Origin of the sequence: Microbispora triticiradicis (genome assembly GCF_005864065.1) — a bacterium.
Lineage (GTDB): Bacteria > Actinomycetota > Actinomycetes > Streptosporangiales > Streptosporangiaceae > Microbispora > Microbispora triticiradicis.
In genome coordinates this window covers 396,572-452,242 of sequence record NZ_VANP01000004.1, presented here as the reverse complement: position 1 = coordinate 452,242, position 55,671 = coordinate 396,572, and the positions used below count along the sequence as shown (strand labels likewise).

57 protein-coding genes and 1 pseudogene (1 of these 58 running past the window's edge) are annotated in these 55,671 nt (G+C 73.5%); 17 read left to right on the top strand and 41 right to left on the bottom strand.

All coding sequences use genetic code 11. The features are described 5' to 3' along the window. The 5 genes from shc to FED44_RS13420 all read right to left on the bottom strand — a co-directional run. Positions 1-1,723 carry the 5' portion of a squalene--hopene cyclase gene (gene shc / locus FED44_RS13440; protein WP_138460830.1) on the bottom strand. The gene continues 152 nt to the left of window position 1, outside the view, so only the first 1,723 of its 1,875 coding nucleotides appear in the window; the start codon lies at positions 1,721-1,723; the stop codon falls past the left edge of the window. Further along, on the bottom strand, positions 1,720-3,189 hold the full coding sequence (gene hpnE, locus FED44_RS13435; protein ID WP_244301898.1) for a hydroxysqualene dehydroxylase HpnE: 1,470 nt from the start codon (positions 3,187-3,189) through the stop codon (positions 1,720-1,722). The genes shc and hpnE overlap by 4 nt, the downstream gene beginning before the upstream one ends. Continuing rightward, positions 3,186-4,295, bottom strand: coding sequence for a phytoene/squalene synthase family protein (locus FED44_RS13430; RefSeq protein WP_244301896.1), 1,110 nt, complete (start codon positions 4,293-4,295; stop codon positions 3,186-3,188). Before FED44_RS13430 ends, hpnE begins: the two co-directional genes overlap by 4 nt. Beyond that, positions 4,270-5,121 (bottom strand): squalene synthase HpnC, encoded by an 852-nt coding sequence (gene hpnC / locus FED44_RS13425; RefSeq protein ID WP_138460829.1) that lies wholly within the window; start codon positions 5,119-5,121, stop codon positions 4,270-4,272. Before hpnC ends, FED44_RS13430 begins: the two co-directional genes overlap by 26 nt. Before the next feature lie 220 nt (positions 5,122-5,341). Further along, complete coding sequence (locus FED44_RS13420) at positions 5,342-6,052, bottom strand: polysaccharide deacetylase family protein (protein ID WP_111701308.1); 711 nt, start codon at positions 6,050-6,052, stop codon at positions 5,342-5,344. A gap of 139 nt (positions 6,053-6,191) precedes the next feature. On the opposite strand from FED44_RS13420, the gene FED44_RS13415 reads away from it, so the two are divergent. Beyond that, positions 6,192-7,394 (top strand): MGDG synthase family glycosyltransferase, encoded by a 1,203-nt coding sequence (locus tag FED44_RS13415; protein WP_138460828.1) that lies wholly within the window; start codon positions 6,192-6,194, stop codon positions 7,392-7,394. On the opposite strand, the gene FED44_RS13410 is transcribed toward FED44_RS13415, so the two are convergent. Further along, a complete protein-coding gene (locus FED44_RS13410) occupies positions 7,381-8,235 on the bottom strand; it encodes a DMT family transporter (protein ID WP_111701306.1) in 855 nt (284 codons plus the stop codon). The two genes, FED44_RS13415 and FED44_RS13410, sit on opposite strands and share 14 nt — an antisense overlap. A gap of 210 nt (positions 8,236-8,445) precedes the next feature. Between FED44_RS13410 and FED44_RS38430 the strand changes: the two are divergent. Then, positions 8,446-8,775, top strand: a pseudogene (locus FED44_RS38430) (SPW repeat protein); the annotation flags it as partial. Here the strand turns inward: FED44_RS38430 and FED44_RS13400 are convergent. From FED44_RS13400 to FED44_RS13370, 7 genes are all read right to left on the bottom strand, one after another. Continuing rightward, positions 8,719-9,876, bottom strand: a complete 1,158-nt coding sequence (locus FED44_RS13400) for a LysR family transcriptional regulator (protein ID WP_244301895.1) — start codon at positions 9,874-9,876, stop codon at positions 8,719-8,721. The pseudogene FED44_RS38430 and the gene FED44_RS13400 sit on opposite strands and share 57 nt — an antisense overlap. A 31-nt stretch (positions 9,877-9,907) precedes the next feature. Beyond that, the gene (locus FED44_RS13395; protein WP_244301893.1) at positions 9,908-10,822 is read right to left on the bottom strand and encodes a serine hydrolase; all 915 of its coding nucleotides are present in this window, start codon (positions 10,820-10,822) and stop codon (positions 9,908-9,910) included. Next, positions 10,819-12,516, bottom strand: a complete 1,698-nt coding sequence (locus FED44_RS13390; protein ID WP_138460826.1) for an N-acyl-D-amino-acid deacylase family protein — start codon at positions 12,514-12,516, stop codon at positions 10,819-10,821. Before FED44_RS13390 ends, FED44_RS13395 begins: the two co-directional genes overlap by 4 nt. A 106-nt stretch (positions 12,517-12,622) precedes the next feature. Next, positions 12,623-13,375, bottom strand: a complete 753-nt coding sequence (locus FED44_RS13385; protein WP_138460946.1) for an amino acid ABC transporter ATP-binding protein — start codon at positions 13,373-13,375, stop codon at positions 12,623-12,625. 53 nt (positions 13,376-13,428) lie between these two features. Next, positions 13,429-14,346 (bottom strand): amino acid ABC transporter permease, encoded by a 918-nt coding sequence (locus FED44_RS13380; protein WP_111701302.1) that lies wholly within the window; start codon positions 14,344-14,346, stop codon positions 13,429-13,431. Next, complete coding sequence (locus tag FED44_RS13375; protein ID WP_111701301.1) at positions 14,337-15,221, bottom strand: ABC transporter substrate-binding protein; 885 nt, start codon at positions 15,219-15,221, stop codon at positions 14,337-14,339. Before FED44_RS13375 ends, FED44_RS13380 begins: the two co-directional genes overlap by 10 nt. Before the next feature lie 118 nt (positions 15,222-15,339). After that, on the bottom strand, positions 15,340-17,196 hold the full coding sequence (locus tag FED44_RS13370; protein ID WP_167521462.1) for a pentapeptide repeat-containing protein: 1,857 nt from the start codon (positions 17,194-17,196) through the stop codon (positions 15,340-15,342). A 134-nt stretch (positions 17,197-17,330) separates the two neighbouring features. On the opposite strand from FED44_RS13370, the gene FED44_RS13365 reads away from it, so the two are divergent. Further along, positions 17,331-18,194 carry an SDR family oxidoreductase gene (locus FED44_RS13365; RefSeq protein ID WP_138460824.1) on the top strand — a complete coding sequence of 288 codons (864 nt, stop codon included), beginning with the start codon at positions 17,331-17,333 and terminating at the stop codon, positions 18,192-18,194. A gap of 109 nt (positions 18,195-18,303) precedes the next feature. On the opposite strand, the gene FED44_RS13360 is transcribed toward FED44_RS13365, so the two are convergent. Then, positions 18,304-18,504: a DUF3072 domain-containing protein gene (locus tag FED44_RS13360; RefSeq protein ID WP_111701298.1), complete on the bottom strand. Its 201-nt coding sequence runs from the start codon at positions 18,502-18,504 to the stop codon at positions 18,304-18,306. Between the two features lie 81 nt (positions 18,505-18,585). Continuing rightward, the gene (locus FED44_RS36375) at positions 18,586-19,122 is read right to left on the bottom strand and encodes a hypothetical protein (RefSeq protein ID WP_208758956.1); all 537 of its coding nucleotides are present in this window, start codon (positions 19,120-19,122) and stop codon (positions 18,586-18,588) included. A 418-nt stretch (positions 19,123-19,540) separates the two neighbouring features. On the opposite strand from FED44_RS36375, the gene FED44_RS13350 reads away from it, so the two are divergent. The 3 genes from FED44_RS13350 to FED44_RS13340 are packed head-to-tail and all read left to right on the top strand — an operon-like array spanning position 19,541 to position 22,258. Then, complete coding sequence (locus FED44_RS13350) at positions 19,541-20,140, top strand: GOLPH3/VPS74 family protein (RefSeq protein ID WP_167521461.1); 600 nt, start codon at positions 19,541-19,543, stop codon at positions 20,138-20,140. 37 nt (positions 20,141-20,177) lie between these two features. Then, entirely contained in the window at positions 20,178-21,650 is a 1,473-nt protein-coding gene (locus FED44_RS13345; RefSeq protein WP_138460822.1) for an APC family permease, read from the top strand. Then, positions 21,647-22,258: a GNAT family N-acetyltransferase gene (locus FED44_RS13340; RefSeq protein ID WP_138460821.1), complete on the top strand. Its 612-nt coding sequence runs from the start codon at positions 21,647-21,649 to the stop codon at positions 22,256-22,258. The genes FED44_RS13345 and FED44_RS13340 overlap by 4 nt, the downstream gene beginning before the upstream one ends. Before the next feature lie 43 nt (positions 22,259-22,301). On the opposite strand, the gene FED44_RS13335 is transcribed toward FED44_RS13340, so the two are convergent. Then, positions 22,302-23,177, bottom strand: coding sequence for an NmrA/HSCARG family protein (locus tag FED44_RS13335; RefSeq protein ID WP_111701294.1), 876 nt, complete (start codon positions 23,175-23,177; stop codon positions 22,302-22,304). A 113-nt stretch (positions 23,178-23,290) separates the two neighbouring features. Here FED44_RS13335 and FED44_RS13330 point away from each other — a divergent pair, with 113 nt between their 5' ends. Continuing rightward, positions 23,291-24,142 (top strand): helix-turn-helix transcriptional regulator, encoded by an 852-nt coding sequence (locus tag FED44_RS13330; RefSeq protein WP_138460820.1) that lies wholly within the window; start codon positions 23,291-23,293, stop codon positions 24,140-24,142. Here FED44_RS13330 and FED44_RS13325 read toward each other — a convergent pair. From FED44_RS13325 to FED44_RS13305, 5 genes are all read right to left on the bottom strand, one after another. Continuing rightward, entirely contained in the window at positions 24,139-24,399 is a 261-nt protein-coding gene (locus FED44_RS13325; RefSeq protein WP_111701292.1) for a winged helix-turn-helix domain-containing protein, read from the bottom strand. The two genes, FED44_RS13330 and FED44_RS13325, sit on opposite strands and share 4 nt — an antisense overlap. An 81-nt stretch (positions 24,400-24,480) precedes the next feature. After that, complete coding sequence (locus FED44_RS13320; RefSeq protein WP_111701291.1) at positions 24,481-25,503, bottom strand: alcohol dehydrogenase catalytic domain-containing protein; 1,023 nt, start codon at positions 25,501-25,503, stop codon at positions 24,481-24,483. A gap of 257 nt (positions 25,504-25,760) precedes the next feature. After that, entirely contained in the window at positions 25,761-26,447 is a 687-nt protein-coding gene (locus FED44_RS13315; protein WP_111701290.1) for a DUF3618 domain-containing protein, read from the bottom strand. Continuing rightward, positions 26,423-26,821 (bottom strand): phage holin family protein, encoded by a 399-nt coding sequence (locus tag FED44_RS13310; RefSeq protein WP_111701289.1) that lies wholly within the window; start codon positions 26,819-26,821, stop codon positions 26,423-26,425. Before FED44_RS13310 ends, FED44_RS13315 begins: the two co-directional genes overlap by 25 nt. Next, the gene (locus tag FED44_RS13305; protein WP_138460819.1) at positions 26,818-27,813 is read right to left on the bottom strand and encodes a methyl-accepting chemotaxis domain-containing protein; all 996 of its coding nucleotides are present in this window, start codon (positions 27,811-27,813) and stop codon (positions 26,818-26,820) included. The genes FED44_RS13310 and FED44_RS13305 overlap by 4 nt, the downstream gene beginning before the upstream one ends. Before the next feature lie 179 nt (positions 27,814-27,992). On the opposite strand from FED44_RS13305, the gene FED44_RS13300 reads away from it, so the two are divergent. Both FED44_RS13300 and FED44_RS13295 read left to right on the top strand, forming a co-directional pair. Next, on the top strand, positions 27,993-28,436 hold the full coding sequence (locus FED44_RS13300) for a phosphatase domain-containing protein (protein WP_111701287.1): 444 nt from the start codon (positions 27,993-27,995) through the stop codon (positions 28,434-28,436). 160 nt (positions 28,437-28,596) lie between these two features. Beyond that, positions 28,597-29,349 carry a sulfite exporter TauE/SafE family protein gene (locus FED44_RS13295; protein WP_244301892.1) on the top strand — a complete coding sequence of 251 codons (753 nt, stop codon included), beginning with the start codon at positions 28,597-28,599 and terminating at the stop codon, positions 29,347-29,349. Here FED44_RS13295 and FED44_RS35760 read toward each other — a convergent pair. Then, positions 29,334-29,501, bottom strand: coding sequence for a hypothetical protein (locus tag FED44_RS35760; RefSeq protein WP_165900726.1), 168 nt, complete (start codon positions 29,499-29,501; stop codon positions 29,334-29,336). The genes FED44_RS13295 and FED44_RS35760 overlap by 16 nt on opposite strands. A gap of 17 nt (positions 29,502-29,518) precedes the next feature. Between FED44_RS35760 and FED44_RS13290 the strand changes: the two genes are divergently transcribed. Beyond that, a complete protein-coding gene (locus FED44_RS13290; protein WP_138460818.1) occupies positions 29,519-30,223 on the top strand; it encodes a hypothetical protein in 705 nt (234 codons plus the stop codon). Between the two features lie 109 nt (positions 30,224-30,332). Next, a complete protein-coding gene (locus FED44_RS13285; protein WP_111701285.1) occupies positions 30,333-30,542 on the top strand; it encodes a hypothetical protein in 210 nt (69 codons plus the stop codon). A 36-nt stretch (positions 30,543-30,578) separates the two neighbouring features. Here FED44_RS13285 and FED44_RS13280 read toward each other — a convergent pair whose 3' ends face one another. From FED44_RS13280 to FED44_RS13270, 3 genes are read right to left on the bottom strand one after another with little or no spacing between them, the layout of a single operon-like run. Beyond that, entirely contained in the window at positions 30,579-32,531 is a 1,953-nt protein-coding gene (locus FED44_RS13280; RefSeq protein ID WP_138460817.1) for a S9 family peptidase, read from the bottom strand. Then, a complete protein-coding gene (locus FED44_RS13275; RefSeq protein ID WP_138460816.1) occupies positions 32,531-34,312 on the bottom strand; it encodes an N-acetylglutaminylglutamine amidotransferase in 1,782 nt (593 codons plus the stop codon). Before FED44_RS13275 ends, FED44_RS13280 begins: the two co-directional genes overlap by 1 nt. 4 nt (positions 34,313-34,316) lie before the next feature. Continuing rightward, on the bottom strand, positions 34,317-35,480 hold the full coding sequence (locus tag FED44_RS13270) for a carboxylate-amine ligase (protein WP_138460815.1): 1,164 nt from the start codon (positions 35,478-35,480) through the stop codon (positions 34,317-34,319). Positions 35,481-35,717: 237 nt separating this feature from the next. Between FED44_RS13270 and FED44_RS13265 the strand changes: the two genes are divergently transcribed. The 3 genes from FED44_RS13265 (at position 35,718) to FED44_RS13255 (ending at position 38,695) form a co-directional block, all read left to right on the top strand. Continuing rightward, positions 35,718-37,121: a cellulose binding domain-containing protein gene (locus tag FED44_RS13265; RefSeq protein ID WP_138460814.1), complete on the top strand. Its 1,404-nt coding sequence runs from the start codon at positions 35,718-35,720 to the stop codon at positions 37,119-37,121. 125 nt (positions 37,122-37,246) lie between these two features. Then, positions 37,247-38,110 carry a universal stress protein gene (locus tag FED44_RS13260; RefSeq protein WP_138460813.1) on the top strand — a complete coding sequence of 288 codons (864 nt, stop codon included), beginning with the start codon at positions 37,247-37,249 and terminating at the stop codon, positions 38,108-38,110. 114 nt (positions 38,111-38,224) lie between these two features. Further along, complete coding sequence (locus FED44_RS13255) at positions 38,225-38,695, top strand: DUF6194 family protein (protein WP_138460812.1); 471 nt, start codon at positions 38,225-38,227, stop codon at positions 38,693-38,695. Positions 38,696-38,747: 52 nt separating this feature from the next. Here FED44_RS13255 and FED44_RS13250 read toward each other — a convergent pair whose 3' ends face one another. The 5 genes from FED44_RS13250 to FED44_RS13230 all read right to left on the bottom strand — a co-directional run bounded on the left by FED44_RS13250 (position 38,748) and on the right by FED44_RS13230 (position 42,976). Continuing rightward, positions 38,748-39,395 (bottom strand): 4'-phosphopantetheinyl transferase family protein, encoded by a 648-nt coding sequence (locus FED44_RS13250; protein ID WP_138460811.1) that lies wholly within the window; start codon positions 39,393-39,395, stop codon positions 38,748-38,750. Then, positions 39,392-40,219, bottom strand: a complete 828-nt coding sequence (locus FED44_RS13245) for a metallophosphoesterase family protein (RefSeq protein WP_244301891.1) — start codon at positions 40,217-40,219, stop codon at positions 39,392-39,394. The genes FED44_RS13250 and FED44_RS13245 overlap by 4 nt, the downstream gene beginning before the upstream one ends. Before the next feature lie 78 nt (positions 40,220-40,297). Beyond that, positions 40,298-41,209: a TerC family protein gene (locus FED44_RS13240; RefSeq protein WP_111701277.1), complete on the bottom strand. Its 912-nt coding sequence runs from the start codon at positions 41,207-41,209 to the stop codon at positions 40,298-40,300. A 236-nt stretch (positions 41,210-41,445) separates the two neighbouring features. Next, a complete protein-coding gene (locus FED44_RS13235) occupies positions 41,446-42,408 on the bottom strand; it encodes a glutathione S-transferase family protein (RefSeq protein ID WP_138460809.1) in 963 nt (320 codons plus the stop codon). 112 nt (positions 42,409-42,520) lie between these two features. After that, positions 42,521-42,976 (bottom strand): SPW repeat protein, encoded by a 456-nt coding sequence (locus FED44_RS13230; protein ID WP_111701275.1) that lies wholly within the window; start codon positions 42,974-42,976, stop codon positions 42,521-42,523. A 169-nt stretch (positions 42,977-43,145) separates the two neighbouring features. Here FED44_RS13230 and FED44_RS13225 point away from each other — a divergent pair, with 169 nt between their 5' ends. Then, the gene (locus tag FED44_RS13225; RefSeq protein WP_111701274.1) at positions 43,146-43,340 is read left to right on the top strand and encodes a CsbD family protein; all 195 of its coding nucleotides are present in this window, start codon (positions 43,146-43,148) and stop codon (positions 43,338-43,340) included. A 335-nt stretch (positions 43,341-43,675) separates the two neighbouring features. On the opposite strand, the gene FED44_RS38070 is transcribed toward FED44_RS13225, so the two are convergent. From FED44_RS38070 to FED44_RS13215, 3 genes are all read right to left on the bottom strand, one after another. After that, the gene (locus FED44_RS38070; protein ID WP_259402148.1) at positions 43,676-43,801 is read right to left on the bottom strand and encodes a hypothetical protein; all 126 of its coding nucleotides are present in this window, start codon (positions 43,799-43,801) and stop codon (positions 43,676-43,678) included. A 332-nt stretch (positions 43,802-44,133) separates the two neighbouring features. Beyond that, entirely contained in the window at positions 44,134-44,787 is a 654-nt protein-coding gene (locus FED44_RS13220) for a hypothetical protein (protein ID WP_133306028.1), read from the bottom strand. A gap of 259 nt (positions 44,788-45,046) precedes the next feature. Then, entirely contained in the window at positions 45,047-45,811 is a 765-nt protein-coding gene (locus tag FED44_RS13215; RefSeq protein ID WP_138460808.1) for an SDR family NAD(P)-dependent oxidoreductase, read from the bottom strand. 326 nt (positions 45,812-46,137) lie between these two features. Between FED44_RS13215 and FED44_RS13210 the strand changes: the two genes are divergently transcribed. Continuing rightward, the gene (locus FED44_RS13210) at positions 46,138-46,725 is read left to right on the top strand and encodes a TetR/AcrR family transcriptional regulator (protein ID WP_208758955.1); all 588 of its coding nucleotides are present in this window, start codon (positions 46,138-46,140) and stop codon (positions 46,723-46,725) included. A 68-nt stretch (positions 46,726-46,793) separates the two neighbouring features. On the opposite strand, the gene FED44_RS13205 is transcribed toward FED44_RS13210, so the two are convergent. From FED44_RS13205 to FED44_RS13180, 6 genes are read right to left on the bottom strand one after another with little or no spacing between them, the layout of a single operon-like run. Then, complete coding sequence (locus tag FED44_RS13205; protein ID WP_244301890.1) at positions 46,794-47,792, bottom strand: M24 family metallopeptidase; 999 nt, start codon at positions 47,790-47,792, stop codon at positions 46,794-46,796. Further along, positions 47,789-48,736: an ABC transporter ATP-binding protein gene (locus FED44_RS13200; RefSeq protein ID WP_244301889.1), complete on the bottom strand. Its 948-nt coding sequence runs from the start codon at positions 48,734-48,736 to the stop codon at positions 47,789-47,791. The genes FED44_RS13205 and FED44_RS13200 overlap by 4 nt, the downstream gene beginning before the upstream one ends. Continuing rightward, a complete protein-coding gene (locus tag FED44_RS13195; protein ID WP_138460807.1) occupies positions 48,733-49,539 on the bottom strand; it encodes an ABC transporter ATP-binding protein in 807 nt (268 codons plus the stop codon). The genes FED44_RS13200 and FED44_RS13195 overlap by 4 nt, the downstream gene beginning before the upstream one ends. Continuing rightward, a complete protein-coding gene (locus tag FED44_RS13190) occupies positions 49,536-50,411 on the bottom strand; it encodes an ABC transporter permease (RefSeq protein WP_111701269.1) in 876 nt (291 codons plus the stop codon). Before FED44_RS13190 ends, FED44_RS13195 begins: the two co-directional genes overlap by 4 nt. After that, complete coding sequence (locus tag FED44_RS13185) at positions 50,408-51,433, bottom strand: ABC transporter permease (RefSeq protein ID WP_244301888.1); 1,026 nt, start codon at positions 51,431-51,433, stop codon at positions 50,408-50,410. Before FED44_RS13185 ends, FED44_RS13190 begins: the two co-directional genes overlap by 4 nt. A gap of 22 nt (positions 51,434-51,455) precedes the next feature. Further along, a complete protein-coding gene (locus FED44_RS13180; RefSeq protein WP_111701267.1) occupies positions 51,456-53,051 on the bottom strand; it encodes an ABC transporter substrate-binding protein in 1,596 nt (531 codons plus the stop codon). Positions 53,052-53,181: 130 nt separating this feature from the next. Between FED44_RS13180 and FED44_RS13175 the strand changes: the two genes are divergently transcribed. Next, positions 53,182-53,844 carry an Lrp/AsnC family transcriptional regulator gene (locus FED44_RS13175; protein WP_111701266.1) on the top strand — a complete coding sequence of 221 codons (663 nt, stop codon included), beginning with the start codon at positions 53,182-53,184 and terminating at the stop codon, positions 53,842-53,844. Positions 53,845-53,854: 10 nt separating this feature from the next. Here FED44_RS13175 and FED44_RS13170 read toward each other — a convergent pair whose 3' ends face one another. Next, on the bottom strand, positions 53,855-54,205 hold the full coding sequence (locus FED44_RS13170; RefSeq protein ID WP_138460806.1) for an avidin-fold protein: 351 nt from the start codon (positions 54,203-54,205) through the stop codon (positions 53,855-53,857). 127 nt (positions 54,206-54,332) lie between these two features. Further along, the gene (locus FED44_RS13165) at positions 54,333-55,361 is read right to left on the bottom strand and encodes an ROK family protein (protein ID WP_138460805.1); all 1,029 of its coding nucleotides are present in this window, start codon (positions 55,359-55,361) and stop codon (positions 54,333-54,335) included. Positions 55,362-55,671: the final 310 nt, after the last annotated feature.

Below are 55,671 nucleotides of genomic sequence, written 5' to 3'. Positions count from 1 at the left end.
TGCCGGCCAGCCAGGCCACGCCGCGCTCGACCGACGGGCCCCGCTCCCCGGCGGCCAGCAGGCCGATGAGCGCCCAGGCCGTCTGCGAGGCGGTCGGCTCGCCCCGCCCGATCCAGGCGGGGTCGCGGTAGGAGCGCATGTCCTCGCCCCAGCCGCCGCCGGGGTGCTGGTGGGCCTCCAGCCAGGCCACCGCCCGCCGTACGCAGGGCGCGGCGGGAGGCACCCCGGCGGCGGCGAGGGCGGGCAGCACGGCCCCGGTTCCGTACACGTGGTTCGCCCCCCACCTGCCGAACCACGAGCCGCCGGGCTCCTGCGCCCGCAGCAGCCAGGTCACCGCCCGCCGTACGACGGGGGAGCGGGCCAGGCCCTCGGCGGCGAGCGCCTCGACCACGTGCGCGGTGACGTCGGCCGACGGCGGGTCGATGACCGCGCCGAAGTCGCAGAACGGCAGCCGCAGGCACAGCGCGCGCGTGTTGTCGGCGTCGAAGGCGGCGAAGCCGCCGTCGCGGGAGGCCATCCCGGCCGTCCAGCGCAGCCCCCGCCGGACGGCGTCCCGGGCGGCGGGACGGCCCCACCGGCCCAGCGCGAGGATCACCTCCGCCGTGTCGTCGACGTCGGGATAGCCGTCGTTGTCGAACTCGAACGCCCAGCCGCCGGGCGTGAGCCCCGGGCGCCGCACGGCCCAGTCGCCGGGCCCCCGGATCTCCTCGCGGAGCAGCCACTCACCCGCCCGGTCCAGCGCCGGGTGATCCCGCGGCAGGCCGGCGTCCAGGAGGGCGATCACGGCGAGCGCGGTGTCCCAGACCGGCGACTGGCACGCCTCAAGCCTGCGCGAGCCGTCCTCCCTGATCGTGAACCGGTCCAGCCCGGCCAGCCCGCGGCGCATCACGGGGTGGGAGACGTCGTACCCGGAGAGGCGCAGCGCGATCAGCGAGTAGACCCAGGGCGGCTGGATGCCGCCCCACGACCCGTCGGCCTCCTGGCGGGCGACGACCCACTCGGCGGCCCGCCGGAGCGCGGCGCGGCGGAGCCCGGCGAGCGGCCGCCGTTCGTACCGGTGCAGCACGTGGTCGAGCGCCGCGAACGCCGCGTCCCAGCCGGTGCGCGGGCCCCGCCGCGCTGGCCTTCCGGTGCGCAGTTCCGCCAGGCCGAACGGCAGCGGGCGGACCGGCCGGTGCGCGGTCACGATCGTCAGCGGCACGATCGTCTGCCGCGCCCAGCAGGCCCAGTCGTACACGTTCAGCGGGCACCACGGGGGCAGGAACACGATCTCCGGGGGGATCACCGGCAGGTCCTCCCACCGCCACTGGCCGAACATCGCGAGCCAGATGCGGGTGAAGACCCTCGTGGACTCGACGCCGCCCAGATCGCGGACGAGGGCCGCGGCGGCGCGCAGGTGCGGGGCCGACGGCGGGTCGCCCGCGAGCCGCAGCGCGGTGTACGCCTCGACGGTGGTGGACAGGTCGGCCGGGCCGTCGTGGAAGTTGGCCCAGCCGCCGCCCGCCTGCTGCTGCGACCTGATCCACCGGGCGGCCCCGGCCGTCTCGGCCGCGGTCCGCACGCCGAGGAACTCGCGCAGCAGGAGGTCCTCGGCGTCCATGGTCACGTTGGTCCGCAGTTCGCCCTTCCACCAGCCCTCCGGCGACTGCAGGGCGAGCAGGTGGTCGCGGGCCGCCTCCAGCGCGGTGGCGGCGCGGGACGCGGCGGTGAGGAGCGCGGTCATCGGGCCCACTCCGCTCGCGCGGGCTCCCTGACATGGCCGAGGTGGCCGAGGTGGGTCAGGTGGCTGAGGTACAGCCGCACCAGGCGGGCCGCCTCCAGGCCGCTGCGCACGGCGCCCTCCATCGTGTCGGGCCAGCCGGTGTCGGTCCAGGCGCCGGCCAGGAACAGCCCCGGCCAGCGGGTGGCCGCGCCGGGGCGCAGCGCGCCGCTCCCCGGGCCCTGGCGGAAGGTGGCCCGCCGTTCCCTGGTGATGAAGAAGTCGAGCAGCCGCACCGTCCGGGTGGCCGGGAGCACCCGCTCCAGCTCCGGCACGAACACCGCGCGCATCGCGGACGTGGGCACGTCGATCCAGTGCCGGGCCGCCGACACCGACACCGTCAGGTACTGGCCCCGGGTCAGCCCGCCCGCCGCCGTCCTGTCGAAGATCCACTGCACCGGCGAGCCGACGACCGCGGCGAACGGCAGGCTGGTGACCGGCCGGTCGTAGACGACGTGCACGTTGACGATCGGGCTCGCTCCGAGCCCCGCCCACGCGTCGCGGTCCGGCGCCGCCTCGGCGGGCAGGAGCCGCGCGGCCTGCCCGTGGGGGACGGCGACGACGACGGCGGAGGTCTCCACCCGCGTGCCGCCGACGAGGACCGACGGCCCCGGCAGGCCGGGCGGGGCCGGCAGGATCGCCTCGGCCTTCGCCGGCAGCCGCACCGTGCCGCCGGCCCGCGCGACGGCGGTCAGCGCCGCGCCGCCGTGCAGTTCGCCGAGCGGCACGGACGGCACCCCGATGTCCGCGGCGTCGGGCCGGCCGAGCAGGGCCGTGCGGAACACCATGGCCGCGGGCCCGAGCGCCGCCTCGTCGGCGGCGATGTTGAGCGCGGCCACGGCGAACAGGTCCCACAGGGCGCGCCGCACGGTGTCCCGCTGGCCCCTGGAGGCCAGCCAGGCGCCCAGCGCGGCCCGGTCCAGCGCGGGCGCGGCCGGGTCGAGACCGCGCAGCGCCAGCGCGCCGCGCACCGCCCGCAGGCGGTCTGCGGGGGACAGCAGCCGGTAGCGCGCGAGCGCGGGGAGCAGGTGGAACGGCCCGGGCAGCGAGGCCCGGCGCAGCCGCCCCCGCTCGCCGTGCGGGGTGAGCACCCGCACGTCGAAGCGCTCCTGCAGGCGCACCCGCCCGGTCCCGCCGAGCCGATCGAGCAGGCCCAGGTACGCCGTGCAGCAGCGCAGGAAGACGTGCTGGCCGTTGTCGGCGGTCAGCCCGCCGCGGGCGAAGGAGTGGGTGGCCCCGCCGAGCCGGGGCCGCGCCTCGTACAGGGTCACCGGCCACCCGGCCTCCGCGATGGCGAGGGTCGCGGTGATCCCGGCGAGGCCGCCGCCGATCACGGCGACGGGCGGGACGCCGCCGTCCGGGCCGGTCAGGGAGCCGGTCATCGGGCCGGTCATCGGGCCCGTCGTGGGGCTGCTCATCGGGCTGTTCATGGGGACTCTCCCTGGGACCCGGCCTCGGGCTCCGCCTGGGCCGCGCCCGTGATGGCCCGCGCCGCGACCATCGCCTTGACCCACGGCGCGAGCGACAGCCGCCCGGCCAGGACCTGGGCCGGGTCGGTGGCGATCCGCCCCAGCAGGCGCCGGTAGATGCCGGCCATCGCCGCGGTGCAGGCGGCGCTGCGCCGGTCGAGCAACGGGATCAGCCGCATGCCCTCGGCGTACCAGCCGAGCGCCCGCGCGGCCTCGAACCGGATCAGCCCGGCCAGCCGCTCGGGCGGGTCGGTGAAATCCCCCCTCCCGTCCAGCCCGAGCGTGCAGCCGAACCTCCGCAGGTCGTCGGCGGGCAGGTACACCCGCTCGGCGCAGCGGTCCTCCCGCAGGTCCCTGAGGATGTTGGTGAGCTGCAGCGCCACGCCGAGGGCGTCCGCCCGGCCCGCCGCGCGCCGCAGCACAAGCTCGCCGTTACCGGTCCCGTCGTCTGCGTACGCGCCGCCGGCGAGGCCGAACACGCCGAGGGACAGCCGCCCGATCGACCCGGCCACCTGCCGGCAGTAGCCCACCAGGTCGTCGTGGCACCGGTAACGCGCCCCGGCGACGTCCGCGGCGCACCCGTCGATGAGCTCCTCGAACGCCTCAAGGGGAAGGGGGAAGCGCGCGGCGGCGTCGCCCAGCGCCACCATGACCGGATCGGCCGTCACCGGATGAACGGCCCCCGGACCAGGCCCCGAGGAACCAGGTCCCATGGAGTCGGGCCCCGAGGGACCGGGCACGGTTTTCAGGGCCCTCAGCAGTTCGCGCTCCCGCTCCAGCCGCTCCAGTCGTCCGGCCACGGGCCCGGCCTCGTCGCCGAGGTCGTCGATCCGCCGGGCGAGCGCGTAGACGGCGCTGAGCGCGCGGCGCTTCGGCGGGGGCAGCAGGCGGATGCCGTACGCGAAGTTCCGCGCCCGGGTGCGGACGACGCGCTCGCAGTGCCCGTAGGCCCGTGACACCGGTATCGGTCCCGGCCCGGCCCGGGGCGCCCGCCCGGCCGGGAGGTCCGCCGCCGCGCCGGCCAGGGGCTCGGGGACGGGATCAGGAATCGCGCCGGGAACCGTCACCGTCCACCTCCTTCAGCACACGAACCCACTCGCGCAGCACCGCGTGACGGCGGGCACGCGGGGCGCCGGCCAGCACGTCGTGCCGGCGGCGTTCGAGCGCCGCGAGCTGCGCCCGGCCGCCCGCGACGTAACCGGCCACCGCCGTGCGCGCGAACCCGCGCAGGGTCTCCAGGAGCGGCGTCCCCTCGTCGAGGAGGGTCGCCGCGCGACGGGCCTGCAGGGCGATCACCCGGCGCAGCCGCGGGGAGGCGTGCGCGGCGGTCAGATCGGCCTCCCCGGCGCCGAACCTGCGCAGGTCCTCCGCCGGCAGGTAGACGCGGCCGCGGGCGTGGTCCTCGCCCACGTCCTGGCAGTGCTCGATCACCTGGAGCGCCGAGCAGACGAGGTCGGACAGCCGCGCCCGCTCGGGCGTCGCCAGCCCGAACACGTGCAGCACGATCCGGCCGACCGGGTTGGCCGACAGCTCGCAGTAGCCCAGCAACTGGGCGAACGTGTCGTAGCGCCGCACCACCTGGTCGCGCCGGTTCGCCTCGACCAGGTGCAGGAACGGAGCGCTCGGCACGGCCCGGCGGGCGACCAGCGGCGCCAGCGCGCGTACGGCCGGCAGGCGCGGGACGTCTCCCGCGTACAGGCGGCCGAGATCGGCCTCCACGGCGTCGAGCAGGGCGGGCCGCTCCGCGGGGTCCGCCTCGTCACCGGCGTCGTCCACGTACCGGGCGAACCCGTACACCGCCATGAGGTCGCGGCGGTACCCGCGCGGCAGCAGCCGGGAGGCCACCGGGAAGTTTTCCCGGCGCGCGGCGTCGCGTACGTCCGCTGCGGACATGCCAGGAGAATCTCCATCGAAAATCCCCCCAAAACCCGACAGATCGGGCGGCGGCTTTACGCGTGCGACCTGACGGGCAACCCGGCGTACGCGGACGGGGACGGACGGAAAGGCGGGCCAAAGAAACGACCGGCGGGGCAGCCGGGGGCGGGCGGAACCGTTGCCCGCCGTTGGCGCTTCCGGCCGCCGGTAAAAAGCTCTCCCGGGAGGCGTTCTCCGCTCAGGGAAGGTGGGAGCCGAGCGGCCCGACCCGCAGCCCGGCGGCGCGGCAGCGGCCGACCACCTCGGGCAGCGCGCCGAGCGCCGAGCGCCACGACCCGGGGGCGGAAGTGTGGTCGCAGTCGTGCAGCAGCAGCGTGGCGCCGCCCCGCAGGCCGGGAGCCAGGGTCCGCAGCACCGACTCCGGTGTGGCCCGCCGCGTCCAGTCCTCGCCCCACGCCGTCCACAGCACCGGGCGCAGGCCGTGCCACCGCGCCGCCAGCAGCGCCTCGGCGCTCAGCACGCCGTACGGCGGGCGGTACCAGGCGGGCCGCGCGCCGGTGACCTCGGCGACGAGGCGCGCGGCCCGGGCCGTCTCCGCCGCGATCCGGCCCGGCCGGGCGACCAGGGCGTTCACGTGGTGCCAGCCGTGCACGGCCACCTCGTGCCCGGCCCGCGCGACGCTCCGCCCGAGGCCGGGATGGCGGTCGAGCAGCTCGCCCAGCATGAAGAAGGTCGCCCGGCAGCCCAGCCGGGCGAGCTCGTCGAGGAACAGCGGCGTCGACCGGGGATCGGGCCCGTCGTCGAAGGTCAGCGCTACGTGTCCGGGACGCCCCTCGCCCGCGAGGGCGGGCAGCAGGCGGCGTACGGCGGGCAGCCAGGCCGCGCCCGGCGCGACGTGCACCGCGACGGGCAGCAGGGCCGCCCCGGCGGCGGCCACGCGACGTCTCATCGGATCCAGTATCGCCCGTCCTGTATCAGCTCCTGTGTCCGGATTCACCAAGCCGGGAACGAGACGGGGGAGGGCGTCCGGTGCCGCGCGTGACTGGCGGCGCCTCGCCGCGTCGTCGTCCACTCCCTGGGAGGGGCCCATGACACCGCCGGCGGCGAAGGTGCTGATCGTCAGCGCGTCGATGGGGGCCGGTCACGACGGCGTTGCCGCCGAACTGGCCCGGCGCCTCGCCGCCGCCGGTGTCCGGGTGGCGGTCGTGGACGTGCTCGCCCTGCTGCCGCTGCGGCTGGGCGTGGTCCTGCGCTGGTGGTACCGCACCGTGATGCTCCGGGCTCCGTGGCTGTACGCCATCGTCTACCGGATCTTCTTCGTGTCGCGGCGGGCCTCGCGAGCCCGCGCGGTGTCGCCGCTGACGGTCGTGGTGGCGGCAGGGCTGAGCAGGGTGGTGCGCCGCCTGCGGCCCTCGCTGGTGGTGCCGGTCTTCCACGTGGCCGCCCAGGCCGCCGGGCACCTGCGGTCGCGGGGGCGGCTGGCCGTCCCCAGCGTGGTCGTGCTGACCGACTTCGCCGCGCACCGCCTCTGGCTGCACGGGGGCAACGACCGGTATCTGTGCCCGGACGCGGCCACCGCCCTCGCCGTGACGGCCGCCACCGGCCGCCCGGCCTTCCGGCACGCCCCGATCGTGCGGCCCGGATTCGCCGCCGTACGGGCGCCGGGGCGGAGCGTCCACACCCGGCTCGGCCTGCCGGACGGCGACCGCATCGTGCTGGTCGGCGCGGGCGCGTGGGGGGTCGGCCGGGTCGTGCGGACGGCCCGCGCCCTGTGCCGCTCCGGACCGCGGAACAGGCCGCGGGACAGGCAGGGAGACGGGCAGGGAGACGGGCAGGAGAGCGGGCGGTACGTGCCCGTCGTGCTCTGCGGGCGCAACGAGGGGCTGCGCCGCCGACTGTCGCGGCTGTTCGGCGAGCCGCCGGGGCCGGCGGGCCTCGCCCTCGGCTGGCGTGACGACCTGCCCGGCCTGCTCGCCGCGGCGTACGCGCTGGTGGACAACGCCGCCGGGCTGACCTGCCGGGAGGCGTTCGCCGCGCGGGTGCCCGTCGTGACCTGCCTGCCGATCCCCGGCCACGGCCGGGACGGGGTGCTCGCGATGGCCAGGGCCGGCGTGAGCGTCCACGTCCGCCGTCCCGCCGGACTGCTCCGGGAACTCGATCGGCTCGCCCCCGGCTCGCCCGCCCGCGCCGCGCTGACCGCCCGCGCGGAGGCCCTGTTCGACGCCGAACCGGCGGAGGCCCTGCTGCTCCGCTTCGCGCGGCCGGACGGCGCGGCCCTCACGGTCTCCTGACGGCCTCGTGCAGCGGCGCGTGCCGGGACAGCAGCACGCTGCCGTACAGGATGAGGGCCATGCCGGTCAGCTCGGGCAGCACCCAGGGGCCGGTGCGGATGCCCTCGCCGAACAGGGCCACGCCGTACGCCGTGCTGGCGACGGGGTCGGTCACGGTCAGGGCCGGCTGCACGGCGACGAGGGGCCCGCTGTGCAGGGCGTTCTGCAGCAGGAACAGGCTGCACAGGCCGGCGGCGACCATGGCGTACAGCGACCACGCGCCGGACAGGGCCCGCAGCCCGTCGGGCAGCACCTCGACGGTGCGCTTCATCAGCACGGCGGTGTAGGCGAAGCCGAGCCCGGCGGAGACCCCGAGCAGCACGGCGCGGGTGGCGCCGCCGGAGCTGATCGCGACCGCCACGCAGCCGGCCACGAGCCCGGCGGTCACGCCCGCCGAGATCGTCCAGCCCAGCACACCCGGCAGGCGGTCGCCCGGAGAGGGGGAGGCGGCCCCCAGGAACCCGGCCAGCCCCGCCGTCAGCGCCGCGACGGCCAGCCACGTCATCGGGGAGACGCGGATCCGGAACATCCAGCCCGCCACCAGCATCGTGATCGGCAGTTCGGCGACGAGCAGGGGCTGCACGAGGGCGAGCCCTCCGGACGCGAGCGCGGCGGCCTGCAGCAGGAACCCGGCGATCAGCGCCCCGATGCCGCCCAGCCAGGCGGAACTGCGCAGCAGGTGCAGGATCAGCCCCAGCCGGAACGCCTCGCCGGGGGGCATGCGGCGGGCGGCCCGGCGCTGCAGCACCGACGCGACGGCGTTGGCCGCCGCGGCGAGCACCGCCAGAACTACAGCGATCATGGCCCCCTCCGCGTCGCCGCCCCCTCAGCCGGACCTCATCGGTACCCTCCCCGGCCGCACATACCGCTATCTCCCAATGAATGCTCTGAAGGCAATTTATCCCGCAAAACCGATTAATAAGCGAGATATTACGCAAAGTAGAGAATTGCTGGTTTTGTGCGGGTATGGCCGTCCGCGCAAACGCAACCAGCAGGAAAGGCGGGACCAGTCATGGTTGGACCTACCGGCATCGAGCGTCACCCCGACATCGCAGAACTGCGTCAGACCTACGACCGGGCGGGTTCGACGGCCCCCGCTCAGGTACTGGAAGGGCTCTCCTTCCTGGCGGGTCTCTATCTGGCGCTCTCGCCCTGGATAGTCGGGTTCTTTCGCTTCCCCGGGCTGACCATCAGCAACCTGATCACGGGCCTCGTGGTCAGTGCCCTGGCCCTCGGGCTCGCGTCCGCCTTCGGACGCACCTACGGCATGGGGTGGCTGATCCCGCTACTCGGCGTCTGGGCGCTGGTCTCGCCCTGGGTGGTGCGCAGGGGAGGCGAGGCCACCACCAGCACCGTCTGGAACAACGTCGTGACCGGCATCGTGATCTTCGCGCTCGGCGCCGCCGCGCTGGGCATGGCGCAGGCGTACCGCCGGCACGAGCGGGGCGAGCGGAGCGGGCACCGGCTCGGCAACTGGTAACCGGCCGTCCGGCGGCCCGCCGCCCCGCGCGGCGGGCCGCTCGGTCGCGCCCTGACGGAGCGTCACGCTGAGGCGGGCCGACGCGTCCCTGAGATAGCCGACGAAGGCGCGCAGGGCGGGATTGGGGTTGGTCGGCCGGATCGCGGCGCCGACCCGGCGGTAGAGCCGGGGGCCCTCCACCTGGCAGACCTGGACGCCCGCCGCGCCCTGCACGCCGAGGCTCGGCACGAGGGCCACCCCCAGCCCGGCCCGCACCAGGCCGAGCGTCACCTCGTAGTGGTCGCTGCGGCAGCGGATCGCGGGGGTGAAGCCCTCCAGGGCGCTGGCCCGCTCCAGCACCGACACCGGGGTCTCGGTGCCGAACGTGGTGATCCACGGATCGTCGGCCAGGTCGGCCAGCCGTACGCGGGGCCGGTGCCCGGCGGGATGGCCGAGCGGCATCACCAGGAGTTGCGGCTCGTCGAAGAGGTGGACGACCTCCACGCCCTTCGGCGCCTTCCACGGATCGAGCGCGTGCTCGAACACGACCAGCACGTCGAGCTCACCACGCTCCACGTCGGCCAGCAGCTCGTGCGGCTGCCCGAGCACCAGGTCGAGATCGACGCCGGGGTGGCGGGCCGTGAACGACGACAGCGCCATCGGCAGCAGCCGGTAGCCCGCCGAGGCGAAGAACCCGATCCGGAGCTGCCCGGCGTCCGCCCGCGCCTGCGCGAGCAGGTCCTTCTCGGCGGACTCGATGAGGTCGAGCACCTCCTGGGCCCGCCCGGCGAGGCGGCGGCCGGCGGCGGTCAGCCGAAGGCTGTGCGCGGCCCGCTCCACCAGCCCGACCCCCGCCTCCTCCTCCAGCCGGGCGAGCTGGTGCGAGACGGCGGACGGCGACAGCCGCAGGGTCTTGGCGGCTCCGGCGATGCTCCCGGTCCTGAAGACCTCCAGGAGCACCCTGAGGCGGTGGCTGCTGAGCATGCCACCCAGTATCGGGCCGCGTCCGCGCTGGTCACGCCCGAGCGGCGGCGCCCGTCACGGTGGCGGCGACGGCGACGCCCGCCTGCCGCACGGCCCGCACGAGGGCCTGCTCGGAGCCTTCCGGCCCGTGCGCGAGCACCGCGTAACCCTCCCACCTGGCCGCCGCGATCACGCCGACGTCGGCCCGCGTCCCGGCGTCCGTGCCGGTCTTGTTCGCCACCCACACCCCGGCGGCGTACGGCAGGACCCGCGGCGGTTCGCGGTCCTCCGGCTCGTGCGGCAGCAGCGCCGGGACCAGGCCGCGGTCGGTGTTGCACGCCATCCAGCCGAGCAGCAGCCGCTGCCACGGCTCGCGGCCGTACGCCACGGACCGCATGAGACCGGCGAGCTCACGGGCCGTCCCGGTGGCGAACGCGGGCGGGTGCGCGGGCAGCCGCGGTTCCCGGATCCTGTCGTGGACGCGCGTCCCGGCCAGCCCGAGCGCGCCGGCCGCGGCGTCCACCCGGGCGAGCCCGAGCCGTCGCAGCAACGCGTTCGTCGCCGTGTTGTCGCTGACGGACGCCGTCAGCACGGCGAGGTCGCCGATGGTCCAGCGACGGGCCGACAGCTCGGTGAGCAGGCCCGAGCCCCCCGCGTAGTCCTCGTCGAGCAGCGCGACCGGCTCGGCTGGATCGAGCGCGCCGGACGCGACGTCCCGCGCGAGCGCGGCGAGCAGCAGCACCTTGCCCGTGCTGGCGAGCGGCAGCACCACGTCCTCGTTCACGCCGAGCAGGCCGGGCACGCACACGGCCAGCGTGCCGGGGCAGGACGCCGCCAGCTCCGCCAGCGAGCCGCGCGCGGCGCCGGAGACGTCCCCCGGCCCGGCGTCGCGGGGGAGCCCGCCCCCGTCCCCGGCGTTCACCGCGTCTCCGGCGCTCACCACGTCCCCCGCGTCTCCGGTGTTCACAGGGCCAGCACCCGTCCCGGGCGGGCGCCCGTCTCCTCGCCGTCACGCACCACGACCGCGCCGCCGACCACCACCGTGTCGACGCCCGCGGGCGGCAGCAGCGGCTCGGTGAAGGTGGCCCGGTCGGCCACCTCCGCCGGATCGAACACCACCAGGTCGGCGTGCGCGCCGTCGCGGATCACGCCCCGCCCGGTCAGCCCGAAGCGCGCCGCCGCCATCCCGGTCATCTTGTGCACCGCCTCCTCCAGGCCGAGCAGCCCGAGCTCGCGTACGTATCTGCCGAGCACCCGGGGGAAGGTCCCGGCCCAGCGCGGATGCGGGCGCCCGCCCGGCTTCGGCACGCCGTCGGAACCGATCATCGCGTACGGCGCGGCCAGCACCCGCCGCACGTCCTCCTCGATCATGGAATGACTGATGATCGTCACCTCGCCGTCCTCGGCGACCAGCAGGTCGGCGGCCACGTCGAGGGGATCGGCGCCCGCGGCGGCGGCGAGGTCGGCGATCGTCGCGCCCTCGGCCCGCGGATGGCGGGGCGCGCAGGCCACCGAGATCCGGTCCCAGCCGCCGTTGCCGACCGTGTTCTCCCAGCCGGGCACGCCCTCGGCGATGGCCCGGCGCATCCGGTCCCGCTGGGCGGGGTCGCCGAGCCTCGCGGTCAGGGCGCGCAGCCCGCCGTCGTTCGCCCACGGCGGCAGCATCGCGGCCAGCGCCGTGCTGCCCGCCGTATAGGGGTAGACGTCGCAGGTGACGTCCATGCCGCCCGCGCGCAGCTCCGTGAGGCGCGGCAGGGTGCGCTCGGTGCGGCCCCAGGCGTACCGCCCGGCGGTCTTGTGGTGCGACACGTGCAGCGCCGCGCCGCTGCGCCGGGAGATCTCGACGGCCTCCTCCAGCGCCTCCTCCACCCGCGACATCTCGTCGCGCAGGTGGGTCACGTACGGCTTGCCGTGGCGGGCGGCCACCTCCGCCAGCGCCACCACCTCGGCGGTGCCCGCGTACGAGCCGGGGGTGTAGATGAGGCCGGTGGACAGGCCGGCGGCGCCCTGCGTCAGGGAGGCGTCGAGCAGCGCGCACATCGCGCGCAGCTCGGCGGGCCGGGCCGGCCGGTCCACCGGGCCGAGCACGCCCGCCCGGAGCGTGCCGTGGCCGACGAGCGAGGCCAGGTGGTTGGCCCGGGGCACCCCGGCGTGCGCGGCGGCGAAGCCCGCGAAGTCGGTGTACGCGCCGACGTCGCCGCCGAAGGTGATCCGGCTCTCCGCCCGCATGGCGGCCAGCCGCTCCGGCAGGGCCGGGAACAGGCTCGACCCGCAGTTGCCGCAGATCTCGGTGGTGACCCCCTGCAGCACCGAGGCCCGCACCAGCTCCCTGCCGGACCCGTCTCCTGACCCGTCGGCTGATCCGTTTCCTGACCCGTCGCCGTCGCCGGTCGGGCCGAGCAGGGCCACGCCGTCGGAGTGCGTGTGGACGTCGACGAACCCGGGGGAGACGACCCGCCCGCGCGCGTCGAGCACCTCGGCGGCGTCGGCCGCCGAGCCCGGCGACGCGCCGGACCTCGGGCCGGACGACGAGCCGGGGGGCAGGACGGTCAGCCGCCCGCCGGAGACCCCGACGTCGGCGGGCCGGGCCGGGCGGCCGGTGCCGTCGACCACCAGCCCGCCCCGGACGAGAAGATCGAAGCGGGTCCCCGCCCCCGTCACGGAAGCCTCCTCGTCACCCGATCCGTCCCCGTCACTGTCCCCGAGATCTCCGGGGCCGCGGGACGCCGCCCGCCCGGCCGTCCCGTACGAGCGGCCGCGCCCGGGTTCACAGGACCTGTCCCAGGAAGGCGCGCAGCCGGTCGTGCCGGGGCGCCGCGAGCACCTCGCGGGGGTCGCCCCGCTCGACGACGACGCCGTCGTCCATGAAGACGAACTGGTCGCCGACCTCGCGGGCGAAGCTCATCTCGTGGGTGACGACCATCATCGTCATGCCGCTCGCCGCGAGGTCCCGCATGACGGCGAGCACCTCCTGCACGAGCTCGGGGTCGAGCGCGCTGGTCGGCTCGTCGAACAGCATCAGGCTGGGCCGCATGGCCAGGCTGCGGGCGATCGCCACCCGCTGCTGCTGCCCGCCGGACAACTGCGCGGGGTAGTGGTGCGCGCGGTCGGCCAGGCCGACCCGCTCCAGCAGTTCCGCCGCCTGCCGCCGGGCCTGGGCGGCGGGCGTGCGGAGCACGGTGACCGGCCCCTCCATGACGTTCTCGATCGCGGTGCGATGCGGGAACAGGTGGAACCGCTGGAACACCATGCCGATGCCGCGCTGCTGGCGGGACAGCTCGGCCGGGCGCAACGCGTGCAGCCGCCCGCCGCGCTCGGCGTAGCCCATCAGCTCGCCGTCCACCCAGATGCGGCCGGAGTCGATCGTCTCCAGGCGGTTGACGCAGCGCAGCAGCGTCGACTTGCCCGACCCGGACGGCCCGACGACGCACACCACCGAGCCGGCGGGGACGTCGAGGTCGATGCCCTTGAGCACCTCCAGCGGGCCGAACCGCTTGCGCACGGCGCGGATCCGCACCATCGGCAGGTCGGACGGCTGCCCGGGTGGCCGGCCGGGTGACTGAGCGGGGGCGCTCACGAGGGCTCCTTGGACGTCAGGGGCCGCAGGTTGCGGCGTACGCGGGAGGACAGCCGCACGTGGCCGCGTTCGAACCGCTTCTCCACGAAATGCTGCCCGACACTCGCGATCGTGGTGAGCACGACGTACCAGATCGACGCGACGACGAGCATCGCGATGACCTCGAAGTTGCCGAGATAGATGCGCTGCGCCACGGTGAGCAGCTCGGCCCCGGCGATGACCGAGACCATCGACGTGGTCTTCAGCATGGAGATGAACTGGTTGCCGGTCGGCGGGATGATCACCCGCATGGCCTGCGGCAGCACCACACGGCGCAGCACCTGCCGGTGCGACATGCCGAGCGACTCGGCGGCCTCCCGCTGGCCCGGGTCCACGGAGCGGATGCCGGCGCGGACGATCTCCGCCATGTACGCGCCCTCATTGATCGCCAGGCCGAGCAGCGCCGCGGTGAACGGCGTGATGATCTCGTTCGCCTGCCACTCGATCAGCTTGGGCCCGCCGAACGGGACGCCGATCGCGAAGGTGGGGAAGACCAGCCCGATGTTGAACCAGAAGATCAGCTGCACCAGCAGCGGCGTGCCGCGGAAGAACCACGTGTAGAGCGCGGAGGTGCCGCGCAGCACGGGGTTGTCCGACAGCTGCATGACGGCGGCGAGCACGCCCAGCGCCAGGCCGATGGCCATGGACAGCACGGTGAGCTGGATGGTCACCCACAGGCCGCCGAGGATCCTGCCGTCGGCCAGGTAGGCGACGATGACGTCCCAGTGCAGGTTCTCGTTGACGATGACCGTGAAGGCCAGCCACACGAGGAAGAGCAGGGCGGCCGCCGCGCCGAGCCACCGGCCGGGCCGCGCGGGGCGCACGGCGTCGATCGGCAGTTCGGCGGCGGGCGCCTTCTCCTGGGTCACTTCCACGGCTGGGTGTTGACCAGCACGCCGTCGACGGCGTTGGCCGTCACGCCGTAGGAGTCCAGCACGGCCTTGTAGCCGCCGTCGGCCTGAAGCTCCTCCATCGCCTTGGCGACGGCGTCGCGCAGCGCGCTCTTCCGCTTGTCGACGGCGATGCCCCACGGCCCGGCGTCGTACTGCTCGGACAGCACGTCGTACTTGCCGGTGTCCTTGGCGTACATGACGGCGACGGGGTAGTCCACGATGGTCGCGGTGGCGCGCCCGGAGTCGATCGAGAGCAGGCCGGTGGGCGCGTCCTCGCTCTGCATGATCTTCATCTTGGTGGCGCACTTCTCGTTCTGCTTCTCGCCGATGGCGAGGTTGGAGCTGCCCTTGGCCAGCACGACCGTGCGGCCGCACAGGTCGTCGAGGGTCTTGATCCCCTCGGGGTTGCCCTTCTTGACCATGATCGCGCCGCCGGCGTTGAAGTAGTCGACGAAGTCGACCGCCGCGCGCCGCTCCTCGGTGTCGCTCATCGAGGACATCACGATGTCCCAGCGCCCGCCCTGCAGGCCCGGGATGAGCCCGTCGAAGGCGGCGTTGGTGATCGAGAACTTCAGCCCCAGCTTGGCCGCGATGGCCGCGCCGAGGTCGGGGTCGACCCCGGTGAGCTCCTGGGTGCCCTTCTTGTACATCTCCATCGGCGGGTAGCCCTCGGAGGTGGCGACCCGCAGTGTGCCGGTCTTGCGCACATCCTCCGGGACCAGGTCCTTGGCGGTCTTGTTCGCCGTCGCCGCCGCGTTGTCGCCCGCGGCGGTCTCCGACGACGAACGCCCGCAGCCGCCGGCGAGCGCCGACACGACCAGCGCGCCGACTATGGCCACAGATAGGCGCTTTGTCATGGAACCTCCTGTTTCGCGAACGATTGAGCTTATGCTGGCGACAGGAGGTCACGCTCGTAAGGATCGTGAACGCTTGCGGCCCTGAGCATCGACGTTCTCGATGCTCAGGGCTCCGTGGTCAGCCCGCGCGGGTGGGCAGGGCGTGGGAGTGGGCCGGGCGGGAGGCGGTCGCCGCCGGCCGCAGCCCCGCGCGTACCCCGCCCCGCACTCCGGCCCGCACCCCGTCCCGCATCACCGCTCCGACCACCGCCACCTGGGGGCGCTGGCCGACCGGCGGCCGTGCCGGACGGGCTCCGGCCGTCCAGCAGACGGCGCCCGCGGCGACGGCCGTCACCAGCGTCAGCCACCCCAGGGCGCGGCCCGTCCGCAGGCCGTACCCGGAGGCGAGCCAGTAGAGCGAGAGCAGCAGCCTGGCCCGGCCGCGGGAACTGCCGAGCCGCCGCATGTCCATGGCGCCGAACGCGAAGTCGGCGGAGGTCCTGGCGTCGTCCACGCCCGGCCGCAGCCGCTCGTACAGGACGGCCAGCCGGGCGGCGTCCGGCGATCCCGGCGCCCATGGCGACCTCGGCGACTCCTGTGGGGGCTTCCGCGACCGAGGTGCTCCCTGCGGCCGGGACGCCCGCGACCGGGCTGATCCGCGGGACCGTGGCAAGGGCGAGGCGGGGGATTCCGGAGACCCGGCGAACCCCGCCTCGTCCCAGCCGCGCCACAGGTGCTCGTCCGCGAGGACGCGGCGGCGGCTCCACCACCGGACCGGCGGCCAGCCCAGCCGCAGCCGCATCCCGCCGGGCGTCGCCGCGAACAGGCACTCCCGCAGCCGCAGGCGTTCCGGGCGGCGCAGCCCGCCGAGACCGCACCCGCGCAGGTCGGCCCCCGTGAGCGTGAGCGCCGCGGCGTCGAGACCGTCGAGCGAGGTCACCCGCAGCCGGCCGGCGCGCCGGGTGACCGCCGACGTCCCGGAGAGGACGGCGCCCCGCAGGTCGAGGTCGGCGTCGGACAGCCGCGCGACGAGCGGCCCGGCGACGTCCGCCGTCCGGAGGATCACGCGGCACCCGCCGGTCTCCAGGTGCAGCGCCGCTCCGGCCCGCACACCCGCGAGGGACAGTCGCCGCCCGACCCGCATCGGGCCCAGGTAGGCCGCGCCCTGGAACCGCGTTCCCTCGAAGGCGGCGGTCGCCGCGCAGACGGCGCCGCGGAAGGAGACGGCCCGGTGGAACCGAGCGCCGCGGAAGACGACGTCCCCCGCGAACACCGCCGCGTCGAACGCCGCGAACCCGCGGAACTGCGTTCCCTCGAACGAGACGTCCTGTCCGCCGTGGAATGAGGCGTTCCGCGCCCCTGGGAACGAGACGTTCAGCGCCTCCGCGAGCGGGGTGTTCCGGGTCCCCTCCGACGAGACGTTCGGTGTGGCCCGGAAGGGCGGGGTGCCGGGGGACGGCGTGCCGCCGGGCGTGCTCTCGGCGGGGAGGTCGCCGCCGAAGCGCGCCGCGCCGAACAGGGCGTCGCCGCGGATCGTGGCGTGGTCGAAGGCGGCGTGGCCGCGCACCCGCGCGTCGTGCAGGGACAGCTCACGCGCGAACCGGGCCGCGCGGAAGGAGACGTTGCGCAGGAATCTGGCGCCGTAGAAGGAGGCGAGCCGGTCGAACCGGGCGTGGTCGAAGGTCGCGTCCCCGGTGAAGGCGACCTCGCCGAACCGGGCCTGGCCGGTGAAGACCGCGTGGTCGAACCTGGCCCGTCCGACACGGCGCTCAAGACGGTCCAGCAGATGGGCGAGCAGGTCCTCCGCCACGGTGGTGCCGCGCAGGTCCAGCGCCTGGCCCGGCGCGAGGTCCCGCAGGACGGCGCCGGTCTCGGCGGGGGTCAGGTGCGCCAGGCACCGGCCGTACGGCTCGCGGGCGATGCCCGGGCAGCCGGGGGAGGCGCCGCACGTCCTCCATACGACGTCCATGAGGGCGATCTTCGGCCGGGATGTCATGTCAACGTCATACATGATGTCCCATCTCGGGACGCTAAAGCGTGATGGATAGGTAACACTGTGTATCCGCCGGGCGACCGTCCCACCGCCGCGTACTGCCGTTTGCCCTGGCCGGGCAGGGGTACGCGGGGTGCATGTCTGAGCAGTCGAACTCCACACCGCCACCGCAGACGCAGTCGTATCCCGGCCGGACGGGCGAGATGAGCCCCGAGCCCAGGGACGAGATGCGCGACTACACCGGCCGCGACCTGCTGGCCGGAAAGCGGGCCCTCGTCACCGGGGGCGACTCCGGCATCGGCCGGGCCGTCGCCGTGGCGTTCGCCAAGGAGGGGGCGGACGTCGCCATCGCCTACCTGAGCGAGCACGAGGACGCCGAGCACACCAGGAAACTGGTGGAGCAGGAGGGCCGCACCTGCCTGCTCCTGCCGGGCGATCTCGCCGACCGCCGGCACTGCGAGGAGGTCGTCGAGCGCACCGTCCGCGAACTCGGCGGCATCGACGTGCTGGTGAACAACGTGGCCACGCAGACCCCCGTGCAGGGGCTGGAGGAGCTGTCCGACGAGCAGTGGGAACACACCTTCGCCGTCAACATCCACAGCTACTTCCGGGTGACGAAGGCCGCGCTGCGGCACATGCCCGAGGGCGGGTCGATCGTGAACACCTCGTCGATCAACGGGCTGCGCGGCAACAAGCAGCTGATCGACTACTCCGCGACCAAGGGCGCGATCAACGCGTTCACCTACGCGATGGCCCAGGTGCTGGTCGACCGGGGAATCAGGATCAACGCCGTGGCTCCGGGCCCGGTCTGGACGCCGCTCATCCCGGCCACCTTCCCGGAGGAGAAGGTGGAGAAGTTCGGCGAGCAGGTGCCGATGGGCCGCCCGGCCGACCCGGACGAGATCGCCCCGTCGTACGTGTTCTTCGCGGCCAACCGGCTCTCGTCGTACTACACGGGTGAGGTCCTCGCGCCGATCGGCGGCGAGACGCTGCCCGGATAGCCGGGCGAGGACGGCGTGGGCCGCCCGGGTGGATCCTCCCACCCGGGCGGCCGGTCGTCCGCCCGCCCGGCCGCCGCGCACGGGGCGGCGACGGGACGGGTGGCGGCGGTCACCCGTTCTCGTTCAGGCGGCGACTCTGGTCCTGCAACTCGTCGATCAACGTGGAGGCCTCGGCCTTGCTGAGCCCTTCGGGCACGTCACGCCCGGCCTCCCGGGCCAGTGTGCGCAGGTAGGACTCCTGCGGCGCGGTCATCGGCTCGTCCCCGGTCGCCCAGTCCTCGGGGTCCTTCTCCACCGGTCCTCGGTCCATCGTCCCTCCAATGTCGAACTGCCGTTCGCTCTACCCGTCGCCGGGAGACGTAACCCGGTGGAGGGCAGAGGCCGGCACCCGTCACCTCGCGGCGGGATGACGGAGGTAGTGGGCCCGGGTCAGTTCGGACACCTCCTGCTCCGGCGGGCGCCGCAGCACCCGCGAGGCCAGCAGGCCGCCGGTGGCGCACCCGGCCGCCAGCGCCGCCGCCGCGGCGAGGACCGACCCCGTACGGCCGGCCCGGGGCTCGGGCCGTACGGTGCCGCCCCGCCAGGCGCGCAGCCACAGCGCCTCGGCCGCCGCGTCGAGGAGATAGGTCGGCCTGATGCGGCCGGTGGGCACGCAGAGCAGATCGGTGGTGAGAAGCGTCGCGGCGGTGGCCATGCCGAGACGGCGCGCCTGCCGGACGCCGTCCGGCGTGCGCGCGGCGCGGACCTGGGTCCAGCCGATCCCCACCAGCAGGCCCGCGACGGTCCGTTGCAGCCAGCGGTCGGTCTTCGGGCCGTACACTTTCTCGAAGCTCGTCAGGTGCAGGAGCGGCCACAGTCCGCCCGCGATGTTGAAGAGGCCGTGGGCGCGGGCCAGGACCACCGCGCCCCTGTCGTCCTGGGTGGTCATAGGCCCTCGATGCCCACCCTCAAAACGGACAAAACGCGGGCCGGTTCGCGGCGGAGGCCAAGGGTAGGCCGTGGAAGGAGCGGCGACGGGAGGTCCTCATGCCAGGAAATTTCAGGGTTCGTCCACTTGGCGGCGCGACGGGGTGCATCCTTATGATCATCATCTCGATCGTCGCGTCGATCCTGCTCACAATCGTGGTGAACGCCCTGCTCCGGTGAGGACTCCTCGGCTGGAGCGCGCGATGCGCTCGCATAAACCAAAAAGCGGGTTTCGGTTGGCATAATTCGCGTCGTGATGGGAAAACGCGTTCCCATTCTCGCCTTGATGATTCCCGGGCGATGACAAATGAAACAAAGCGCCGATATCATCGCCGACCGTGGCTGAAAGCGATCTTTCGAGCCCGTCTCTTGTCGATGACTTGTATTTCGTCCTGCACGACAATGCGACGGGTCATCCACACCTGCATTCACGGCTCGCGGGGCTGGCACTGGCCGGCGGCGTCCTCGCCGAGCTGATGCTCGCCGAGCGGGTGACCCTGGATCTCACGTCGAACCCCGAACGCCTCCACGCGGCGGCCGGGGAGGACGGCGATGACGCCTTCACCAGGAGGGTGCTCGGCCACGTCGTCGCCGAGCCGTACCATCCGGTGAGCACGTGGCTGCTGTTCCTCGCCCGTACGGCCGAGGCCGAGGTGACCGCCAGGATGATCGCCGGGAAGCTGCTCAAACCACCGGTCAGGCACCTGCTGAAGCACCAGCCCCCGGCTCCCGCGGACATGAGCACGGCCGCGTGGCCGCTCGCCCGCCTGAACCTCGCCGTCCAGCGCCGCACCCCGCCGAACCCCCGGGACCGCGTCCTCCTGGGACTGCTGGACGCCGCCGGCTGTGCCCAGCGGGTGCTGTCGGAACACGATCCCCGCTTCGTGGCCGCGGTGATCGCCATGCTCCCGGCCCCCATGCAGAGACTCGTCGCCCAGACCAAGGCCGCCGTCGGCCAGGCCGTCCTCAGCCGCCGGTGACCACCCGCCCCCCCCAAATCCCCTCACGGAGTTCCAGGTGTCCCTGACAGAGCAACGGCCGAGCGCCGTCTCCGCCGCACTGGCCCAGGACCGGCTCGGTGTGCCGTCCATCGTGTTCTTCGTCATCTCCGCGGCGGCGCCCCTGATGGTCGTCGCGGGTTCGGTGCCCACGGCGTACGCGGTGACGGGCGTGATCGGCGTGCCGCTCGCGTTCCTGCTGCTGGGCGGGGTCTTCTCGCTCTTCGCCGTCGGCTACGTGACCATGGCCAGGCACGTGGTGAACGCCGGCGCCTTCTACGCCTACGCGGCGCAGGGTCTCGGCCGGACGCAGGGCGTGGTGACGGCGTGGGTGGCGCTGCTCGCCTACAACGCGCTGCAACTCGGCCTGTACGGCATCATCGGGTCGGCGGCGGAGCCGCTGCTCCTGGACTGGTTCGGCGGTTCGCCCCCGTGGTGGGTCATCGCGCTGGGGGCCTGGGCGCTGACCGGCCTGCTCGGCCTGCTGCGGGTCGACATCAACGGCCGGATCCTGTCGGTCCTGCTGGTCAGCGAGATCGCCGTCGTCCTGCTGTTCGACCTGGGCGACCTGTTCGGCGGCGCGCGGAACGGCGTCAGCTTCGAGGGCTACAGCCCCGCGGCGCTGTTCGTGCCCGGCGTGGGCGCCGCGCTCGCCACCGTCGTCGCGGGCTTCGCCGGCATCGAGTCGTCGGTCGTCTTCGCCGAGGAGTCCAAGGACCGCCTCCGCACCGTGCCCGTCGCCACCTACCTGGGCATCGCGGTCATCGCCATCCTCTACTCGATCTCCGCCTGGGCACAGACGGTGCCGACCGGCCCGGACGGGATCGTCAAGGCGGCGACCGAGCAGGGTCCCACGCTCGTCTTCGGCCAGGCGGCCGAGCACCTGGGCGGCACCGTCGCGACGGTCGGCTCGGTGCTGTTCGTGACCAGCAGCATCGCCTGTATGATCGCCTTCCACAACACCACGGCCCGTTACATCTTCGCCCTCGGCCGGGAGAACGTGCTGCCCTCGGTGTTCGGCCGCACCTCGGCCCGCACCGCCGCGCCGATCTCCGGGTCGGTGCTGCAGACCGCGCTCGGCCTGATCGTGATCGCGATCTACGCCGTCTCGGGACTCGACCCCGTCACGAAGCTGTTCTTCACCTTCGGCGCCTTCGGCGGCCTCGGGCTGCTGACCCTGCTCACGGTCACCTCGATCTCGGTGATCGTGTACTTCTCCCGCGACCTCCGGGGAGAGACGGCCTGGCGGACGCGTTTCGCCCCCGCCCTGTCGATCGTGGCGCTGGTCGTGATCATCGCGCTGACGCTGGTCAACTTCGACACGGTCCTCGGGGTCGCGCCCGACTCGCCGATCCGGTGGATCCTGCCGTCCATCTACGTCGTCGCGGTGGTGTTCGGCGTCGTCTGGGCCCGGGTGATCAGGGCGACCCGGCCCGAGGTGTATGCCGGCATCGGCCTCGGCGCCCAGGCCGCGGCGGGAGGCCCCCGGTGAGCGCGGCGGACGCGGCGCGTTCGGTGATCAGCCGGATGACGGACGCGGAGGCGACCGGCCACCTGATCGCGGAGACCTTCCACGTCGACGCGATCACCGCGTGGCTCGTCCCGCGCCAGGAGGACCGCCTGCCCCTCCAGCGGAGGTTCTTCACCATGTACGCCGCGCACGCGATGGAGCACGGCGACGTCTACGGCATCCATGAGGCGGGCGAACTGGCCGGGGTGGCCGTCTGGTTCACCGCGCCGTTCCCGGAGATCCCCGGCGAGCGGGCGGAGATCGACGCCTTCACCGGGGAGAACGCGGGACGCTACCACACCCTGGGCGAGCTGCTGGAGAAGCACCATCCGCACGAGCCGCACCACTACCTGAACTTCATCGCCCTGGAGCGGGGGAGGACCGGCCGCGGCCTCGGCACCATGCTGCTGGAGGAGCACCATCGCCGGCTCGACGCCGAGGGGGTGCCCGCCTACCTGGAGGCGAGCAGCGAGGCGAGCCGGCGGCTCTACCTCCGCCACGGCTACGTGGACATGCCGGAACTGATCCAGCTGCCCGGAGGCCCGGTCATGTATCCCATGTGGCGCGAGCCCCGGCCGCCCGCGGAATAGCCGTACGGGCGTGGCATCCCGGCCGCCGGTGACGTCCCGCGCCTCACGGCTTCCAGCCGGTGGTGCGCAGCCAGGTCTCGAACGTCGTCAGACCGGGATGCTCGGCCCGCAGGGCCTTCAGGTCGACACCGCCGGCCGGGTGCTCGTCGAAGAACTCGAACATCCGGGCCAGGTGCTCGTCGAACGCGCGCACCTGCTCGATCGGCATCTGCTCGAAGCGGGCCGGCAGGCCGCTCACCCGGCCGAACGCGGCGGCGATCTCCGGCGGGGTCAGCTCGTCCGCGCCGATGTCGACGGTCCGGCCGACGTACCCGCCGGGACGCTCGAAGGCGAGGGCGGTGAAGACCCCGATGTCCCTGACGGAGATCAGCTGCATCGGCGTCCCGGGCCGTGCGGGAAGCCGCAGGACCAGGGTGCCGTCCTCCACGGAGGGACGACTGTAGGTGAGGAAGTTCTCCATGAAGGAGACCGGGCGCAGGATCGTCGCCGGGAGCCCGAGCGCGTGGATCTCCCGCTCGATCCGTGCCTTGCTCTCGAAGTGGGGGATGCCGGAGCCGGCGTCGGTGCCGGGGAGCGAGCTGTACACCAGGTGCCCGAGGCCGGCCTCGGCGGCCAGCCGGACCACCGTCAGCCCCCGCCGTTCCTCGGCGGCGGCGCCCTCGACGGTGATCCTCGGTCCCTGCATCATGGTCAGCGCCAGGAAGACCCCTTCGGCGTCCCGCATGGCGCGGCGCAGCGACGCCTCGTCGTCCAGGTCGCCCACCGCGAGCTCGGCCCCCGCCTGCTCCAGGGACGCCGCGGCGGGGGAGCCCGGGTCGCGCACCAGGGCGCGCACGGTCCGCCCGCGGGCGAGCAGTTCGCGGGCGGTGGCGCCGCCCTGCCGCCCGGTGGCGCCGATCACCAGTACGCGATCACTCATGACACCCGCCTCCCTGGGAGACTCGCCCTGTGAAGGATCATGGCCGTCACGATAACGAGGCGGCGTCCGGCGGTCCTGGCACTCGTGCTGCCAGTCTCGCGCCCGGCCGCCGCGTGAGGGACTCGGACCGCAGGGCCGAGCTCGGCGCGTTCCTGCGTGCCCAGCGGGCCCGCCTGCGGCCCGCCGACGTCGGGCTGCCGGAAGGCGATCCGGCCCTGCGCCGCACCCCCGGACTGCGGCGCGAGGAGGTCGCCGAGCTCTCGGGCGTCGGCGTCACCTGGTACACCTACCTGGAGCAGGGGCGGGACATCTCGGCGTCGGCGCAGGTCATCGACGCGCTGGCCCGCGCGCTGCGGCTCGACCCCGACGAGCACCACCACCTGCGGGACCTCGCGGGCCTCGCCCCGCCCGACACGCCGCCTCCCGGCGGGGAGCAGGCGGCGGCAGCGGCCCGGCTCCGGCGCCTGGTCGACGCCGCCGCGCCGAACGCCGCCTCCCTCTACGACACGTGCTTCGACTATGTGGCCTGGAACACCTCCTACACCCTGCTCCGTCTTGATCCGCTGACGTTCCCGCCGGGCCGGCGGAACCTGCTGTGGATGATGTTCACCGACGCCGCGAACCGCGCCCGCATGGTCGACTGGGAGCCCGCGGCCCGCGCCGTGATCAGCCAGTTCCGCGCCGCGATGGGACGCAGGCCCGGCGACCCGCGGCTCGCGGCGCTGGTGGAGGAGCTCAGCGAGGTCAGCCGGGAGTTCCGCGAATGGTGGGCCGACTACCCCGTGCGCCGCTTCCGGCCGGTGACGGTCGGGATCGACCACCCCGAGATCGGGCGGCTCGACCTGGAGATGTTCAAGATGCGCCCGATGGGACACCCCGATCTCGTGCTGGTGCTTCAGGTGCCGGTGGGCGAGGACGCCCGCAGACGGGTCGCCTCCCTCCTCGGCCGGACCGGCCGGGACTAGCCGCCGCCGGTCTCCTCGGCCCGGGTGGAGACGTAGGCCCCCTGCCCCTCGATCGTGTACACGAGGCCCTCGCCGCTCAGCACGCCGACGGCACGACGGACGTCGTCGGGGCTGAACCCGTGCTCGCGCACCAGGCGCTCCTCCGAGGGCAGGGGACGGTCCGGCTCGATCCGGCCGTGCACGATCTCCTCGCGCAGCATCGCCGCGAGCCGCCGGTACGCCGGGACCGGCTCGCCGGAATCGTCGGTGACAGCCACGTCATGGCCCTGCCCGGCGGCCGGCGGTCCAATCCTGCCGGTTCCGGTCCTGCCGCGGCTCAGCGGCGGCTCGGTGGTGGGTCAGTGGCGGCCGGGCTCGACCAGGACCTTGAGCCCGCGCCGCGAGACGGCGGCGGTGAACGCCTCCGCAGTGGCCGTGAGCGGGAAACGCTCGGTGATCAGCGCCGACACGTCGACCAGCCGGTCCGCGGCCAGCCGGATCGCCCGGGGATAGGTGAGGTTCATCCGCCGGACGAGGGCGATCGTCAGGCCCTTGCGCCGGGCGAGCGACGCGGGGAAGCAGGTGCGGTCCTCGTCGGGGATCCCGGCCAGCACCACCCGCCCGCCGGGCCGGACCGCGGTCATGGCGAGGCGTACGGCGTCGTCGTCGCCCGCCACCTCGAACGCCACCCGGACGCCGAGGCCCGCCGAGCCGTCGACCTCCCGCCACACGCCGGGCTCCGCCGCCTCCTCGGGCGACAGCGCCAGGCCGGCTCCGTACCTCAGGGCCGCGGCGCGGCGGTGCGGCAGCGGGTCGACGGCGACGACGGCGCAGGCTCCGGCGAGCCGGGCGAGCCGGATCACGAGCAGGCCGATCGGCCCGCAGCCGACGACGGCGACGGGCGCGCCCAGCGGGACGTGCCCGAGGTCCACGGCGTGGATCGCGACGCCCAGCGGTTCGAGCATGGCACCGTCGCCGTCGGAGAGCGCGGCGGGCAGCGGGTGCAGCAGGTCGTCGGGCCAGGCGATCCGCTCTCGCAGGCCGCCGTCGAGCGTCCCGTGCCCGGCGAAGCGGACGTCCGGGCAGAGATTGCCGTAGCCCGTGGCGCAGACCGCGCATCGGCCGCACGGGATCGCAGGGTCCACCGCGACCCGCGTGCCGTCCCGGGGACCGCCCTCGATCACCCCCGCGATCTCGTGTCCCACCACGAGCGGCGTGTCCAGCACCGCGTCGCCGATGCCGCCCTCGGCGTACCAGTGCAGGTCGGAGCCGCACAGGCCGACCGCGGTGACCCGCACCAGGCTCTCGCCCGGGCCCGGGACGGGCGGCGGCTCGTCGCTCAGCCGGATGTCGCCCACCTTGTGCAGCCGGGCGGCCTTCACGCTCCGCCCTCCGCGTCCCTCGACGCCATCGCCGCCCCCTGAGATCGTCTTCCCGTCGATCGTAACCCCGGTGATCGCAAGCCTGCGGCCGTGAGTTCCGTGATCGCCGGCCCGGCGGCCGCGTGGGCGGTGAAACGCTCGAGGGCCGGGCCCGTCCACCGGAGCCGGCCCCCCGCATCACCCTGTCGGTGGTCGCGGGCCCGGTGGTGACACGCCCGAGGGCCGGGCCCGTCCACCGGGCCCGGCCCTCGCGACGGTCACTGCGAACGCGACTGCCCGGTCATCTGCCTGGCCTGGTCACGGGTGTCCTCGGTGACCTGCCTGGCCTGGTCGCGGGCCTCGTCGCGGGTCGTCCTGGTCGCCTCGGCCGCCGTGTCGCGCACCTGCTGGACGGCCTCCTTGGCGTCCTCGCCGACAAGCTGCGCGGTCTCCTGGACGGCCTGCTTGACCGGCTCGGCCAGCTCACCCGCCCGATCCTTGACCTGCAGGGCCGCCCGCTCCTCGGCGGCGGTCTTCGGCAGCAGGCTCGCGGCCAGCAGGCCCGCCCCGAAGGCGATCAGCCCGGCCGCGAGGGGGTTGCCCTGCGTGCCGCGCAGCGCCTGGCGCGGCGCGCTCCGCACGGTCTCCGCGGCCTGCTGGGCGCCGTGCCGTACGGTCTCGCCAGCCTCGGCTGCCGCGTGCCGCACCGTCTCGCCCGCCTCCGCGGCCTTGTCGCGGACCGTTCCCACGGTGTCGCCGGCCTGGTCGCGAACCGTGTGGGTGGCGTGTGCCGGCACCCCCATCACCTTCTCCCTCACCGATCGCGCCGTCTGGCGCAGACTGTCCGTACGACGCCGCACGATGCGCGACGGGCTCGTCCTGTCGGCGAGCCGGTCCACGTCGGCGGCGAGTTCCGCCCGAGTGGCATCGATCTCGGCCCTTATCTCCTCTGGGCTCGCGCCCATTGCACGTCCTCCTTCAGGGTCTCGATGGTCTGCTCGGGCGTGGGGTTCACCTCGCGCATGCGCTCCTTGCCCCGCGCGAACAGCACTCCGCCGATCACGGCCCACACGGCCGCGACGATGAGCGCGGCCCAGGCCAGGTCCATGACGTTGCCGAGGCCGAACACGACGGCCAGCGTGACGAGGAGCGCCACCATGTATCCGGCGAAGCCGGCGCCGCCGAGCATCCCGGCGGCCTTGCCGGCCTTGCCCGCCTCCTGGCGGATCTCGGCCTTGGCGAGCTCCACCTCCTGGCGGAACAGCTTGGACAGGTCCTCGCCGATCTCGCCGACCAGCTTGCCCAGTGAGGGCTCGGCCGGTGGGCTGGGATAGCTCATCGCGGTTCACCTCCGGGGAGACCGCCGGGGAACCCACCGCTGTGCCCGCGGCCGTTCCCGTCGCCGTCCGCGTACCCGTCGCCGCGCCCGTTCGTGTACCCGTCCGTGCGGCCGTCGCGGAACTCGCCGGCCGGATACCGGGCGCCGGTCTCGTATCCGGTGCCGTTGCCACTGCCGGTTCCGGTTCCGTACGACGGGGAGGCGGCGCCGGTCCCCGGGCCACCGGTGCCCGTGCTCCCGGTGACCGATTCCCCGGTCAGGCCGTTTCCGTCGCCGTACCGGACCGGGGAGGGGGACCCGGGAGCGTATGCGGTGCCGCGCCCGTGGTCAGGGGCGGAGCCGTATGCGGTGCCGGAGCCGAACCGCCGCGCGTCGTCCGTTTCCGCTGGGTCCTCGGCCGTGGCGACGGCCTTCACCGCGCGTCCGGCGAGGAACCCCGCCACCAGGGCGCCCGCCAGGAACAGGCCGGGACGGCGCCGCGCGAAGTCCTGCACGTCGCGCACCGCGCCGGTCAGGCCCTCGGTCTCCAGGTAGTCGGCCGTGCGGCGGCCCCGGTCGGTCACCTGCCTGACCACGTCGCGCATGGGGGAGTCGGGCGTGACGCCGTCGGCGGCGGACTCCAGCTGGTCGGTCCACTGCCGGATCGCGCCGGCCGCGCGCCTGCTCTGCTGCCACGCCTGCTCGTCGGTACGCCTGCGAAGCTGGTGGACCACGTGCCGCGTCTGGTCCCTGGCCTCCTGGGCGACCGTGCGCACCTGGTCCTTGGCGGTCGCGGCGACCTCGCCGGCGGCCTCCTTGGCCTGCTGCGCCGTCTGCTGAGCCGTCTCGCGGACCTGCTGCGTCGTACCCTGCTGACCGTTGCCCTGCGTCACGCCCTGCTGGGTCGTCCCCCGCAATGCCGTCTCCCGGGCCGTCTCCTCCTGCCGGAGCGTGCCCTGCGGCTGCCCGCTTCCCCCCGCGTATGTTCGCGTCTCGGGATGGAAGTCGCTCACGAAAGCCTCCTTGGGTCGAATTCGTCCCTGAGCCGCGAGCTACCCTCGATATTGGAACGGACGCCCATAAAGCGGAAAAAAGTAAAAAACTCCCCTTGGCAGGGTCAAGAGGGGCAAATGGCCGAGGCGTCGAACCCGGCCGACGCTCTCCGGCCCCGTCGGCAGGGCAGGATGGGATCATGTCCGAGACCTCCCTCCCCGGCGCGATCAAGCTGCCCGACGGCACCCCGATCCGCGGACGCGGTCTGAGGTACCCCGCTCCCGAGGGCGTCCCGCCCGAGCGCGGCCTCTATCTGGGCGGCGCCCGGCTGAGGCGCCGGCACGACTCCGGCCTCACCTGGGCGCACGAGTGGATCGACTGGCCCGACTTCCTGCTGCCCCGCGACGGGGAGAGCGCGGCCGGCCTCATCCGGGCGCTGCACGGGCACGCCCGCGCCGGCCAGGCGGTGGAGGTGGCCTGCGGCGGAGGCGTCGGGCGCACGGGCACCGTCATCGCGTGCCTGGCGATCCTGTCGGGCCTGCCCGCGCACGAGGCCGTGGCCTGGACCCGGGCCAACTATCACCGCCGCGCCGTCGAGACGCCCTGGCAGCGCCGCTGGGTGCTCCGCTTCCCCGCGCTCTGACGACCGGGCCGCGGGCGCCGCCGCCGGAACCGGGCCGCCCGGGTGGAAACCGGCGTGAAGCGGCCGGTGTCACACCGCACCGTCCCCCGCGCCGTCATGACGTGCGTGAGAGCGGGAGGCCGGTGACGGGCGACTATGGCCCATATGGTTGGGTTCGTCTGTGTTTGTCGACGTGCTGGGGCTGGCCGCCGTGGGTCTGGTGGCCGGAGTGGTCAGCACGGTGGTGAGCCTGGCCTCGATCGTGTCGTATCCCGCCCTGCTGGCCTTCGGGCTGCCGCCCCTGGCCGCGAACGTCACCAACACGGTCGCGTTGCTGTTCACCGGAGTGGGCGCGGCGGCCGGTTCGCGGCCGGAACTGGCGGGCCAGCGCTCGGTCGTCGGCCGTCTCGGGCTCTTCGCCGCCCTGGGCGGCGCGGCCGGCGCGGGCCTGCTGCTGGTCACGCCCGCGCGGATGTTCGAGATGGTCGCTCCATGGCTGGTCGGCGGCGCCTCGCTGCTGTTGCTGCTGCGCCCGCCCCGCGCGGGACAGGTGAGCCTCGGCGGGGAGAGCGGCCTGGCGCTGCGTGCCGCTGTGTTCTGCGTCGCGGTCTACACGGGCTACTTCGGCGCCGCCGGAGGGATCATCATGTTCGCGGTGCTCGCGGCGGCGCTCGACCGATCCCCGGCGGGGGTGAACGCGGTGAAGAACCTCGTGGGCGCGCTCGCCAACGCCGTCGCGGCCGTCTGGTTCGCGCTGTTCGGCCCGGTCGACTGGGCCGCGGTCGGGCCGCTCGCCGCGGGGTTCCTCCTCGGCGGCTGGCTGGGCCCCGCCATCGCCCGCCGCCTGCCCGGCGACTCGCTGCGCCTCGCCGCCGCGATCTGCGGTCTCGCGGTCGCGGTCAAGCTCGGTGCCGACGCCTACCGGAGCGGCTGAGCGGCGACGGCCTCGGCGTGCCGGGCGCGCAGCCGCGTCCGGATCTCCTCCGGCGTGTAGGCGCGCCGACGGCGCTCCGCACGGGCGATCACCACGCCGGTCGCCGCGACGCCCGCGAACGCCGCCAGGCCGAGTATCTTCCACCACCGCATGTGCCTAGGCTACTGCCGTGGCTCGTACGCGGATAAGCCTCGACAAGGCGCTCGAACTGGTCCGTACCGGTGACGTGTGGGTGTTCCGGGGGCGCAGCGCGCCCGACCGGGCCATCCAGGTCACCACCAACAGCCCGGTGAACCACGTGGGCATGGCGGTGGTCATCGAGGACCTGCCGCCGCTGATGTGGCACGCGGAGCTCGGCCGGTCGCTGCCCGACATGTGGTCGGGCACCCACCAGCGCGGCGTGCAGCTGCACGACATGCGTGACGCGGTGTGCGTCTGGGCGGCGAGGTACGGCCAGCGCGCCTGGCTGCGCCAGCTGGAGCCGCCGGTGGGCAGGGAGATGGAGGACGCGGTCCTGCGGACGATCGCCCGGCTGGACGGCACGCCGTTCCCGTCCACCGCCCGCCTGGCGGGGCGCTGGCTGCGCGGGCGCCTGCCCGCGCTCCGCCCCGTCTCCCTCCCCGGGCTCCGCCGGGGGAAACGCGACGCGGAGGGGCGCACGGCGCGGGACAGGACGCTGGAGACGGCCTACTGCGCGGAGGTCGTCGCCGTGACGTACGAGGAGATGGGCCTGCTGCCGGGTGGGCGCCGGCCCAACTGGTACGACCCCGGCAGGTTCTGGAGCGGCGACAACCTGGTCCTCGACGACGGCCGGCGGCTGGGCGGCGAGATCGCGGTCGACGTCCCCGGCGGCGAGGTCCGGCCGCTCCGATAACGCGCCGGCCAATATTTCTCCCGGCCGTCAACCTCCCGGCGTCAAGGCGCGTCAGGTGTAGGCACCGTTCGTCCAGACCCGGAGGAAAGGTCCCATGCCTGCTCCTGATATGAGACGCGAAGGTCTCGCCGACGCCAGCGACGAGGAGAGCCGGGCGCGCAGCGCGCTCGACGCGATCCGGCGGCAGGGCCCGGAGGCGGTGCAGGAGGAGACGCTGCGCATGAAGTCGGAGCTGCTCCGGCTGTGCGGCTGGGAGGGCTACCAGCGGGTCATCGCGAAGATGGAGAGCGACCTGGCCAGGCTGCGCGAGTCGCGCTGACCGCGCCAGGCCGCGCCCGTCCCCGGCAGACTCCGCTCAGCCGGGGAACACGCCGGTCAGGTGCCGGTCGAGCCAGTCCGTCACCCGCCTGACGAACGTGACCCGGTTGGCCCGCCGCCGGATCTCGTGCCCTTCGTCCTCGAACAGCAGGACCTCGCAGGGCACTCCCGCGGCCCTGGCCGCGCGGACGACCTGCTCGGCCTCGTACACCGGGACGTTGGTGTCGCGCGCGCCGTGCACCACCAGCAGGGGAGTGGCCAGCCGGTCGAAGGCGTGCAGGGGCGACAGGGCGTGCAGCAGGTCGCGGTCGGCCTCCGGATGGCCGTACTCGCTCACCGCCGCCGCCGCGATCCACGGCTCCGTGCGCTCGTAGAAGGTGGCGAAGTCGGCCATTCCGCAGACGTCCACCCCGGCGCGGAACAGGCCCGGATACGTGACGAGCGCGGCCAGCGTGAGGTAGCCGCCGTACGACCAGCCCAGGCAGGCCAGCCGGGCGGCGTCGGCGAGACCGGCCCGCACCAGGAAGGCGGCGCAGTCGGCCACGTCGTCGATCGCCCTGAAGCGCAGCGCGTGGTCGTCCGCCTCGCGGAAGGCCCGGCCGAAGCCGGCCGACCCGCGCACGTTCGGGGCGAGCACGCCGATCCCGGCGGCCAGCAGGCTCTGGTACAGCGGGTTGAACGTGGGCCGTTCCTGGTCCTCCGGCCCGCCGTGCAGGAACACGGCGTACGGCGCCGGGCCCACGGCCGCGGGCGGCCGGTAGAGCCAGCCGCTGAGCTCCAGCCCGTCGCGGGCCGGGAGCCGTACGAGCTCGGCGTCCACCGCCCCGGCGATCCGGCCCGCCCCGGCGACCCGGCGGTAGCGGCCCGTCTCCAGGTCGCACAGCACGACGTGCGGCGGCTGGGCCGGTCCCTCCACCGTGAGCACGGCGGCCCGGTCGTCCAGGGAGACCCTGATCGAGGTGACCACCTCGCCCGGGGGAGGGGGGAGGGGACGCCGCGCCGGGCTCCCGGCCCCGCCGGCCCGCTCCGGCGTTTCCAGCGGCTCCGGCGCCCCGGGCGCGTCCATCACCTCCAGTTCGGAGCGGCCGGCGGCGTTCCACACCAGCACCACGCGCCGGCCGTCGGCGGTCAACGCGAACATGTCCAGTTCGGCGTCCGGGCGTTCGGCGAGCACGACCGGGCGGCCGTCACCGGCGACGGCCAGCAGCGCGGCGCGGTCCCGCCCCGCGTCCGACAGCAGGTAGGCCGTCTCGCCGCCGGGGGACAGGACGCCGTAGCCGGTGGAGCCGGGCAGGTCCGCCAGCAGCGGCCGCTCGCCTCCCGGACCGGTGGCCTCCGGCGACAGCTCCCTGACGTACATCCGCCGGACCCCGCGCGGCCCCCGCCGCAGCAGCACCCGGGCGTGGTCGCGGCTGACCGCCTCCGGATGCAGCAGGGGCCCGCGGGCCACCGTCTCCCGGCCTCCGGTCGCCGCGTCGACCAGCAGCGCCTCGGCCGTTCCGGACGCCGCGACCTCGGCGGCCAGCAGCAGGTCGCCGCGGCCGGTCCAGTGGACGAACCACGCCGACCCGCCCTCCGGCGCGGCCAGCGGGCGCAGGTCGCCGCCGTCCGGCCGGACGGTCCAGACCTGCGTGTGCTCGCCGCCGCCCGGCGTGAGGAGGACCGCCAGCCGTTCCCCGGACGGCGACCAGCTCACCTCCGCGACCGGTTCCGGTCCCGTGGCGACCGGGCGCGCCCGCCCGCCCCGCCGCAGCGGCCTGACCCAGACCCGCGGCACGCCGTCCCGGTCGCTGACGTACGCGACCGCGCCGCGGTCGGGGGCGAGCGCCGGCGCCCGGCAGCTCCAGGCGCCGAGCGCCGCATCCCCGGCGGACTTCGCGGCGGACTTCGCGGCGGACTTCACGGTGGACTTCACGGTGGACTTCACAGCGGGCTTCCCGACGGACTCCCCGAGGGGCGGAGTCCGTACGCCGAGGGCTTCCGCCGCCATCACACTCCCTGCGCCTGCAACCACATCTCCAGAAGCCCGAGCTGCCACAGCATGTTGACCCCCGTCGTGGTGCGGCTGGTCTCCCTGCTCTCCAGCAGCCCCTCGACGTACGCCTTGTCGAACAGGCCCCGATCCCGCGCGGCGGGCGCGGTGAGCGCGTCGCGCACCAGGTCGAGGAACGGCCCGTCGATGTGCCGGATGGCGGGCACCGGGAAGTAGCCCTTGGGCCGGTCGACCACCTCGCGCGGCAGAAGCGCGCGGGAGGCCTCCTTGAGTATCCCCTTGCCGCCCCCGACGAGCTTCAGCTCCGGCGGGCAGGCCGCGGCCAGCTCGACCAGTTCGTGGTCGAGGAACGGGGTGCGTCCCTCCAGCCCGTGGGCCATGGTCATGTTGTCCACCCGCTTGACCGGGTCGTCGGGCAGCATGAGCCGCGTCTCCAGGCGCAGCACCGCGTCCAGCGCGGTCTCCGCGCCCGGACGGCCGAGGTGGCGGCGGATGACCTCCCCGCTCACGTCCTCGCCGACGAGGTGCTCGGGAGCCACGATGCCCGCCAGGTCCTCGTGCGGGTGGTCGAAGAACTCCCTGGCGTACGTCGCGAACGCCTCCTCGCGGGGCACGGCGGCGAGCGGCGGGAACCAGCGGTATCCGGCGAACACCTCGTCGGCGCCCTGCCCGGACTGCACGACCCTGACGTGCCTGGCCACCTCCTGCGACAGCAGGTGGAAGGCGACGCAGTCGTGGCTGACCATCGGCTCGCTCATCGCCCGAACCGCGTCCGGCAGGCCCGACAGCAGCCGGGAGTCCTCGATGAGGATGCGGTGGTGGTCGGTGCCGAAGTGGTCGGCGACCAGGTCGGAGTAGCGGAACTCGTCCCCCGAGTCGCCCCCGGCCGCGTGGAACCCGATGCTGAACGTCGACAGGTTCCGCTGGCCCTCCTCGGCGAGCATCGCGACGATGACGCTGGAGTCGAGGCCGCCCGACAGCAGCACGCCGACGGGCACGTCCGCGACCATCCGCCGCCGTACGGCCGCCCGCAACCGGTCGTGCACGGCGTCGCGCCAGTCGGCGGCGTCCATCGCCTCGTGCTCCGGCAGCCGGGTGAACGGCGGGTCCCAGTAGACGGTGTCGCGGGAGGAGCCGTCCGCCTCGACCGTGCGGACGGTGGCGGGGGGCAGCTTCCGCACGCCCGCGAGGATCGTGCGCTCGCCCGGCACCAGCGAGTGGAAGGTCATGTAATGGTGCAGCGCGACCGGGTCGATGTCCGTATTGACCTCGCCCCCGGCCAGCAGCGCGGGCAGGGTCGAGGCGAAGCGCAGCCGGTCGCCGTTCCCCGACACGTACAACGGCTTGATGCCCAGGCGGTCGCGGGCGAGCGTCAGCCGCCCGGTCTCCTGCTCGAACACGGCGAAGGCGAACATCCCGGCGAACCGGCGCACGCAGTCGGCGCCCCACCGGTGGAACGCCTTGACCAGCACCTCCGTGTCGGAGGTGGAGAAGAAGCGGTAGCCCTCGCCCCGCAGCTCCTCACGCAGCTCACGGTAGTTGTACAGGCAGCCGTTGAAGACCGCCGTCAGCCCGAGGGCGGGGTCGGCCATCGGCTGCGCGGCCTTGTCCGAAAGGTCGATGATCTTCAGGCGCCGGTGGCCGAGGGCGACCGGCCCCCACTCCCACAGCCCCGAGCCGTCCGGGCCGCGCTCGTGCATGGCGTCGGTCATCCTGCCCACCACGCCGATGTCCGCCGGCCGCCCGTCGAAGCGGATCTCACCGCTCAGTCCGCACACGCTCCTACCTCCCGGCCGCCGCGGCGCACGGGCTCGCGGGTCTGGTTCGGGGCCTGGTTCGGGACCTCGTCTCGGCCAGGACGAGGTCCACCACGTCGGTCAGGCGGCCGGCCCGCCGGAACGCCTCGCGCTGCCGCGCGGCGGAGCCGCCGCGGTCCAGCGCCTCGGCGGCGAGCGAGCTGACCAGCGCCCAGTCGCCGTACGCCTCGAGCTGCGGCCGCAGGCCCTCCAGCAACCGGGCCACCACGGTGCGGGCGGGCTTCGGGACGCCCTCGACGGGGTCGACCAGCTCGCCGTCCAGGCCGGACCGCGCCGCCCGCCACGAGGCGGCCCGGACCAGCTCCGGGCGTACGGAGCCGGGGTCCAGGGGAGTGGGCGCACCGGTGGTGAGGGCGTGGAGCTCCCGGGTGACCAGCGCGCGGAACAGCCCGGCGATCAGCACGATGTCGTCGATCCGGGGGCAGGAGTCGCACAGCCGCAACTCCACGGTCGGTACGTGCGCCGAGGGCCGGACGTCGAAGTAGAGCATCCCGGGATCGCTGATGACCCCCGACCTGACCAGCTCCTTCACCATCGCGTCGTACTCGTCGGCCGACTCGAACCGCTCCGCCGGGCCGGCCGTGGGCCAGCGCTGCCACACCATCGACCGGAAGCTCGCGTAGCCGGTGTCGGCGCCCATCCAGTACGGCGAGCTGCAGCTCAGGGCCAGCAGGGGAGGCAGCCACGGGCCGAGCCGGTGGGTGACGGCCACGGCGAGGTCCCGGTCGCGCACCTCGGCGTGCACCTGCGTGCCGCAGATGAGCTGCTCGCGGGCGAGCACCTGGTAGTCGTCCAGCATCTGCTCGTAGCGCGGGTCGGGGGAGATCTTCATCGCCTCCGGGTCCAGCAGCGGGACGGTCCCGGCCGCCGCGATGCCGAGGCCGAGCCCTTCCGCCGCCGCGACCGCGTCGGCGCGCAGCCCGGTCAGCTCCCCGGCGAGGTCCTCCAGCCGGGTCCGCGGCGTCGTCCCGGTCTCCAGGACCGACCGTTGAAGTTCCTGGGTGAAATGGTCGGATCGCAACTGCTGGAGCAGCAGGCCGGCTCGGGGAACGAGTTGCCGGGTCGCGAGGTCCACGATGTGGAACTCCTCCTCGACGCCGACCGCCATGTCCTCTGCGAAATCCGTCATGTGGCCGCTCCCCGCCCGTCACGAATCATTTCGTCTCTTCTGCCCCGAAAGTCGGCTTACGCACGTCATCGGCTCAGGAGGGTGATGAAAGTTACAGGCAGTCACCAAACGGTGCGGACTTCGCACGCAGCTCACCGGGGTGGCCGCCGCGGCCGTCGTGGCGGGCCCTTGACCCGGCACCGGCCCGCCGCCAGGATCACGGCGTTCCGAGCCCCGACCGTGAGCGCAGGGAGTCCGATGACCGGCCGCGCATTCTCCGTCCGAGGTCGCATCCGGCGCCTCCGGCGCCGCATCTGGACCGCCGCCGTCGCCGCGGTGCTGCTGACCGCCTGGCCCGCCGCGTCCCCGGCGGGCGCCGTCGGCGACCCGCCCGCGCCGGTGACCGGCAACGCCACCTACTTCGACGCCCTCGGCTCGCCGTACGGCGGCTGCGGGATGCCGCAGTCCCAGCTCGACTCGCAGGACTTCGTCGCCCTCAACGTGTACGACACCCCCGGCGACTACAACTTCTACCCCCGGCCGCTGACCGGCGCCAACGCGTCCAAGACCGGGTTGTGGAACAACGGGCTGAACTGCGGACGCTTCGTCCAGGTGCAGATCTCGGACTTCTGCACCGGCGTCAACGACGGCGGGCAGAACTCGCAGTTCTGCCGGAACGGCTCGTGGGTCTCCGACGCCTACAACGGCGCCACGCTGACCATGATCGTCGCCGACAGCTGCGGCGACTCCAACGGCTGGTGCCGCGACGACCGCTACCACCTCGACCTGTCGAAGCCCTCGCTCAACAGGTTCGTGAAGAACGGCGCGCCGGTCGGGGACATGTACCCGAACCACTGGAACAACCGCCACGTCACCTGGTCGTTCATCCCGGCGCCGAACTACTCGGGCGACATCCGCATCGGGTTCCTCAAGGGCTCCCAGGCGTACTGGACCGCGATCGCGGTCTCCCACCTGCCCAACGGCATCCACGGGGTGGAGTACTACGCCGACGGCGCCTGGCAGCCGGCCCAGATGAACTCCGACATGGGCCAGTCGTACCTCATCAGCGGGACCAGCAAGGGCGCGACGCGGTTCCAGATCCGCGTGCGCGACGCGGCCGACCAGCCGCTGAACGGCGGCCGCGTCTACAGCTTCGGCCTGCCCTCGTCGTGCGGCACGCAGTGCGCCGCCGACTACACCGAGGCGAGCTACACCACGACCACGACCTCGCCCAGCGCGTCCCCCTCGGCGTCCCCCTCGGCGTCTCCGTCCGCCTCCCCGTCGGTCTCACCCTCCGTTTCCCCCTCGGCGTCTCCCTCGGTGTCTCCGTCCGCCTCCCCGTCGGCGAGCCCGTCCGCGAGCCCGGGGACGTGCCAGGTGAGCTACCAGGTGGCCAGTGCGTGGCAGGGGGGCTTCACCGCGAACGTCACGGTCAAGAACACCGGCACGACGACCTGGGCGGACTGGACGGTCGGCTGGACCATGCCGGCCGGAGTGGGCCTCGTCAGCGGCTGGAGCGCGACGGTGACCGCCAGCGGGTCCCGCTGGACGGCGCGGGCTCCCTCCTGGGGCAAGACCCTCGCGCCCGGCGCGTCGGCGAGCTTCGGCTTCCAGGCGTCCGGATCCTCCTCGCCGGGGCCGACCGCCATCACCTGTCCCTGATCTCCGGTTCCTGATCTCCCACCGGGACCTTCCGCAGGGCGGAAGGTCCCGGGAGACAGGGACCAGCGGCCCTGCCCGGGGCGGCGCGCGGACGGTGGGATGAGGACAGGCACGAAGGAGGAGCCATGTCCGAACCCGTCGTCGTCGTGGGCACCGACGGCTCGCGCGCCGCGGCCGCCGCGGTGGAGTGGGCCGCGGGAGACGCCGCGCGCAGGGGCCTGCCGCTGCGGATCGTCCACGCGGTGGACCGCCTGCCGTACGAGATCGCCCGCTATCCCATCCCCATCGAGGACCAGCTCGACCGGGCCGGCCGGCGGATCCTGGAGGAGGCCGCGCAGTCCGTACGCGAGATCCATCCCGTCGTCCGCGTCGTCCCCGACCTCGTCGAGGGGGACCCGTCGAGGGTGCTGCGGCGGGAGGCCGCCGGGGCGGCGGAGATCGTCGTCGGGAACCGGGGGCACGGCGGCTTCGCCGGAATGCTGCTCGGCTCGGTCAGCATGCACCTCGCCGGTCAGGTCGACGTCCCCGTCGTGGTCGTACGCCAGGGGCTGCGGGTGCCGCACGGACTGGTCGTCGCAGGCGTCGACGGCTCGGCCGAGGCGGAGGCCGCGCTGACCTACGCGTCGGAGCAGGCGCGGCTGCGCGGCTGCCGCCTGCTCGTCCTCTACGCGTGGCAGCTTCCGGTGCACACGTTCGCGCCCGAGATCACCTACGACGTCGACGAGGTGCGCAGGGCCCAGGAGGACTACGTGGCGGAGATGCTGACGGCCCACCGGGAGCGCTACCCCGAGCTGGACGCCGAGATGCGGGCCGTCTGCGCGCACCCGGTGCCCGCCCTGGTGGAGGCCGGGGAGAAGGCGGACCTGCTCGTCGTCGGCTCCCGGGGCCACGGCGCGGTCGGCTCGGCGGTGCTCGGCTCGGTCAGCCGGGCCGTCCTGCACCACGCGCACTGCCCCGTCGCGGTGGTGCGCCCGCCTCGCCGGTCCTGAAGTGCGAGTTTAAGGTTTCGCACCGGAATCGGAGGACCAATCCGGGAAAGTCTCACAGGGCGGTTCAATGAGACGATTCAAGGAGGAACCACCGGCCGAGACAAGGGATCCTTCGTGACCGAGAACGACATCGCCGGCTTCGTGACCGGCCTGCCGGGCGTCGTCGCCTTCACCGCCGCCGAGGGCACCGGGGCCCCCAGGGCGGCGTGGGGGGACACCTTCTTCTTCTACGATCCCGACGACGACCCGTCCGCCCGGCAGATGCCCTTCGCCACGATCGTGGTCAAGGACTACGAGGGGTTCGACACCGCCTCCGGCCTCGACCGGCCCGGGGTGTTCCGGCTGAACATCGCCGTCGGCCGCGCCGGCTTCGAGGAACTGCTCGGCTATCCCCCGGCCGCGCACGCCGGACGGCACGAGACGGTGGACTACCGCGCGCTCGACCGGATCCTGCCGCATCCGGTCTACGCCGCCCAGTCCTGGGTCTGCGTGCTCAACCCCGGCGAGGTCACCGCGCCCCGGGTGCCCGCCCTTCTGACCGCCGCGCACGCCCGCGCGGCCGCCCGTCACCGGCCGCGCGGCTGACGGCCCGCAGGCGTCGTCAGGGCCGTCGTGAGGGGCGTCGTGAGTGCCGTCGTCAGGCCCGGGGGAGGGCGATCGAGGTGGCGAGGTGGCCGTCGCGCACCGTCCACCGGCCCCGCAGCACAGGCGTGCCGACGGCCGGGTCGGTGACCAGAAGGCGGGCGCCGAATTCGCCCGAGGGGTCGATGTCCACCACCGCCTCGGAGAAGTCGAGCCATCTGCGGGTCAGCGGAAACCACACCTTGTAGACCGACTCCTTGGCGCTGAAGAGGACGGCGTCCCAGCACACCGCCTCGTCCGCGTCGCGCAGCGCCGCGAGCGCGGCGATCTCCGCCGGGGAGGCGACCCGGGGGAGGACGCCCTCGGGGAGGTGCTCGTGCGGCTCGGCGTCGATGCCGACCGCCAGCGCCGCCTCCGCCGGGGCCACCGCCGCCGCACGGAACCCCGAGCAGTGCGTGATGCTGCCGACCACGCCGTCCGGCCAGACCGGCGCGCCCCGCTCACCGCGCGGGATCGCGACGGGCGCCACACCGATCGCGGCGAGCGCGCGCCTGGCGCAGTGGCGCCCGGTGACGAACTCCCGCCGCCGCCGGTCGGCGACCCGCTCGACGAGCGGCCTCTCCTCGGGGAAGAGGGTCTCCTCCGGGACGTCGCCGAACTCCTCCGCCGCCGCGACCCACGGCGGCAGGATCTCAGCGATCACCGGGCCGCCCCGGCGAGCACCAGACGCGGGCGCGCCGGCCCCGCCGGGCGACCGCGCCACTCGCGTGGATAACCCAGCGAGACCTCCTCGAAGCGTACGCCGTCGTGCCAGGTCGTCCGGGGGATGTGCAGGTGGCCGTAGACCACGGCGGAGGCCCGGTAGCGCACGTGCCAGTCGGCGGTGCGCTCGGTGCCGCACCACAGCGCGAACTCGGGATACCGCAGGATCCGGGTCGGCTCCCGGACCAGCGGGAAGTGGTTGACCAGCACGACCGGGCCGCCGACGCCGGCGAGGCGACGCTCGGTCTCGGCCAGCCGTGCCTCGCACCAGGCGTCGCGGGTGGGGTGCGGATCGGGGTGCAGGAGGTATTCGTCGGTGCACACGACGCCGGCCTCGTAGGCCCGGGCCAGGGCCGTCTCCTTGGTCGCGGTGCCGTCGGGACGGAAGGTGTAGTCGTAGAGGAGGAACAGCGGGGCCACCGTGACCGGCCCCTCCTCGCTCTCCCACACCGCGTACGGATCCTCGGGCGTGAGCACCCCGAGGTCACGGCAGATCTGGACAAGGCGCTCGTATCGGGCGACGCCCCGCAGCTGCACCGGGTCGGTCGGGGTGGTCCACAGTTCGTGGTTGCCGGGAGCCCAGACGACTCTCGCGAACCGCCGCGCCAGCGTGGCCAGCGCCCACTCGATGTCGGCCGGGGTCTCCGCCACGTCGCCGGCCACGACGAGCCAGTCGCCGTCCGACTCCGGACGGAGGTTCTCGACGATCTCGCGGTTCTCGTCGTGGGCGACGTGCAGATCGCTGATGGCGTACAAGCCCGTCACGTTGCCGAGTCCTCCCACCGCCCGCCGGCTCCCCTGGACAGGAGGGTACATATCGGCGGAGGGGCAGGGGAAGATCGATCAACCCCTACGCGTACGGTAATGGCTCGCCCCCACGGAGATCGCGAGACAGGCGAAGATCACCACCAGTGACAGCCAGACGGGGATCGCGTAGAGGTCGGCCAGGAGCATCTTCGCCCCCACGAACACGAGGATCGCGGCGAGGCCGTACCTGAGGTAGCCGAACCGGTGCATGGCCCCGGCCAGCAGGAAGTACATCGCCCGCAGCCCGAGGATCGCGAACGCGTTGGAGGTGAAGACGAGGAACGGCTCTGAGGTGACCGCGAAGATGGCGGGGATCGAGTCGACGGCGAAGACGATGTCGGTGGTCTCGACGGCGACCAGCACGGCCAGCAGCGGCGTGGCGGCCCACCGGCCGTCCTGCCGGACGAGGAACCGCGACCCCTGGAAGGCGTCGGTGACGGGCATCACCCGCCGCATGGCGCGCAGCACGGGGTTGCGCTCGGGATGCACCTCGATCGCGGCGTGCCTGGCCATCTTCACGCCCGTGTAGAGCAGGAAGGCGCCGAAGACGTACAGGATCCAGTGGAAGCGGCCGAGCAGCACGGCGCCCGCGCCGATGAACAGAGCGCGGAAGACCAGCGCGCCCAGCACGCCGAAGAACAGCACGCGATGCTCCAGTTCGCGGGGGACCGCGAAGAAGGAGAACAGCAGCGCGAACACGAACACGTTGTCGACGGCCAGCGACTTCTCGATCAGGTAACCGGCCAGGTACTCGCCGCCGGCCTCGGGCCCCCAGGTCAGCCAGACGATGGCTCCGAAGCCGAGGCCGAGGACGATCCACACGCCCGACCAGGCCAGCGCCTCGCGGAACCGCACGACATGGGCGCTGCGATGGGCATAGAGATCGACGGCCAGCATGACAAGGATGACCGCCAGAACGGCGGCCCAGGCCCACAGAGGAACGGACATACGTCAACCCCCACAACCGCGCACGGCGGAATCGGCAGGTCGACGGTCTCCCCGTGCCACCGGATACGGTGACCCCCGCGCCGGGACGCCTCAGGTCGGCGGCCGTGATGACGACGCTGCGGGAAGCCGGGTACTCCCCCTCGAACTACGCCCGATTATTCGGGAAACCGGGTCGATACGTCAAAGCGGCGGCCGGGCAGGCCCCGGCACCGAGCCACGGCCGGGCCGGCGGCGGCCTACAGGGACCAGTCGACGACCGGCCCCGCGGGCACGATGCGCAGCGGATTGATCTTGGGATGGGTGCCGTAGTAGTGGCGCTTGATGTGGCCGAAGTCCGTCGTGCCGCCGAAGGCGGGGTCGGCGTAGAGGTCGCGGGCGTAGCGCCAGAGGTTGGGGTGGTCGGACAGACGGCGGATGTTGGCCTTGAAGTGGGTCACGTAGACGGTGTCGAAGCGGACGAGCGTGACCCACAGGCGCACGTCGGCCTCGGTGATCCGGTCGCCGAACAGGTAGCGGCGGCCGGCCAGCCGCTCGTCGAGTTCGCCGAGCGCCGCGAAGAGCGCCGTGACCGCCGAGTCGTACGCCTCCTGGCTCTCGGCGAAGCCGCACTTGTACACGCCGTTGTTGACGTCGGCGTACACGCGCTCGTTGAGCGCGTCGATCTCCGCCCGCAGGTCCTCGGGGTAGAGATCGACATCCGGCCGGGCCCACCGGCCGAACGCCTGGCCCAGGTCGAGGCTGATGTCGGGGAAGTTGTTGCTGACGATCCGCCCGGCACGGCGGTCCCACAGCACCGGGACCGACACGTGGCCGTCGTAGCCGGGCTCGGTCGCCTCGTACGCCTCCCGGAGCAGGGTGAACCCGTTGAGCTCGTCGGGCCCGTGCCCCGGGCCCTCGCGGAACGCCCAGCCGCGCCCGTCGCGCACGGGGTCGACGACGGACATCGAGACGACGTCCTCCAGCCCGAGAAGCGCGCGCACGATCACCGAGCGGTGCGCCCACGGGCAGGCCAGCGAGACGTACAGGTGGTAGCGGCCGGGCTCGGCGGGAAAGCCGCCGTCGCCGTCGGCCGTGACGCGGTCGCGGAACCGGTAGAGCGGCCGCGCGAACGACCCGTCCGGCCTGGTGGCCGCCTTCACCGTGTAGTCACCGTAGGTCGCGAAGTCCACCGGACCCGCGACGGGAGCCGTGGTCGTCACGCGCGCACCGTCCTCTCGCCTGTGTGTCCGACCTGTGTGTCGCGACTCCGACGAGAGTAACCGGCGCCTGTGACAACCACGCACCCGCGCTCCGTTGGCTCGGAGTGCCGGCTCAGTGCGCCGGCGTGCGGAAGCCGCCGGGCCGCTCGCGCTCCATCATGCCGAACCGCATGGTGGCGAGGCCGAACAGCAGGATGAGCGCGCCCACGACCACGTTGCTGATGATCGTGGAGGTGGTCGCCATGCCTCCCCGGATGACCCAGGGGGCGATGATGGTCCAGATACCGAGCAGCGGGGCGACCCAGGAGATTCCGTAGGTGCGCCCGAACGCCGAGCTGTAACCCATCGCCAGGAGCGCCACGGCGAGACCCGTGACGAGGTTGTTCACCGCGAGCGGAGTCCGCGTGCCGCTGAATCCGACGATCCAGGGTGACAACGCCAGATACAGCCCGCTCAGGAGCGTCAGACCATCGGCCAGCTGCGCGGCGGGATTCGCCGCGGCGGCCTCGTATCGGGCCCGCATCTGCATGATGTCGGGATGCGTCCCGATGTCGGCACCGTGTGTCATGCCTCACACCACCCTTCAAAGGCGTGTGCTGTAGTCCTTATTTCTAGCGTACGCCCGTTTCGTCCCCTTTTCCCGGTTTGGTGACTGAGCGTCGGCCAGGACGCGTTTAGCCCCTCCACCAGCGGAAAGAGGGGTGGTCGTCAGCTCTGCGACCGAGAGGGGTAACCACATGGGTACGGAGGACAAGTTCCGTAACAAGTCGGAAGAGATCACCGGCAAGGCCAAGGAGGGGCTCGGCAAGGTCACCGACGACGAGCGCCTCGAGGCCGAGGGTCAGGCCGACCAGTCGAAGAGCCACATCAAGCAGGCGGGCGAGAAGGTGAAGGACGCGGCCGGCAAGGTCAAGGACGCCTTCAAGGACTGACCCGCGCGATCGTGCGTGAGGTGACGGGGCGCCGGGCCCTCCGGGGGGAGGGGTCGCGGCCGTCACCGGTGCGGGGACGAGGGCGATCACGCTGAGCCGGGGCTACGCCACCGGCGCTCTCGTCCCCGTGCGCGGGGTTCCCCTGTGGGGACCCTGCGACATCCCCTGAGATCCGTCCGGATCTCCTGAGATCATCCCCGCGAGATCGCTGTGAGAGCCTCGGGGAACGCCCGCGTGAAGTCGCCGCGGGTGGCCGGGGGTAACTGTCGATCGGATCCCCGGACGCCGGGGGCGCCGGGGCTTCGGCCCGGATCGGTGGGCCGGTCAGGCCGGGATCAGGCCGCGTGTGGCAGCGTGACGCGGAAGGACGACGTCACGAGCGCATGGATGAGACGCACGAGCAGCGCCTCCAGGACCATGAGGGCCGCACGGGAGAGAACGGCGGCAAGGAACTCAGTCACTTCGCACCTCGGTAGGACAAATCGGCTTCTATGGAAGACTGACGCATAAACCTCCCAAACGGGCGTAGTTAAGGTTACCGTTTGGTGAACAGCGGGTGACCGTTCCGGATACTTCCCTGATCATGCGCCCAGGGCGCGACCGCACGGGCACCTGTCGGTCGTGCCCGTGCGGCGTCTGCCGGCCGTTTCGCCCCGGCCGTTTCGCCCCGGCCGTGTCATCCTGTCCGTGGCGATAGGTCCCGGACGGGCTCCTCGGCCGGCTCTGTGTGATGAGCCCTGTGAGCCTGTGTGGGCCCTGTGTGAGCCCTGTGCGGGCTCGCCCCTGGCGCCGGCTACTTGGTGGTGGCCCTGGCGCGCCGGGCGGCGCCGGCGGCCGGTGTCTTCGTCTCGCCCTTCGCCGCGGCCCGCCTCCCCGTGACCTGCTTGGCGGCTTCCGGGGTGGTCTCCATGGCGCCCGCGCCGGGCATTCCCGGCGTGGTCGCCCCAGGTGTGGGCATGGGCGTGGCCGCTCCCCGGGTGTCCTTCTGCTGCGGTCCGCCGAGCGGTGACCAGCGCTGCTCACGCGACCTGGCCCGCTGGGCGATCATGGTCCCCGCGCCGATGGCCGCCGCCACCGGCCACTCCAGGATGCCGAGGACCGCGAGCGCGCCGAGGCCGCCGTAGTACATGATGCGCTCCGGCGGCGGCAGGAAGGTCCGGGCGACGTCCATGGCGTGCCCGACCTCCCGCCCGCTGATGTGCGGCAGGCCGACGTGCGGCAGGTGCATCTCGGGCGTGCGAAGCTGGAGGCTCATGAACGGCAGGTCCAGGTCCAGTCGCGGCCGGTGCTCCTCCTTGGTCCCCGGGCCCATGGACGGGCCGGGTGTGGGCGGCGTGGGTGCGGGTGCGGGCGGCGTGGGCGTCGTCGTGCGGGCACGGGATGTCCGGGCCCGGGTGGTGGTCGTGCCTCCGGCCGTCGGGCCCGGTGTCGCCTCGGTCGTGGTCATGGATCCTCCCCTGTGATCCTTCCCGATGAGCCTCCGCGACGAGATGTCTCCGATCGCGGACGACTCGCGGGAACGTCACTACGAAAATGACCTTTCTATCCTCTATCGGGCCTCCTGGGGTTGCTGGTGTTGATAGCGACAATTTGCCCGCTCTTGCCGGGGGTTTCGTCTCCGTGCGCTCCACGCGCGAGGACAGCGGGCATGACACGGACAGTGATCTTGCGGTTCGGTGCGGCCGCGGGTCGCGGTGTGCGGCCCGTCACCAGGTCTGCTCGCCGGCGCGCACGAGGATCTCGTTGACGGCGACTCGACGGTCCCGGGTGACGATGTAGGAGACCGCGTCGGCGATGTCCTCCGGATGCAGCAACTCCATGTTCTCGATCTGGCGCTCCACGGCCTGTCGCACGCCGTCGCGGAGGTGGGAGCTCAGCTCGGTGTCCACCGTGCCGGGCTCGACCACGCTCACCCGGAGGCCCTTCCGCACGACCTCCTGTCGCAGGGCCTCAGTGAACCCGTTGACGCCGAACTTCGTCAGGTTGTAGACGGCCGTTCCGGGCCGGGCGACCCTGCCCCCCGTGGAACTGATGTTGACCAGGTCCGCAACCTTCCGCGGGGAGTCCTCCGCGGCGCCGAGGAGGTGCGGCAGGGCGGCATGGGTGGTGTACAGCAGGCCCTGGACGTTGACCGCGAGCATGTGATCCCACTCCTCGAGCGGGGATTCCGCGGCCTGCCCCATGCCCATGAAACCGGCGTTGTTGACGAGCGTGTCCAGGCGGCCGAGCTCGGTCACCACGCTTTCCACCGCCGCCGCGGCCTGCCGCCGGTCGGTGATGTCGGCCTGTACGACGAGGGCGGTGCCGCCGTCGGCCCGGACCTTGTCCGCGACCTCCTCCAGCCTGCCGCGCCGCCGCCCGAGGACGGCGACCGCCGCGCCCTCCGCGGCGAGGCCGCGGGCGGTCGCCGCGCCGATGCCGCTCCCGGCGCCGGTCACCAGCGCCACGGTGTTCCGCAGTCGTCCGGTCATGGTGTTCTCCTCCGATGTCGTCGTGGTCGTGGCCTTCGCGGGCCCCTGGGCTGTGGCCGTCCGCGGCTGCGGACCTCGAAGGGCCCGGTGGGTGTGTCTGCGCCCTGCCGCCTGCTGTGGAAAGTGCTTCCTGCTCGGGTCTGCCGGAGCTCACCACCACGTCGGCGGGGGTGGGGAGCGGCCCATGGCGTCCGGCGGCGGACGGCCCGATCACGGCCGCTCGCGGGGAGGCCCGGAGCCGCGGTAGCCTCTTATCCGGAACCGGTTCCGGTTGTAACCGTATCCGGAACCGGTTCCGGATACAAGCGGGAGAGAAAGGGCGGGGATTGGCCGACGATGGCGAGGACGGCTCCGTACGGCGGCACCGGCCGCTGCGGGCCGACGCGAAGCGCAACGAAGACCGTCTGCTCAGGGCCGCGGCAGTCGTCTTGGCCCGCGATGGAGCCGACGCCTCGGTCAAGGACGTCGCCCGCGAGGCCGGCGTGGGTGTGGGCACGCTCTACCGCCGGTTCCCGTCCAAGGAACTGCTGATCGAGGCGGTGCACCGGCATGAGGTGCGGCTCCTGTGCGAGGCGGCGCCCGAGCTCGCGGCCTCGCTGCCCCCGGTGGACGCGCTACGTGCCTGGATGGAGCGCTTCATCGACTTCATGGCCACCAAGCACGGCATGGCCGACGCCCTCCGTGTGGTGCTGACCGACGACAGCGAGCGGCTGCAGACCCGCGCCGACCTCGCCGAAGCAGTGGATCGCCTTCTCGCTGCCGGGAGGAGCCACGGGGCCGTGCGGAAACAGGCGAAGCCCCAGGACGTCCTGATGGCGCTCGGCGGCATCAGCTACATGGCGGGCGCCGAGCAGGAACCCGCCCTCGCCACAAGGCTCATCGACCTGCTCCTGCACGGCATCGTGACGAGCTGAACGGCGCCCGGCCCGCGACGCCACCGTGGTCGAGGCCTTGGCCGGCGTCGGCTCGGAGGAACGTGGCACTAACGGTCGAGGACGTGCAGCGCGCGGGAGCCGGTGCTGAGCGGCTCCGGCCCCTCCTCGCCGCACACGACCACGTCGGCCACCCGGGCGCCGAAGAGGCCGGGCAGGTAGACGGCGGGCTCCAGGCAGACGGTCATCCCGGCCTCGAACCTCTCCCCGGCCGCCAGCCAGGGCCCCTCCACCGGGCTCAGCCCGATGCCCCGGCCGGCCCCGGCGGCGGCGTAGTCGCCGTAGCCGCTGCCGTAGATGACCTCGCCGGCGACCGTCGCGGCCTCGGCGCACGCCACTCCGGGGCGTACGAGGTCGACGGCGGCTCGCTGCGCGGCGAGGACGACCGAGTACATGGCGTCGAAGTCCTCCGGCGGCTCGGCGACCGCGAAGACCCGGGCGACCTCGGCGCAGTAGCCGTTCCAGCGCCCGCCGACCGAGACGAGCAGCGCGTCACCAGGGTTGATCACCCGCTCGCACGGCAGGTGACGCGCGTCGGCGGAGTGCTCGCCCGCCGCGACGAGCACGGAGGGCGTCCCCTCACAACCCGTCTCGGCGAGCATCGCCCGCAGCCTGCGGGCCATCGCCAGCTCGGTGGCGCCGAACCAGGCCAGCTCGCGGGCCGCGAGCAGCACGGCGTCGGCCACCGCGGCGGCGTGCCGCATCGCGGCCACCTCGTCGGCCCGCTTGCGCAGGCGGAGCGGCGCGAGCACGGCCGACGCCAGCACAAGCTCCGCGTCCAGGCGCAGCGCGAACAGCTCGGCGGCGTGCATCTGCGGGTCCACTGCCACGCGGCGTGCCGCCGGGGGCACGAGGGCCGCCGCCTGCGCGGGATCGCCCGCCGTGGTGGGCGGCCCGTCGAGCGCCATGACGAGATAGCCCGCCTCCGCGAGCCCCACCGAGCGGGCGCGCAGATACCGGAAGTCCGGCGAGGGCCGCAGCACGAGGGCGTCGATACCCGCATCGGCCATCCCGGCGCGTACGTCCTCCAGCATGAGGGGGTCGATCATGACAGGGAGGACGGCTCCGGCTCGTGCAGCCAGCAGGCCACCGGCCCGAAGTCCGGCTCCCGCTCCCGGCACACGTCCATGGCGAGCGGGCAGCGGGGGTGGAACCGGCAGCCCGCCGGGGGATCGGCGGGGTCGGGCACGTCTCCGGGCAGCTCGGCGGGCAGCACCCCGGCGCCGTCGGGGGAAGGGATCGCGGCGAGCAGCGCCCGCGTGTACGGGTGCCTGGGGTCGGCCCACACCTCCGCGGTCGGCCCGGTCTCCACGACCTTGCCGAGGTACATGACCGCGATCCGGTCGGCGATCAGCCGCACGACGGACAGGTCGTGGCTGATGAACAGCAGGCCCGCGCCGGACTCCATGGCGAGGTCGCGCATCAGCCGGGCCACCTGCGCCTGGGCGGAGGCGTCCAGGGCGGAGATGGGCTCGTCCCCGATCAGCAGCGACGGCCGGGCGGCGAGCGCCCGCGCGATGGCGATGCGCTGACGCTGCCCTCCGGAGAATTCGTGCGGGTAGCGGCCGGCGAACGCGCGCGGCAGTCCGACCCGTTCGAGCACGTCGGCGGGGCTGGTCGCGGTGTCGCCCGCCGTCCGCAGCCCGTCGGCGATCTGCGCGCCCACGCGGCGGCGCGGGTTCAGCGAGGAGTACGGATCCTGGAACACCATCTGCACGCCGGTCAGCGCGGGGTTCCTGCGGCGCAGCCCGAGGGGCGTCACCGGGTGCCCGCCGACGAGGATCCGCCCGGAGGCCGCGCCGTGCAGCCCGCACAACGCCCGGGCGAGGGTGGACTTGCCGCACCCCGACTCGCCGACCAGGCCGACGACCTCGCCGGCGGCGACCTGCAGGCCGGCCCCGGCCACGGCCCTGACGACCGGGCGGCCCGGCGTGCGGTGCTCCACGACGAGGTCCTCCACGGACAACAGGGGCCCGGTCAGAGGCATGATCATGGCGAGTTCTCCCCAGCAGGAGGCACGGGCAGGGCGTCGAGCAGCGAGCGGGTGTAGGGGTGGCGCGGCTCGCGCAGCACCCGGCCGCGCGGGCCGGTCTCCACGACCAGCCCGTCCTTCATCACGCTCACCTCGTCGGCGACCGCCGACATCACGCCGAGGTCGTGGGTGACGAGGAGGACGGCGAGCCCGAGGTCGTCGCACAGGCCGCGCAGCAGGCGGAGGATTCCGGCCTGCACGGTCACGTCGAGCGCGGTCGTCGGCTCGTCGGCGATGAGCACCTCGGGGTCGCAGGCCAGCGCGACGGCGATGGCGATCCGCTGCCGCATGCCGCCGGAGAACTGATGCGGGTAGCGCTTCAGCGCCTCCCGGGGGCCCGGGATGCGCACCTTGGCGAGCAGGCCGGCGGCCCGATCGCGCGCTTCCCTGCCGCCGACGCCCAGGTGGTGGCGCATGTGCTCGGTGAGCTGCCGCTCCACGGTCAGCATCGGATGCAGGCTGGTCGCCGGGTCCTGGAAGACCATGGCGATCTTCGCGCCGCGCACCTCGTCGAGCTCGCGGGCGGGCATCCCCAGCAGGTCCCGGGCGCCGAAGGCGATCCGTCCCGATGCGCGGGAGCCGTGGGGGAGCAGGCCGAGCACGGCGAGACCGGTCATGGTCTTGCCCGAGCCGCTCTCGCCGGCGAGGCCGTGCACGCGTCCCGCTTCCACGGCCAGGTCGACGCCGTGCAGGACGTCGTGGCCGCCGATCGACACCCGCAGCCCCTCGATCGTCAGCGCGGCCGCCCGTGGTTCCGCCGTCACAGCGCACGCTCCTTGATCGCCCCGGCGGTACGCGGGTCGAGCGCGTCGCGCAGCGTGTCGCCGAGGAAGTTGAACCCGAGCACGACCGTCAGGATGGCCAGCCCCGGGAACGTCGCGACCCACCAGCTGTCGAAGACGTCCACTCCTGCGGCGACCATCGCGCCCCACTCGGGCGACGGCGGCTTCGCGCCGAGCCCGAGGAACGACAGGCCCGACAGCAGCAGCAGCGCGGTGCCGATGTCGAGGGTGGCGAGCACCAGGACGGGTCCGGTGACGTTGGGCAGCACGTCCACCCGCAGCGACCGCCAGGCGGAGAAGCCCAGCAGCCGGCCGCTCAGCACGAACTCCCGCTCCCGTACGCCGAGCACGAGGCCGCGGGTCACCCGGGCGTACGCCGGCCAGGCGACGACGAGCACGGCGAGCACCGCGTTGCCGAGGCTCGCGCCGAGGGCGGCGGCGACGACCATCGCGAGGATGACGGTGGGGAAGGCGAACACGAGGTCGGCCAGACGCATGATCGTCTCGTCCACCCACCGGCCGAAATATCCGGCGCAGGCGCCGAGCAGGCCGCCGACCACCACCGACAGCGCCACGAGCAGCAGCGTGAGCGGGATGGAGACCCGCGCGCCGTACATGATCCGGCTGAGGATGTCGCGGCCGAGCTGGTCGGTGCCGAGCCAGTGGCCCGGGCCGGGCGGCACGAGCCGGGGCAGCTCCTGCGCCAGCGGGTCGTGCGGCGCGAGCACCGGCGCGGCCAGCGCGACCACGATCCAGGCCAGCGTGACGACGGTGCCGACGACCGCCAGCGGCCGCCGCCACGCCTGTGGGAGCCGGCTCACGCGGCCGCGCGCGAACAGGCCGGCGCGCTTCATGAGACCCTCACCCTCGGGTCGATGACGCCGTACAGCACGTCGACGACCAGGTTGATGACGAGGTAGACCACGCCCACCACGAGACCGACGCCCATGACGGCGGGCAGGTCGAGAGTGGTGGCGCTCTTGTAGGCGTACTGGCCGACCCCCGGCCAGGCGAAGACGGCCTCCACCAGCACTGTGCCGGACAGCAGGCTGCCGAACGCCAGGCCGGCGACGGTGATGACGGGCACCAGCGCCGGGCGCAGGACATACCGGAACAGCACCACGCGGCCGGGCAGGCCCTTGGCGCGGGCGGCGCGGACGTAGTCCTGCCCGAGCACCTCCAGCACCGCCGAGCGGGTGAACCGGGTCAGCAGGCCGATCGTGTAGAGGGCCAGCACGAGCGCCGGCGCGGCCAGGTGGGCGACGGCCGAGGAGAGCGCGTCCCAGCGCCCCGACAGCAGGGCGTCGACCGTGTAGAGGCCGGTGACATGCGGCGGCGGGGTCATCCCGGGATCGACGCGGCCGCTGCCCGGGGTGATCTGCAGCCGGAAGAAGAACACGTAGAACGCCACCAGGGCGAGCCAGAACGTCGGCACCGAGATGCCGACCAGGCTCAGCACCCGCAGCACGTGGTCGGACAGACGGTCGCGCCGCAGCGCCGCGACCACCCCGAATCCGACGCCGAGGACCAGCGAGACGAGGATGGCGGCGCCCGCCAGCTCCAGCGTGGCCGGAACGGACTCGGCGAGGTCGTCCAGCACCGGGCGGTGGCTCTGCTGGCTCGTCCCGAGGTCGCCGTGCAGCAGCCCTTCGAGGTGCATCAGGTATTGCTGCGGCAGCGGCCGGTCGAGTCCGTGGTCGGCGCGCCACTGGGCCACGATCGCCGGGTCGCCGACCGCCCGCTGGCCGAGGTTGGCCGCCACCGGGTCGCCCGGCACCAGGTTGGTCAGCACGAAGGTGACCAGCGTGATCCCTACCGCCAGCAGCAGCGCCGTGAGGATCCGCCGCACCAGGAACCGGGCGAGCGGGCTGCGCACCGCCCGGTTCCCCGTACGGCGGCTACTTGGCGCCGAGGCCGGCGACATCGATCGTCCACACGGGGTGGTACTCCACGCCGGTGACGGACGCCGCCGTCACGATGTTCTGGCCCGGCTGGATCAGCGGCATGAACGGACCGGTCGCGTTGAGCTTCTGCTGGAAGCCGGTGTACGCCTGCTTGCGGTCGTCGTCGGTCACCGCGGCGCCGGCCTTGCCGGCCGCGGCCTCGACGTCCTTGTCCGCACCCGTCTTCCACCCGGCCCGCAGGCCGACCAGCTTGCCCGGGGCGAACGACAGGTAGTTGCTGGGGTCGGGGAAGTCGGGGCCCCAGTACCACAGGCCCAGCTCCTCCTTGCCGTTGCGGTAGTTGTCCAGCGCGGTGGTGACCGGAGCGGGGGTCAGCTCGACCGTGATGCCGACCTCCTTGAGGTTGGCCTGGATGCGCTCGGCCAGCGGCTGGAAGGACAGGCCGTTCACGGTCAGCTCGCTGGGATACTCCAGCTTGACGGTGGGGTCGGTCACGCCGCTCTCCGCCAGCGCCGCCTTGGCGCCCTCGACGTCGCGCTTGGCCGCCTGGTCGGGCGGGAGCGCGCCGAGGAACATCGACGGGATGATGCCGGACGCCTGCGTCGAGCCCTCCCCGGCCAGCTCCAGCAGGCCCGGGTAGTCGATGCCCTTGCGCACGGCCTCGACGAACCTGGGGTTGGAGGTGATCTTGCTGACGCCCGGGTCCTGGTTGGCGAGCAGGAAGAACACGTACGCCGAGGCGGTCCGCTCGACCTGCAGGCCGCCGGAGATGCCGGCCACCTGGTCGCCGGACAGGTTCAGCGCCACCTGGCTGTCGCCGCGCTGCACGTTGAGCTTCTGCGCGGCCGACTCGACGTTGCGGATGACCACCTTGTCGTAGTGGGGCCTCCTCGCGCCCCAGTACTGCGCGTTCGCCTTGAGCACGACCTGGGTGCTCACGTTGAAGGACTCGATCGTGTACGGCCCGGAGCCCGCCGAGGCGGAGTTCAGGTACTGCTCGGCCTTGTCGTTCGGGTCGTTCGTCGCGCCGTGCTCCTTGGCCGCCTTCGAGTTGAGGATGCCGAGGGCCGGGTTCGGAAGGATGTACGGAAGCGCCGGGTTCGGCGTCTTCGACGTCAGCGTGATGGTCGTGTCGTCGTTCTTGGCGATCTCCACGCCGTCGAGCAGGAACGACGGCGTGCCCTTCATGTCGCGCACGCGGGTGAGGGAGAACACCACGTCGTCGGCCGTCACCGGGGAGCCGTCGGAGAACTTGGCGCCCTGCCGCAGCTTGAGCGTGAGCTCCTTGCCGTCGGACGACAGTTCGTACGACTCGGCGAGCGACGGCACCGGCTTGGTGACGTCGGAGCCTTCGAACGTGAGGAGCGTGTCGTAGGTCGCCTTGTCGACGATCAGGCCGGTCGGCTCGTAGGTCCGCCCCGGGTCCGCCGTCTTGAGGTCGAAGGAGGTGTCTATCACGAGCGTCTTGCCCGCGGCGCCGCTTGGGGTGCTGCTGGACGAGCCGCCGCCGGAGCAGGCCGCGAGGGCGAGGGCGCCGGTGAGCACAACCGGGAGCAGGCCGGCCCTCACCTGCCACGAACGGGTCGTCATTATGTGTCCTCCGAAAACAGGCCAACTCTTGGCCGTATGGACGTTTGGTCGCCGATCGTCCAGGATTGTCCGGCAGAAAGTCCAGCTCATGCGGCTAGGCCGAGACGAATCTCCCGTGGAGGATGAACCAGTGACCGAAATATCAGGCAACTCGGGGTCCGGAGGCGGCGCCGCTGGACGGATCGGCATCGGCCTGGAGCTGGACGCGACCCATCTGAAGATCCTTGAGGTGCTCAGAGACAACGGGCGCGTCTCGGTGTCCGCTCTCGCCGAGCGGGTGGGGATCTCCCGGGCCAACGCCTACACGCGCTTCGAGGCGCTCCGCGCCGACGGTGTGATCAGGCGCTTCACGGCCGAGATCGACCACCAGCGGGCGGGCCTCGGCATCGTCGCGCTGATCTTCGTGACCGTGCGCCAGCAGATGTGGCGGCAGTTCCGCGCCCAGCTCGCGCAGATGCCGGAGGTGGAGTACTGCGCAATCACCACCGGGCAGCACGACGCCATGATCCAGGTGCGGATGGCCGACGTGGCCGAGGTGCATGCGATGGTCACCGAACGGCTGGCCGGCATCCCGGCCGTCAAGGCCACCGAGACCGTGTTCATCCTCGACGAGGTGCTCAGGCGGCCGTACGTGCTGCCCGGCGACATGGAGCGGGACCGGGGCCGCGGCGCCCCGCGGCGGCCCGCCCCCTCGGCCTCGCCGGAGCCCGAGCAGGGACAGGGGCTGCCGCTCGGCAAGATGCGCTTCGTCGGCGCGGCCGAGGGCCGCGCCGCGCTGCGCGATGCCACTTAGCGGGGACGAGTCAGGAGACCACTTCGGCGCAGACGCTGACGTGGGTGACGTCGTCGCCCTCGAACTGGAACTCCTCCACCAGTCGCAGCCTGCCGTCCTCGGCCGCCTCGATGCGGCTGGTGCTGCGGCCGCTCGCGCGCTCGCCTGTCTTCAGCAGGTGGACGTAGGACAGCTCGACGCGGTCAGCCTCCCGGGTGCCGACGAACCGGCCGTCGACGACGGTGTCGCCCGTGTAGTGCCCCCAGATGACGCCGCCCGACTCCTCGTACACGAACTCGGTGGGCGCGTCGGCGTCCACCGGGCCGGCCGTGGAGCTGATCATGATGAAGCGGCGGCCGTTGAGCAGGTCTGTGTCGTTCACGAGTCCGCATCGTGCCGAACCGAACGAGATTCGCAACCCGCTCTGGACGTTCCGCTCGCCGGACACCGGCCGGGCGGATGATCCGTCCAGATCACCCGCCGCGGCCCGGCCCGATCGTGAACAGGTGTCAGCGGCCGACTATCTCGGAGAGCGCGGCCAGGGCGGCGCCCCGGGCTCCGGCCATGTCGAGGTCCTCCACCAGCGTGATCGTGGCCACCTGCCGCTGCTCCTCCCGCAGCAGGGTGTGCTCGCGGACCTTCTCCAGGAACCACTCACGGAAGTGCGGGGCCGCCTCGACCACCCCGCCGCCGAGGAAGTACGCGTCGGGGTCGGTGAAGTTGGCCGCGACGGTGAACAGCCTGCCGATGGCCATCGCCTGCTGTTCGAAGACCTTGAGAGCCAGAGCGTCGCCGTTCTCGGCGTACCCGCGCAGCAGCCGGGCCGCCTTCGCGACGGGTTCGACCCCGGTGAGCTCGTGGCCGGGGAAGCGGGTCAGCCAGTAGGGCAGCAGGTTCTTCTCGATGCCGGTCAGCGAGGCGACGCTCTCGGCGTCCCCGGTGAAGCCGCAGTTGCACGCCGGCAGCGGCTGATCCTCCTCCAGCAGGCCCTGCATGGGGATGTGGACGTGCCCGAGCTCGCCGGCCATCCCGGCGGCGCCCTTCACGACGTGCCCCGACTGGATCACGCCGCCGCCGAGACCCGTGCCGACGATCGCGGAGACGGACGAGCGCTGCCAGGCGTCCCCGCCGAAGCGCACGTGGTGGGAGTAGAGCGCCGCCGCGTTGCCGTCGTTGTTGTAGACGACCGGCAGCCCCAGCCGGGCCTCCAGGGCGGCGCGGAAGTCGAAGCCGAACCAGCCGGGGTCGACGAAGTTCGTCGCGCCCTTGGAGGAGATCACGCCGTCGGCGCTGGCCGGGCCGGGGGTGTCGAGGCCCACCGCGCGCACCGTGGACCGGGGCGTGCCGGTCAGCTCCAGCACGTTGCCGAGGGCGAGGAGGAGCTGCTCGACCGCGACCTCGGGGCCCTCCCGCACGAGGCTCGGGGTCTCGACCATGCGGTCCACGAGGAAACGTCCGGAGGCGTCGAGGACGGTCGCGTTGTTGCTTGTCCCGCCGTTGTCGAGCCCGACGACGACCCAGGACCCTGCATCTGTCATTGGGGGATGTCCTTTGTTCGAGCGTGTCAGAGCGAAGACTACGAGAGCCGGCGCCCGGCGGGCAGCCGCTGGGTCGCGACCGGCCGGATGGGGCACAGGCGCAGGGTACGGCGGACATCGTCACATGACGGCATGGTGAAAGATTCAGTTCGGCCACCGCCCCGGCCCGGCCGCCTCCGGCCGCCGCCGCGCCCGTGAGCTGGGCCGTACGCCGCCGCCGGCCGCGTGGCCCGGGGCGGAGTGGAGGGGGCGCGGCGGCGTCCGTTGACCTGCCGTGCGACCGGGAGAAAACATCTGCGTCCGGGGCCGC

Bases quoted from the DNA above. Each gene is read 5' to 3' on its own strand.
- FED44_RS35760 (WP_165900726.1), bottom strand. From the start codon at position 29,501: ATGCGGTGGTGGAAGATACTCGGCCTGGCGGCGTTCGCGGGCGTCGCG.
- FED44_RS13285 (WP_111701285.1), top strand. From the start codon at position 30,333: ATGAGACGCGAAGGTCTCGCCGACGCCAGCGACGAGGAGAGCCGGGCG.
- FED44_RS13190 (WP_111701269.1), bottom strand. From the start codon at position 50,411: ATGAAGCGCGCCGGCCTGTTCGCGCGCGGCCGCGTGAGCCGGCTCCCA.
- FED44_RS36375 (WP_208758956.1), bottom strand. From the start codon at position 19,122: ATGACCACCCAGGACGACAGGGGCGCGGTGGTCCTGGCCCGCGCCCAC.
- FED44_RS13220 (WP_133306028.1), bottom strand. From the start codon at position 44,787: ATGACCACGACCGAGGCGACACCGGGCCCGACGGCCGGAGGCACGACC.
- FED44_RS13270 (WP_138460815.1), bottom strand. From the start codon at position 35,480: ATGACGGATTTCGCAGAGGACATGGCGGTCGGCGTCGAGGAGGAGTTC.
- FED44_RS13300 (WP_111701287.1), top strand. From the start codon at position 27,993: ATGTCCGAGACCTCCCTCCCCGGCGCGATCAAGCTGCCCGACGGCACC.
- FED44_RS13205 (WP_244301890.1), bottom strand. From the start codon at position 47,792: ATGATCGACCCCCTCATGCTGGAGGACGTACGCGCCGGGATGGCCGAT.
- FED44_RS13260 (WP_138460813.1), top strand. From the start codon at position 37,247: ATGTCCGAACCCGTCGTCGTCGTGGGCACCGACGGCTCGCGCGCCGCG.
- FED44_RS13370 (WP_167521462.1), bottom strand. From the start codon at position 17,196: ATGACATCCCGGCCGAAGATCGCCCTCATGGACGTCGTATGGAGGACG.
- FED44_RS13310 (WP_111701289.1), bottom strand. From the start codon at position 26,821: ATGAGCTATCCCAGCCCACCGGCCGAGCCCTCACTGGGCAAGCTGGTC.
- FED44_RS13230 (WP_111701275.1), bottom strand. From the start codon at position 42,976: ATGACACACGGTGCCGACATCGGGACGCATCCCGACATCATGCAGATG.
- FED44_RS13415 (WP_138460828.1), top strand. From the start codon at position 6,192: ATGACACCGCCGGCGGCGAAGGTGCTGATCGTCAGCGCGTCGATGGGG.
- FED44_RS13360 (WP_111701298.1), bottom strand. From the start codon at position 18,504: ATGGACCGAGGACCGGTGGAGAAGGACCCCGAGGACTGGGCGACCGGG.
- FED44_RS13315 (WP_111701290.1), bottom strand. From the start codon at position 26,447: ATGGGCGCGAGCCCAGAGGAGATAAGGGCCGAGATCGATGCCACTCGG.
- FED44_RS13215 (WP_138460808.1), bottom strand. From the start codon at position 45,811: ATGACCGGACGACTGCGGAACACCGTGGCGCTGGTGACCGGCGCCGGG.
- FED44_RS13385 (WP_138460946.1), bottom strand. From the start codon at position 13,375: ATGGTGCGGATCCGCGCCGTGCGCAAGCGGTTCGGCCCGCTGGAGGTG.
- FED44_RS13410 (WP_111701306.1), bottom strand. From the start codon at position 8,235: ATGATCGCTGTAGTTCTGGCGGTGCTCGCCGCGGCGGCCAACGCCGTC.
- FED44_RS13280 (WP_138460817.1), bottom strand. From the start codon at position 32,531: ATGGCGGCGGAAGCCCTCGGCGTACGGACTCCGCCCCTCGGGGAGTCC.
- FED44_RS13240 (WP_111701277.1), bottom strand. From the start codon at position 41,209: ATGTCCGTTCCTCTGTGGGCCTGGGCCGCCGTTCTGGCGGTCATCCTT.
- FED44_RS13180 (WP_111701267.1), bottom strand. From the start codon at position 53,051: ATGACGACCCGTTCGTGGCAGGTGAGGGCCGGCCTGCTCCCGGTTGTG.
- FED44_RS13165 (WP_138460805.1), bottom strand. From the start codon at position 55,361: ATGACAGATGCAGGGTCCTGGGTCGTCGTCGGGCTCGACAACGGCGGG.
- FED44_RS13375 (WP_111701301.1), bottom strand. From the start codon at position 15,221: ATGACAAAGCGCCTATCTGTGGCCATAGTCGGCGCGCTGGTCGTGTCG.
- FED44_RS13335 (WP_111701294.1), bottom strand. From the start codon at position 23,177: ATGAGTGATCGCGTACTGGTGATCGGCGCCACCGGGCGGCAGGGCGGC.
- FED44_RS13200 (WP_244301889.1), bottom strand. From the start codon at position 48,736: ATGATCATGCCTCTGACCGGGCCCCTGTTGTCCGTGGAGGACCTCGTC.
- FED44_RS13265 (WP_138460814.1), top strand. From the start codon at position 35,718: ATGACCGGCCGCGCATTCTCCGTCCGAGGTCGCATCCGGCGCCTCCGG.
- FED44_RS13365 (WP_138460824.1), top strand. From the start codon at position 17,331: ATGTCTGAGCAGTCGAACTCCACACCGCCACCGCAGACGCAGTCGTAT.
- FED44_RS13225 (WP_111701274.1), top strand. From the start codon at position 43,146: ATGGGTACGGAGGACAAGTTCCGTAACAAGTCGGAAGAGATCACCGGC.
- FED44_RS13420 (WP_111701308.1), bottom strand. From the start codon at position 6,052: ATGAGACGTCGCGTGGCCGCCGCCGGGGCGGCCCTGCTGCCCGTCGCG.
- hpnC (WP_138460829.1), bottom strand. From the start codon at position 5,121: ATGTCCGCAGCGGACGTACGCGACGCCGCGCGCCGGGAAAACTTCCCG.
- FED44_RS13400 (WP_244301895.1), bottom strand. From the start codon at position 9,876: ATGCTCAGCAGCCACCGCCTCAGGGTGCTCCTGGAGGTCTTCAGGACC.
- hpnE (WP_244301898.1), bottom strand. From the start codon at position 3,189: ATGAACAGCCCGATGAGCAGCCCCACGACGGGCCCGATGACCGGCCCG.